The sequence below is a fragment of the Mesorhizobium sp. LEGMi-168a genome (assembly GCF_058312955.1).
In genome coordinates this window covers 1-44,717 of record NZ_JBZEGV010000041.1, presented here as the reverse complement: position 1 = coordinate 44,717, position 44,717 = coordinate 1, and the positions used below count along the sequence as shown (strand labels likewise).

Genomic DNA, 44,717 nt, shown 5'->3' with positions numbered 1-44,717 from the left:
GCTCGTCCTTCAAGGACATCCTGCAGCTCTTCGAGCGCGACGAGGATACCGACGCCGTGGTGATGATCGGCGAGATCGGCGGGCCGCAGGAAGCCGAGGCCGCGATCTGGGCGCGCGACAATATGCGAAAGCCGCTGATCGCCTACATCGCGGGCTTGTCTGCGCCGAAAGGCCGCCGCATGGGCCATGCTGGCGCCATCATCTCGGCCTTCGGCGAGTCGGCGCAGGAGAAGGTCGAGATCCTGAAGGAAGCCGGCGTCGTCATCGTGCCCACCCCGGCCTCCTTCGGCGAGGTCGTGGCGGATACGCTGGCGCGGTCGAAAAAGGCGGCGTGAGCCGCGATCAAGCAACCTGCACGCAACTACAAGCGGCGGCGCGGTCCTCATGGCCGGCCGCCGTTTCCGTTTGGCCGATCGGACAAACACACGGTCGCGAGCATTCGCATGCCCGCCTAATTCACCGGCTCATCGAAGACTTTTTCGGGGAGATTTGGTGCGGTCGAGAAGACTCGAACTTCCACGGGTTGCCCCACAGCGACCTCAACGCTGCGCGTCTACCAATTCCGCCACGACCGCACGTGGTAGGAGCCGGAACCGTCCGGCCCGGGGCCTGTAGCAAATCGTTTCCGGCGAAACAAGTGCGCCGTGCGGAATATTCGTCGCTGATTTGCACAACCCTTTGCGGACCGGTAGCGCGCTACCGGAACTGGACGTTTTGGCCGATTGCCGCCATATAAGCGCAAAAGCATGCCGCCCAAGGTGCGACGCGGTTTTGGGAGCACGGCATGCATAGTCGAGAACGAACAATCCATGACAGAACGCAGCCAGATCGCCACGTCGTTCCTGCCCCTGCCCGGTTCGGCGCCGGTCGAATGGGTGATCGAGCCCGGCCTTACCCCCTATCCCGACGCGCTTGCCTTCATGGAGGCGCGGGCCGAGGCGATCCGCAGCGGCGCCGCCAACGAGATGGTCTGGCTGGTCGAGCATCCGCCGCTCTACACCGCCGGCACCAGCGCCCGTATCGAGGATCTGATCGAGCCCGACCGGTTTCCGGTCTTTGCCGCGGGCCGCGGCGGCGAATACACCTATCACGGCCCCGGCCAGCGCGTGGCCTATGTCATGCTCGACCTGAAGCGCCGGCGCGAGGATGTCCGCGCCTTCGTCGCCGCGCTCGAAGAATGGATCATCGGCACCCTTGCCGCCTTCAACGTGCGCGGTGAACGGCGCGAGGACAGGGTCGGCGTCTGGGTGGTGCGGCCGGATCGCCCTGCCCTGCCGGACGGTGCGCCCGCCGAGGACAAGATCGCGGCAATAGGCATCAGGCTCAGGCGCTGGGTGAGTTTTCATGGCATCGCCATCAATGTCGAGCCGGAGCTTTCCCATTTCGGCGGCATCGTGCCGTGCGGCGTCTCGGACCATGGTGTCACCAGCCTCGTCGACCTCGGCCTGCCCGTCACCATGGCCGACCTCGACCCCGCGCTGAAATCCGCCTTCGAGGATGTGTTCGGGCCTGCCGCCGCTCCATTGGCGGAACCGGCGCGCAAGGCTGGCTGAACGTCGCTCCGCCCAGGGTGTGTTGAGATTCAGGTCAGGCCGAGTCGAAAATGGTGGGTTCCGAGAACCGGAGCGGAGCGTACTAAAAGTACGTGAGCACCGGAAGCGCAGGAAGCCGCCGTTTGCAGGCCGGCATCACCTGAATATCAACACACCCTACATCAGCTGGGCGGATGCCCAGAGCACACCATAGCCGTGAATGGAAAAGACCGCGAGCAGCGCGCCGGCCATGGCCAGGCGATCGAAGGTGCGGATCGGCTTCAGCTCGTGACGCGGCTTCACGCCGCTTCCCACGGTGATGAGACTGAGGATCGAGAACACCGCGCCCGCGACGAGCAGGAAGCTGGGCGGGAAGCCGGCACGCCAGCCGAGCGCCAAGAGGGTGGATAGCAGCAAGAAGGACGCCAGCGCCAGAGCGAGCGGCCCCGGGCAGATCTGGCGCAGCACCTGGCCGCCGTCGAACTTCCACACCGGCACCAGATTGGCGATGTTGAACAGCGAGGCGCAGCCGGCAAGCGTCGCCAGCAGCATTGCCGCCAGGCGATGCCCTTCGCTGCCCGCAAAGGCGCTGGCGGCGATCAGCACTGGCACCAGGAAGGCGGAGAAGCCGGCCCCCATCAGCGCCACGAAGGCGACCTCGAAGCGGCTGTCATAAGGCCGGCCACCAATCGCGATGCCGCCGAGCAGCGGGATGAAGATCATGCGCGCCCGGCGATGCCCCGTCAGGCGGAACGCCGCCATGTGGCCGAGTTCGTGCAGCGCCACCACCGAGGTCAGGATGGCGGCCAGCGCCAGCCCGCCGAGGTTCAGTCCGAAGAACGGCCACAGGATGAAGGCCGAAAGCACGGCAAAGCCGATCTGGCTCACCGGATGCTCGAACCAGCCGCCCATGCGGTACTTTCCGGTTCTCGCCCAGACCTGCAGCTTGGCAAGCTCGCGGCGCATGGCGAAGTAGCGGAAGACCAGAAAGGCGACGCCGCGATAGCGGTCGGTTTGCGTCAGCGTGACCCGCGTTGCGTCGCCTTCGCCGACGAGTTCGGTGGTTTCGCGATAGTTGGCCCAGAACGAGGGATCGAGCGCCGTGTCCTCGATGACGCGCATCGAAAAGCGGCCGCCATCCATCACATCGTCGAACCGCGCCTTGCGTTCGATCGGCCGACCATCCCGGCCCTCCCAGGACAGTTTGATCAGCGCCATCCCCTCGCCGTCGGGAGGTTCTACGGCGAGGATTTCACCCGACCAGCCGGCATCGCTACCAAATGGCCAGAGCGCCTGCCAGAGGCGATGACGGTCGGCCTCGATCACGCGGCTGACCGTTACCGTGCGCAGCCCGAACGGCACGGTCATAAGCAGAAAAATCAGTCCGAGATTTCCGGCCACGAGGGTGACCGTGGCGATGACCGACACTGCCTTTGCTCCCCATCTTCGGGAACCAACCTAACGGCGGCGCGGCCAAGAAAGACTTAACAATGGGCGGGCTCTTGCCCGTCCCAGACCGTGGGCGGGCTTTTTGCCCGCTCGAACAACGGGCGGGCTCTTGCCCGTCCCGTACGGCGGCGGCGAACCGCCTGATCACATGGCGCCAATCCAGATCGCCATGGAAATGAGGAAGGTGCTCATGCAAACCAGCGAGACGACATCCTGAACCAGATCGGCCATAACTCTCTCCTGTTGTTGGTATGTTCGTAATTTGTTCTAATTTTGTTCGAATGTCAACGATCGCCGTAGTGTGGAGACAGGTCGGGAATTTGGTGCGGTTAGCGAAGGGTTAACGGGGCCCGTTTCTCCCCCTGTCGCTCGCAATGTTGACAGGTGTCGATGGCCCTACGGTACAAAGGCCTTTCAGCTGGAGGGGAAAGTCCATGACCGAGTTATACGGTTACGTATGGATGGGGGTGTTGCTTGTGGTCTTCGGCGGTCTGTATTGGGCCGCGACGTTTCGCGGAAGACAGCGGTATCATGACTTCACCGAGACATGGGCCAAGGCGAGAGAGGAATCGGTTGCCAACACCAAGGCGGTCGAAGAGAACACAGCTGCGGTCCGCGAGCTGATCCGTAAGTGGGACGAGCAGAAAAAATAGTCTGCGAAGTCTATATCAAACCAAGTTCATCGCGTCGCAGTACCGCAAGCGCAGGAAACTGCCGTCCGCAGGCCGGCTTCATCCGAATATTGACTTGCCCTAAAGAGGCACCACTTTGCCCTCGGCCAGAGTCACCCGGCGGTCCATACGCGAGGCCAGCTCGTGATTGTGGGTGGCGATCAGCGCCGCGAGGCCCGATTGCCTGACCAGCGCCTCCAGCGCATCGAACACGTAGGAGGCGGTCGCCGGATCGAGATTGCCGGTCGGCTCGTCGGCGAGAAGCACCAGCGGCGCATTGGCGACGGCGCGCGCGATGGCCACGCGCTGCTGCTCGCCGCCGGAGAGCTCCGACGGCCGGTGCTGCGCGCGCTTGCCGATCTGCATATAGTCGAGAAGCTGCGCCGCCCGCTCGGCCGCTTCCTTGCGCCCCAGCCCTTTGATCAGCTGCGGCATCATGATGTTCTCGAGCGCGGAAAACTCCGGCAGCAGGTGATGGAACTGATAGACGAAGCCGACGTCGTTGCGGCGGATCGCGGTGCGTTCCTCGTCAGAGAGCCGGCCGCAGGCACGGCCGTTAAGAACCACGTCGCCGGCGTCCGGCCGCTCCAGCAGTCCCGCCGTGTGCAGCAAGGTCGACTTGCCGGTGCCAGACGGCGCCACCAGCGCCACCATCTCGCCACGCCTGAGCGAGAAGTCGGCGCCGTTCAGGATGGTGAGCTTGCGCGGCCCCTGGACATAGTGCCGCTCGACACCCTTCAGCTCGATAATGGCTTCGGCCATCACTCGTACCTCAGGGCTTCGACCGGATCGAGCCGGGCTGCCCGCCAGGCCGGAAACACCGTCGCCAGGAAGGACAGGGCCAGCGCCATGATCACGACATAGGTGGTCTCGCGCGGATCCATCTTCGCCGGCAGCTGGCTGAGGAAATAGAGCTCCGGATTGAACAGTATCCTGCCGGTCATCCAAGAGAAGAACTGGCGGATCGATTCGATGTTGAGGCAGATGACGACGCCGAGCAGCACGCCGGCGATTGTGCCGGTGACGCCGATCGCGGCCCCGGTCATCAGGAAGATGCGCAGGATCGCGCCGCGTGTGGCGCCCATCGTGCGCAGGATGGCGATGTCGTGGCCCTTGTCCTTCACCAGCATGATGAGGCCGGAAATGATGTTGAGCGCCGCGACCAGCACGATCAGCGTCAGGATCATGAACATGACGTTGCGCTCGACCTGGAGGGCCGAGAAGAAGGTCTCGTTGCGCTGGCGCCAGTCGACGAGATCGATCGGCCGTTGCGCCGCCTGCTCGACCGGCGGCTTCAGCGCATCGACATTGTCGGGATTGTCGACATAGATCTCGATGGTCTGCGCCCGCCCGTCCATGTTGAAATAGAGCTGCGCCTCGGAAAACGGCATGTAGACGATCGAGCTGTCATATTCCGACATGCCGACCTCGAAGATCGCCGTGACCTTGTAGCCCTTCATGCGCGGCGTGGTGCCCAGCGGCGTGACGTCGCCTTCGGGCGAGATCAGCGTGATGGTATCGCCCAGCACGAGGCCGAGATTCTCGGCCATGCGCTTGCCGATCGCCACGCCTTCGCCGGTATCGAAGCCGTCGAGCGTGCCCTGCTTGATGTTGCTGGAGACGATGGAGATCTTGGCAAGGTCCTCGCCGCGGACGCCGCGCACCAGCGCGCCGGTGCCGCCGCCGACATTGCCTTGCGCCAGCACCTGCCCGTCTATCAGCGGAATGGCGTATTTGACGCCGGCAACGCCGTTGATGCGGCTCGCCACCTGGGCGTAATCCTCCAGCGGCGAATCCAGCGGCTGCGCGATCAGATGGCCGTTGACGCCGAGGATGCGGGTGAGCAGCTCGGCGCGGAAACCGTTCATCACCGCCATGACGACGATCAGCGTCGCGACGCCCAGCATGATGCCGAGGAAGGAGATCGAGGCGATCACCGAGATCACCGTCTCCTTGCGCCGCGAACGCAGGTAGCGCCACGCCACCATGCGCTCGAAGCCTGAAAAGGCGCCCGCCGGCGATCTGGCCGCTGCCGCCGCTTCGTTCATCAGGCGATACCCAGGCGTTTCCTGGCCTCCGCGATCGGCAGCGTCTCGCGCTCGCCGCTCCGACGGTTCTTGATCTCGACCTCGCCGGCGGCCACACCACGCGGGCCGACGATCACCTGCCAGGGCAGGCCGATCAGGTCGGCGGTGGCGAACTTGCCGCCGGGTCGCTGGTCGGTGTCGTCATAGAGCACGTCCTTGCCGGCCGAAGTCAGCGCCGCGTAGAGCTCGTCGCAGACGCGGTCGCATTCGGTATCGCCCGCTTTCATGTTGATCAGGCCGATGTCGAACGGCGCCACCGCTTCCGGCCAGATGATGCCGTTCTCGTCGTGGCTCGCCTCGATGATCGCCGCGACCAGCCGCGACGGACCGATGCCATAAGAGCCGCCCGAGGCGAAATGGTCCTTGCCGTCGGGGCCGGTCACCTTGGCGCCCATCGGCTTCGAATACTTCTCGCCGAAATGGAAGATATGGCCGACCTCGATGCCACGCGCCGAAAGCCGGTCGCCTTCGGCGACGTTCGCCCAGGCCGCCTCGTCATGCATCTCGTCGGTGGCGGCGTAAGGCGTCGTCCATTTCTTCACGATGCCGCCGATCTCGGCATCGTTGGAGAAGTTCGTGTCGGCGCCGGGCACGTCGAGCGACAGATAGGCGCGATCGCAGAACACCTGGCTCTCGCCGGTGTCGGCCAGGATGATGAACTCATGGCTGAGGTCGCCGCCGATCGGGCCGGTGTCGGCGCGCATCGGAATGGCCTGCAGCCCCATGCGCGTGAACGTCCTGAGATAAGAGACGAACATGCGGTTGTAGGCGGCTCTCGCGCCTTCAAAATCGAGATCGAAGGAATAAGCGTCCTTCATCAGGAATTCGCGCGAACGCATGACGCCGAAGCGCGGACGCACCTCGTCGCGGAACTTCCACTGGATATGGTAGAGGTTGAGCGGCAGGTCCTTGTAGGATTTCACATAGGCGCGGAAGATCTCGGTGACCATTTCCTCATTGGTCGGACCGTAGAGCATATCTCGGTCCTGGCGATCCTTGATGCGCAGCATCTCCTTGCCGTAATCGTTGTAGCGGCCGCTCTCGCGCCAGAGGTCCGCCGACTGGATGGTCGGCATCAGGATTTCGAGCGCGCCTGCCCGGTTCTGCTCCTCGCGGACGATCTGGCAGACCTTGTCCAGCACGCGCTTGCCGAGCGGCAGCCAGGAAAAGCTGCCCTGCCCCTGCTGGCGGATCATGCCGGCGCGCAGCATCAGCCGGTGCGAGACAATTTCGGCCTCTCGGGGGTTTTCTTTGAGAATAGGCAGGAAGTAGCGCGACAAACGCATGGACTGGTCCGTGACTGAAAAAATGGCGGCGCGGGAATCGGCGCAACCGAGGCTGCTTGCCCGGGCTTCATAGCCATTTCATGACCGAATGGAAACCCGAGCATCCCAAAGTGTTGGAGCCTTCTGCACCTTACCAAAAATGCGTGTCCAGCCCGCAAAATGCCGTTTACGTCAATTTGATCGATTCACAAGCAAGCCCTGCTCCACTATTGTGCAGTGCAGCACGATATTGCCCGTTTGGAGGCAAAATTCTTCGTGACATTTTCACCTGCCTTGGTCTAGTGTGCCCCGATAACCGAGAGGGCGGAAAAAAATCTGCTCTCCTACGCGGTCAAAGTCTTGGGAGGATGCGATCTAGGCGCGGTAACTCGCTGCCGCCGGACACCGGAAACGGATCGGACGCGTTTAAATTGCAAGGCCTCGTGCCTTGCATTTTTTTTGTGCAATCATCTGCTTAGCCCGACAAGCTGCCAAACGGCATTACGCTGCATCAGCGTTTGAAATCGGAAGCCGGCTTCCGATTTCAACCAAAACGCGCGTTCTCAGTTCAATACTTGCGGAGACTGCGCAGGACTTTAGCGGCTGTCACTTATGACTAAAGTCCGGGATGATGTGTGGGATCTCATCGAAGCCGAAGCCCAGCCCTCGCGTCAGGCCGTAGAAAATGCCCATGACGATTGCGGTGACGATCGTCGTGCGGATTACCGCACGCAGCATATGCGGCCCGCGTGGCGCGCTCGAAACCGTTCCCAGTGTCACGTCCTTGTCCTCGTCCTGCGTGCGCAGGCTGAACGGCAGCACGACAAACAACACCAGCCACCAGGTGACGAAGAACAGCGCTACAAACGAAACCCAGTTCATGCCTGCTCCAGTTCGATCAGCGTGCCGAAGAAATCCTTGGGGTGAAGGAACAGCACCGGCTTGCCATGCGCGCCGATCTTTGGACTGCCGTCGCCGAGCACGCGCGCGCCGCTCGCCTTGAGATGATCGCGCGCGGCGAGGATATCGTCGACCTCATAGCAGACGTGATGCATGCCGCCCGACGGATTCTTCTCCAGGAAGGCGGCGATCGGCGAGGCGTTGCCCAGCGGCTCCAGCAGTTCGATCTTGGTGTTGCCGACATCGACGAACACCACCGTCACGCCATGTTCCGGCAGCGCCTGCGGTTCGCTCAACCGCGCGCCCAGCGTATCGCGATAGGCCGCGGTCGCCGCGGCCAGATCCGGCACGGCAAGCGCGACATGGTTCAGGCGTCCGAGCATGCACAGCTCCGTGGGTAGTGAGTAGTCAGTAGTGAATGGTGAATGGTGACGATCCGAAGCGGTATTCACTATTCACTATTCACTATTCACTATTCACTACTCCCTCATCTCGTCACAAACACCGTCACCAGCGGCTTCTTGCCCCAGGCTTCGTTGGCGGCGCCGCGCACGGCACGGCGTACGGCCTCCTGCACCAGGTCGAGGTCTTTTCGGCGCTGGCGGGGGATCGAGTCCACCGCGCCGATTGCCGCATCGAGCATCCGGTCTTCCAGCGTTTCGCCGCTGGCGTCGGCCTCTGCGACACCGATCGCCACCAGATCAGGGTCGCCGGCAAGCTCATATTTGTCGTCGAGCACGACATTGACCGCGACATGGCCGGCGAAGGACAGCTTGCGCCGGTCGCGTATGCCCATCGCTTGGTCGGTGCCGATCAGGAACCCGTCCTTGTAGAGGCGGCCGAACGGCACCTGGTCGATGATCGTGGCGGGACCGGGCCAGAGCCTCAGCATGTCGCCGTCGCGCACCTGCGCCACCTGGCCGATGCCCGACATCGACATCAGCGAGCCCTGCGCCACCAGATGCGCCGCCTCGCCATGCACCGGCACGCCGATCTGCGGCCGCACCCATTCATACATCTTGCGCAATTCGCTGCGGCGCGGATGGCCGGAGACATGCACCAGCGCATCGCCGTCCTCGATGATCTTCATGCCGAGGTCGATCAGCCGGTTCTTGATCTCGAGGATCGCCTTCTCGTTGCCGGGAATGGTGCGCGAGGAAAACACGACCGTGTCGCCGGCCGTCAGCGCCACCGACTTCATCTCGTCGCGCGAGAGTTTCGCCAGTGCGGCCAGCGGCTCGCCCTGACTGCCGGTGCAGATGATCACCAGGTTTTCGCGCGGGATGAAGCCGTAATCCTCTTCAGTGATGAATTCCGGCAGGCCGTCCATGTAGCCGAGCTCGCCCGCGACATCGATGACACGCTTCAGCGAGCGGCCGAGCACCAGGCATTGCCGGCCGGCATCGCGCGCCGCCCTGGCGATCGAGACGATGCGCCCGACGTTTGAAGAGAAAGTGGTGACCGCGACGCGGCCCTTGGCGTTCTCGATGACGCCCTTGAGACCCTCGCCGACCGCCACTTCCGACGGCGAGTCCCCTTCCCTCAGCGCATTGGTGGAATCGCAGATCAGCGCCAGCACGCCCTTGTCGCCATAGGCGCGGAAGCGCGCCTCGTCGGTCTTCGGACCGATCGTCGGCGCCGGATCGATCTTCCAGTCGCCGGTGTGGATGACCGTGCCGGCCGGCGTGGTGATCGCCAGCGACATCGGCTCGGGGATGGAGTGCGCCACCGGAATGGCCTCGATCTCGAACGGCCCGATGGTGAACTTCTCGCCGGCCCGGTAGATCGACGCCGGGATCTTCGGCGCATTCTGCTCGCCCTGCCGCTTGGCCTCGAGCAGGCCTGCGGTGAACGGCGTCATCCAGACAGGCGCTTTGAGCTTCGGCCAGATGTCGAGCAGCGCGCCGTAGTGGTCCTCATGCGCATGGGTGATGACGATGCCGCGCAGGCCGTCGATATTCTCCTCGATGTAGCGCGTGTCGGGCAGGATGAGATCGACACCCGGATGCGCGGTATCGGGAAAGGTGACGCCGACATCGACGATGATCCACTCGCGCGCGTCGGCCGGCCCGTAGCCATAGAGGGCGAAGTTCATGCCGATCTCGCCGACGCCGCCGAGCGGCGCGAAGACGAGCTCGGCGTTTTCTCTATTCGCCATGAATTCTTTCCTTCCTGGCCGCCCAGGCCAAGCCACCAGCGCAATTCCAGGAAAAGTGTGTCTCGGTTTTCCGTCCGGAATTACGCAAAAACAAAACTATACCCGCGCCGAGGCGACCGCGCCGAAATGCACGTCGCCGGCCGCGATCGTCAAAACAGATCCGTCATCGTCGCGGATCACGAAACGGCAGTCCTCGTCAATGGTCTCGAAGACGCCGCGCACCACATTACCGTCAATTCTGACAGCAACCTCGCCGCCGAGCCCGGCTGCGCGCGCCAGCCAGCGCTTCCTGATGGCAGTCAGCCCGCGCCCGTCGTCCCACAATCTGAAATTCTCGCTCCAGGCATCCGACAGCGCCAGGAATAGCGTCTCTGCATCGCAATTGGCGCCCAGTGCCTTGAGCGATGTCGCCGGATACGGCAAATCCTGCGGGTAAGCCACGACATTGACGCCGATACCGACGGCGACGGCAAAGCGGCCGCCTTCGAGCATGGCCGACTCCAGCAGGATGCCTGCAAGCTTCGCGCCGGAGGCAAGCACGTCGTTCGGCCATTTCAGCTCGAAGCGATTGCGGCCTTCGCTGCCGCCGTCCAGAGCAACGGCAATCCGGCCTTGCTGGACGACGGCGTCGAGCGCGTCCGCCAGCGCGAGACCCGCGACGAAGCCGAGCGTCGCGGCAAGCCGCAGTTCACCATTGGGAACCAGGAGCAGCGTCGCCGCCAGGTTGCCTTCGGGCGTCGCCCAGGCGCGGCCGCGCCGCCCGCGCCCGCTTTCCTGCTTGTTCGAAACCACCCAGAGTTTTCCTGGATCGCCGGCCCGCGCATGGTCCAGCGCCAGCGCGTTGGTCGAGCCGACACTGTCATGGGCCTCGAGCCGGAACCCTTCCGACGCCGCGGTTGGAGCCAGCCGAAACGCCATCCCGTCAGAAGAAGGTTTTTGCGGCGGCTTCGGCATAGCTGCCGATCGGGCCGCCGATCAGCACGTAGAACAGCACGAAGGCGCCGCTGACGCCGAGCACGAGGCGCAACTCGCTGGCCATCGGCACGAAGCCGCCGACAGGCTCGTCGAACCACATGATCTTGATGATGCGCAGGTAATAGTAGGCGCCCACGACCGAGGCCAGCACGCCGATGATCGCCAGCGCATAGAGATGCGCGTTGATGGCGGCCAGGAACACGTACCACTTCCCCCAGAAGCCCGCGAGCGGCGGAATGCCGGCCAGCGAGAACATCAGGATGGTGAGGATGGTGGCCATGATCGGGTTGGTCGAAGCAAGGCCTGCGAGATCGCCGATCTGCTCGACATTGCCTTCCTTGCGGCGCATGGCGAGGATGAAGGCGAAGGTGCCGAGCGTCATCACCAGATAGATCAGCATATAGATCGCCACGCCGCGCACGCCGGCCTGGCTGTTGGCGGCAAGGCCGACCAGCGCGTAACCCATATGGCCGATCGAGGAATAGGCCATCAGGCGCTTGATGTTGGTCTGGCCGATGGCCGCGAAGGCGCCGAGCGTCATCGAGGCGATCGAGATGAAGACGACGATCTGCTGCCAGTCAGCGGCGATCGGCTTGAAGGCGCCCATGGTGACGCGCACGATCAGCGCCATCGCCGCCATCTTCGGCGCCGCGGCCAGGAAGGCGGTGATCGGCGTCGGCGCGCCTTCATAGACGTCCGGCGTCCACATATGGAACGGCACAGCCGAGATCTTGAAGGCAAGGCCGGCAAGCACGAAGACCAGGCCAAAGACGAGGCCGAGCTGCCGCTCGCCGCCGCCCAACGCCGTCGCGATCTCGTGGAAGCCGGTGTTGCCGGTGTAACCGTAGACCAGCGAGATGCCGTAGAGCAGCATGCCGGACGACAGCGCGCCGAGGACGAAATATTTGAGGCCCGCCTCGGTCGAGCGGAGATTGTCGCGGTTGATCGCCGCCAGCACATAGATCGCCAGCGACTGCAACTCGAGCCCGAGATAGAGCCCGATCATGCCGTTGGCCGAGATCATCAGCATCATGCCGAGCGTGCAGAGCACGATCAGCACCGGATATTCGAACTTGTCGAAATGCTCCTGCCGGGCAAAGCGCATCGACATCACGAGCGTCACCGCCGAGCCGATCAGCGCCAGCATCTTCATGAAGCGGCCGAAGGAATCCTGGACGAAGGCGCTGCCATAGGCAGAACCCTCACCGCCCGAGAAAGCCAGCCACAGGCCGGCGACGACAAGCACCACGACCGCAAGCCCGGTCACCGTCATCGTGTTATTCGAGCGCGAATAGGCGCCCACCATCAGTAGCGCCAGCGCGCCGATGGCGAGGATCAGCTCCGGCGTCGAGAGCGAAAGGCTGGAGAGAAGGTCCGGCGTCATAGTTTTCCCCAGTCAGTTCGCCGCCGCGGTCTGCGCGGAATTGATGGATGCGGTGACGTTGGTAACGAGCGCCTTTACCGACTGCGTCGTGGCGTCGAAGATCGGCGCCGGATAGACGCCGAAGAAGATGACCAGCGCCACCAGCGGGTAGATGATGACCTTCTCGCGCGTCGAGAGATCCAGCAGGTTCTTCAGGCTTTCCTTGGTCAGCGCGCCGAAGATCACGCGGCGGTAGAGCCAGAGAGCATAAGCCGCCGACAGGATCACGCCGGTGGCGGAGAAGAAGGCCACCCAGGTGTTGACCCGGAACACGCCGAGCATGGTCAGGAACTCGCCGACAAAGCCGCTGGTGCCCGGCAGGCCGACATTGGCCATCGTGAAGATCATGAACGCGGCGGCGTATTTCGGCATGTTGTTGACCAGACCGCCATAGGCGTCGATCTCGCGCGTGTGCATGCGGTCGTAGATGACGCCGACGCACAAGAACAGTGCGCCCGAGACGAGGCCGTGGCTGAGCATCTGGAACATCGCGCCCTGCACGCCTTCCTGGTTCATCGCGAAGATGCCCATGGTGACGAAGCCCATATGGGCGACCGACGAATAGGCGATCAGCTTCTTCATGTCCTCCTGCATCAGCGCCACCAGCGAGGTATAGATGATGGCAACGACGGAGAGCGTGAAGATCAGCGGCGCGAATGTCTCCGACGCCAGCGGGAACATCGGCAGCGAGAAGCGCAGGAAGCCGTATCCGCCCATCTTCAAGAGGATGGCGGCCAGGATGACCGAACCAGCAGTCGGCGCCTCAACGTGGGCATCGGGCAGCCAGGTGTGCACCGGCCACATCGGCATCTTCACCGCGAAGGAGGCGAAGAAGGCGAACCACAGCCAGGTCTGCATGCTGACCGGGAAGTTGTGCGTGAGCAACGCAGTGATGTCGGTCGTGCCCGACTGGAAGAACATCGCCATGATGGCGAGCAGCATCAGCACCGAGCCGGCGAGCGTATAGAGGAAGAACTTGAACGAGGCGTAGACGCGCCGCTTGCCGCCCCAGACACCGATGATGATGAACATCGGGATCAGGCCGCCCTCGAAGAAGACATAGAAGAGCACGATGTCGAGCGCGCAGAACACGCCGATCATCAGCGTCTCGAGGATCAGGAAGGCGATCATGTAAGCCTTGACCCGCTTCTCGATCGCCTCCCACGAGGCGAGGATGCAGAGCGGCATCAGGAAGGTCGTCAGGATGACGAACAGCATCGAGATGCCATCGACGCCCATATGGTAGGAAATGCCCGAATCCAGCCAGGCGTGTTTCTCGACGAACTGGAAGCCGGCCTGCGAATTGTCGAAGCCCTTCCAAATGAACAGCGAAACCACGAAGGTGAACGCCGTCGTGATGAAGGCGATCGAGCGGATGTTGCGGCGCGCGTTTTCGCTGTCGTCGCTGATCGGCAGAATGAGCAGAACACCAACCAGCGGCAGGAAGGTGACCAGCGAGAGGATTGGCCAGTCGGTCATCAGAGCATCATCCAGGTGACGAGAGCGGCCACGCCGATCAGCATGGCGAAAGCATAGTGGTAGAGGTAGCCGGTCTGCAGCTTGACGACCCGGTTGGTGACGTCGATGACGCGCGCCGAAATGCCATCGGGACCGAGCCCGTCGATGACGGCGCCGTCACCGGTCTTCCACAGGAACCTGCCGAGGCGTTTCGCCGGCCGCACGAACAGGAAGTCGTAGAGTTCGTCGAAATACCACTTGTTGAGCAGGAAGCCGTAGAGCAGGCGATGATTGGCGGCGACGCTTCGCGGCAGTTCCGGCGAGCGGATGTAGAACTTCCAGGCGACCGCGAAGCCGATGACCATGGCGATGAACGGCGCCAGTTCCACCCACAGCGGCAATTCGTGGATCTCGTGCAGGATGTGGTTTTCCGACAGCGTGAACAGCGACGCCTTCCAGAATTCGGCATAGCCCTCGCCGATGAAGGCGCCGTGGAAGACGATACCCGCAAACAGCGCGCCGGCGGCCAGCAGATAGAGCGGCACCAGCATCACCGGCGGCGATTCATGGACGTGGTGCATGACCTCGTGGCTCGCCCGCGGCTCGCCATGGAAGGTCATGAAGATCAGCCGCCAGGAATAGAAGCTGGTGAAGCAGGCCGCCACCACCAGGAGCACGAAGGCGGTGCCGGCAAACAGATTGTGGCTGGCAAACGCGCTTTCGATGATCGCGTCCTTGGAGAAGAAGCCGGCCGTGCCGATGACGGTCACGGGGATACCGACGCCGGTCAGCGCCAACGTGCCGACCACCATCATCCAGTAGGTCTTGGGAATGAGCGTCCTCAGCCCGCCCATGTTGCGCATGTCCTGCTCGTCGGAGACGGCGTGGATGACCGAGCCCGAGCCGAGGAACAGCAGCGCCTTGAAGAAGGCGTGTGTGAACAGGTGGAAGATCGCAGCGCCATAGGCGCCGACGCCGAGCGCCACGAACATGTAGCCGAGCTGCGAGCAGGTCGAATAGGCGATGACGCGCTTGATGTCGTTCTGGACGAGGCCGACGGTCGCCGCGAAGAAGGCGGTGAAGGCGCCGATGAAGGTCACGACGGTCAGCGCCGAATGCGACAGCTCGAACAGCGGCGACAGCCTCGCCAGCATGAACACGCCGGCCGTCACCATGGTCGCGGCATGGATCAGCGCCGAGACCGGCGTCGGGCCTTCCATGGCGTCGGGCAGCCAGGTGTGCAGCGGCACCTGCGCCGACTTGCCCATGGCGCCCATGAACAACAGCAGGCAGACCACGGTCAGCGCCGTATGCTTGTCCAGCGCGTGGCCGAGGAAGGTGAGCACGGCGGCGCCTTCCGGCGCACCTTCGGCCGGGAGGAAAGAGGCGGCATTGGCAAAGACGGTGCCGAGGTTGACCGAGCCGAACAGCACGAAGACGCCGAAAATGCCGAGCGCGAAGCCGAAGTCGCCGACGCGGTTGACGATGAAGGCCTTGATCGCGGCGGCATTGGCGGACGGTTTCTTGTACCAGAAGCCGATCAGCAGATAGGAGGCGAGGCCGACGCCTTCCCAGCCGAAGTACATCTGCACCAGATTGTCGGCCGTCACCAGCATCAGCATCGCGAAGGTGAACAGCGACAGATAGGCGAAGAAGCGCGGCCGGTCCGGATCGTGGTGCATGTAGCCGATCGAATAGATATGAACCAGCGCCGACACAGTGTTGACGACGACCAGCATCACGGCCGTGAGCGTGTCGATCCTCAGCGCCCAGGCGGCGTCGAGCCCGCCGGCCTGGATCCAGCGCAGCACCGGCACGATGAACACTTCGCCATGGCCGAAGCCGACGGTCAACAAGGCGATCCACGACAGCACTCCCGAGATCACCAGGAAGCCGGAGGTGATGTATTCGGATGCCTTGGCGCCGAGCGAATTGCCGAACAGGCCGACAATCAGGAAGCCGAGCAGCGGAAGGAAGACGATGGCCTGGTACATGGTTGTTCCCGTCAACCCTTCATCTGGTTCACGTCTTCGACCGCGATCGAGCCGCGGTTGCGGAAGAAGACGACAAGAATGGCAAGTCCGATCGCGGCTTCCGCCGCGGCGACCGTCAGCACGAACAGGGCGAACACCTGTCCGACGAGGTCATGCAGCGCCGCCGAGAAGGCGACGAAGTTGATGTTGACCGCAAGCAGGATCAGCTCGATCGACATCAGAATGACGATGATGTTGCGGCGGTTCAAAAAGATGCCGAACACGCCGAGCGTGAACAGGATCGCCGATACGGTCAGATAATGCGCGATGCCGACGACCATCTCAGATACCCTCGCCCGACTTGACCTTGCGGATTTCCATGCCTGTCGCCGCAGTGCGACCGACCTGGGCGGCGATCGACTGCCGCTTGACGCCTTCCTTGTGGCGCAGCGTCAAGACGATGGCGCCGATCATGGCGACCAGCAGCACGAGGCCGGCGATCTGGAAGTAGTAGAGGTAGTCCGTGTAGAGGATGTCGCCGAGCGCGGCCGTGTTGGAGCGTGTGGCGATATCCGGCGTTGCCTTCGCCACCGTCGGGGCAAGCTGCGGCGCAAAGCTGTAGCCGCCGAGCACGACGATCAGTTCCGCCGCCAAGATCAGCCCGACCAGCGCGCCGATCGGCGCATATTGCAGCGCGCCCTGCTTCATCTCGGCGAAGTCGACGTCGAGCATCATGACGACGAACAGGAACAGCACCATCACGGCGCCGACATAGACGACGAGCAGGATCAGGGCGAGGAATTCAGCGCCGGTCAGCAGGAACAGACCGGCGGCGTTGAAGAAGGTCAGGATCAGGAACAGCACGGAATGCACGGGGTTACGTGACGAAATGACCATGAAGGCCGACGCCACGGCAACAAAGGCGAAGAGGTAGAAAAAGACCGCCTCTAATCCACTCAGCATGGGTTCCCCCGGGTTCCTGTCGGATCGGACATTCATCCTCTCCGTTGTCTTAGGCTTCGCCCGCATCCGGGGCCGAAGCCGCGTTGTCCTAGCGCATGTTCCGATCGGGTTCAAAGACCCCGATCGAAAGAAACATGCGTCACTCTTTCATTCCGGAGAATGATCGGCCGAAAAGCCTGCAACTTTTCGGGATCATCCTCTGGACGAGGCCCTGTGCCCCGTCCATGCGTCAAATGTCAGCGATAGGGCGCGTCCAGCGCGATGTTGCGCGCAAGTTCCCGTTCCCAGCGATCGCCGTTCGCCAGCAGCTTTTCCTTGTTGTAGTAAAGCTCCTCGCGCGTCTCGGTCGCGAATTCGAAATTCGGCCCCTCGACGATGGCGTCGACCGGGCAGGCTTCCTGGCAGAAGCCGCAATAGATGCACTTCACCATATCGATGTCGTAGCGCACCGTGCGGCGCGTGCCGTCGTTGCGGCGCGGGCCGGCCTCGATGGTGATCGCCTGCGCCGGGCAGATCGCTTCGCAGAGCTTGCAGGCGATGCAGCGCTCCTCGCCGTTGGGATAGCGGCGCAGCGCATGCTCACCACGGAAGCGCGGGCTGGTCGGCCCCTTCTCATGCGGGTAGTTGATCGTCTCCTTCGGCGCGAAGAACTGGCGCATCGACAGGAAGAAGGCGCTGACGAAATCTTTCAGCAAAAGCGCCTTTGCGGCTTGGGCAAGAGCAGACATCACGCAAATCCCGTGATCTTGAGGAAGGCCGCAGTGGCGACGACCATGAACAGCGAGATCGGCAGGAAGACCTTCCAGCCCAGCCGCATCAACTGGTCGTAGCGGTAGCGCGGCACGAACGCCTTCACCATCGAGAACATGAAGAACACCAGGCAGACCTTGAGCACGAACCAGATCAGCCCAGGCACCCAGGTGAAGGGCGCGAAGTCGAACGGTGGCAGCCAACCGCCAAGGAAGAGGATGGTGGCCAACGCGCACATCAAGACGACGGCGACATACTCACCCAGGAAGAAGAGCAGGAACGGCGTCGACGAATATTCAACCATGTGGCCGGCGACCAGTTCCGATTCCGCTTCCACCAGGTCGAACGGCGGGCGGTTCGTCTCAGCCAGCGCCGAGATGAAGAACACGATGAACATCGGAAACAGCGACAGCCAGTGCCAGTCGAGGAAGGTGTTGGGCAGGCCGAGCCGCGTGCCCAGGCCATCCTGCTGCGCCAGCACGATGTCGGAGAGGTTGAGCGAGCCGACGGTGAGCAGCACAGTGACGATGACGAAGCCGATCGAGACTTCGTAGGACACCATCTGCGCAGCCGAGCGCAGCGCGCCGAGGAACGGGTATTTCGAGTTCGAGGCCCAGCCGCCCATGATCACGCCATAGACCTCGAGCGAGGAGATGGCGAAGACATAGAGGATGCCGACATTGATGTTGGCGATCGCCCAGCCTTGACTGACCGGGATGACGGCCCAGGCCGAGATCGCGAGCACCGCCGACACCAACGGCGCGAGCAGGAAGACGCCCTTATTGGCGCCGGACGGGATCACCGGTTCCTTGAAGACGAATTTCAACAGGTCGGCGAAGGCCTGCAGCGTGCCCCAGGGGCCGACGACATTCGGGCCGCGACGCAGTTGCACCGCCGCCCAGATCTTGCGGTCGGCATAAAGCACGTAAGCGACGAAGATCAGAAGAACGACGATCAGCACGACCGACTTCAACAGGATCAGCAGCGCCGGCAGCACGTAGAAGGAGAAGAAGGTGTCCATGCTTATTCCGCCGCCTGCTTGAAGCCGCTCTTGGCCAACGCCGAGCATTCAGCCATCACGGCCGAGGCCCGCGCGATCGGGTTGGTCAGATAGAAGTCCTTCACCGGCGAGGTGAAGGTGCCCTTGTTCAACCGCCCGCCGAGCTTCGCCGCCTTGGCGATCTCGTCGGCGCTGCCGGCCAGAACCTGGTCGATGCGGGCGAGATGCGGATATTCGCCATAGAGCTTGGCGCGCAGCTGAGCCAGCGAATCGAAGGGCAGCTTCTTGCCGAGCACATCCGACAGCGCCCTCACGATCGCCCAGTCCTCGCGCGCCTCGCCCGGAGCGAAGCCGGCGCGGTTGGTCTGCTGGACACGGCCTTCCGTGTTGACATAGGTGCCGGACTTTTCGGTGTAGGCGGCGGCCGGCAGGATGACGTTGGCGCGATGCGCGCCGGTATCGCCATGCGTGCCGATATAGACGACGAAGGCGCCGCCGGTTTTGGCCATGTCGATCTCGTCGGCGCCAAGCAGGAACAGCAGATCCGTCTCGCCGAGCATGCCAGAGACGTTCTTGCCGCCCTCACCCGGCACGAAGCCGACGTCGAGGCCGCCGACGCGGCCGGCGGCGTTGTGCAGCACCGCGAAGCCGTTCCAGTCCGCCGTCACGGCATCGATGGCCGTCGCGAGCTTGGCCGCTTGGCCGAGCACCGCCGCGCCGTCCGCACGTGCCAGCGCGCCCTGCCCGACGATGATCAGCGGATGCGTCGCCTTCTTCAGCACCTCGAAGAACTTGCCGTTGCCGTCGGCCAGGTCCTTCAAGGATTCAGGGCCGGCGCCGAGCAACTCGTAATCGTAGCGCGTGTCGCCGATCTCGCCGATGACGCCGACCGGCAGGTTGCCGACGCGCCAGCGCTTGCGGATTCGGGCGTTGAGCACCGAGGCCTCGAAGCGCGGATTGGCGCCGATGATCAGCACCGCATCGGCCTGCTCGATGCCCTCGATGGTCGGATTGAAGATGTAGCTGGCGCGGCCCAGCGACGGATCGAGCGCTGCGCCATCCTGGCGGCAGTCGATGTTCTTCGAACCGAGCGCACCCATCAGAAGCTTGAGCGCATAGATCTCCTCGACCGCGGCGAGGTCGCCGGCGATGGCGCCGATGCGCTCGGGTGCGGTCTTCGACACTTCATCCTTGATCGCAGCGAAGGCCTCCGCCCAGCTGGCCGGAACGAGCTTGCCGTTCTTGCGCACATACGGGCGATCAAGGCGCTGCGTGCGCAGGCCGTCCCAGATGAAGCGGGTTTTGTCGGAAATCCATTCCTCGTTCACCGCTTCGTTGACGCGCGGCAGGATCCGCATCACTTCACGACCGCGGCTATCGACGCGGATCGCCGAGCCGACGGCGTCCATGACGTCGATCGATTCCGTCTTGGTCAGCTCCCACGGCCGCGCCTGGAAGGCGAACGGCTTGGAGGTCAGCGCGCCGACCGGGCAGAGGTCGATGACGTTGCCCTGAAGTTCCGACGTCATCGCCTGTTCGAGATAGGTGGTGATCTCGGCGTCCTCGCCGCGGCCGATCAGGCCGAGCTCGGAAATGCCGGCAACTTCAGTGGTGAAACGGACGCAGCGCGTGCAGTGGATGCAGCGGTTCATCACCGTCTTGACGAGCGGGCCGATATACTTGTCTTCGACCGCACGCTTGTTCTCGTGATAGCGCGAGGAATCGACGCCGAAGGCCATCGCCTGATCCTGCAGGTCGCACTCGCCGCCCTGGTCGCAGATCGGGCAATCCAGCGGATGGTTGATCAGCAGGAACTCCATCACGCCTTCGCGGGCCTTCTTGACCATCGGCGTGTTGGTGAAGATTTCCGGCGGCTCGCCGTTCGGGCCGGGGCGCAGGTCGCGCACGCCCATGGCGCAGGAGGCCTGCGGCTTGGGCGGACCGCCCTTCACCTCGATCAGGCACATGCGGCAATTGCCGGCGATCGACAGCCGCTCGTGGAAGCAGAAGCGCGGCACTTCCGCGCCGGCGTCCTCCGCCGCCTGCAGCAGCGTGTAATGGTCGGGTACCGTGATCTCTTTCCCGTCGACCTTAAGCTTTGCCATTCGCCTCAAACCCTCGCGGATTTCCCGCAATCTCTCGTTCCGGACGCGACCGATGCCGCGTCCGGCATTTCATTCACTTACTCGCAGCCAGCGCCGCCGCTTGGGCAGTCCAGTCGTCGCGACCGATACGGCCGGCAAGCGACAGGTAGTCCTCGACCCAGGCGATCTCTTCCGACGTCCAGGCGGCGATCTGGCCATAGGTCCAGATGCCGAGGCCGTTCAGCACCTTCTCCAGCTTCGGCCCGATGCCCGAGATCGCCTTCAGGTCCGAAGGCCTCCCAGGCTTGTCGATCGCCTTGGGCTGCCTGAAATCTTCCGGCATCAGCCCGGTGGCAGCCGCTTCCGCGACCGTGTCGGCGCCTGTCGAGTCGAGCGCCTTCTCGGCCGTGGTCGCTGCAATGTCGGTCACGTCCCTGGCGAAGATCTGCGCCTCGGCAATCAGCGTCTCGGTCGCCTTTCGAGCCTTGGAGGAGTTGGCCGCGGCTTCAGTCTGCGCCTCGAGATCGTCGAAGAATGGCTGGAACATGCGCTGCGAGGCTTCGAACGCGCCGGTGAACGCGCCCATCCACATGCCGACAGCATGGTTGGCAAGACCGATGCCGAGCGCCGACATGGCCGCCGCGCCGGCGACCGGATGCGCCAAAAGGTTGACGGCGCCGGCCATCTCCTTCGGCATCATCTTGGTCAGGTCCTGGTTCATTTTCTCGAGTTGTTCCAAATCCAACATCAACGGGTAGGGTATCGAATACGTCGCCATAGACATCTCCTGGTCGTTTCTTCGTACGCCCCGCCCCTGCTTTTCCGTCCCGGGCAAATGCCCGTCTTCACAAATTCTATTCCGCCGCCACCATCACCGGTTCGACCCGGTGCGCGTTGCGCGAAAACTCGTCGATGCGGCGTTCCACCTCGCCGCGGAAGTGCCGCATCAGGCCCTGGATTGGCCAGGCCGCCGCGTCGCCCAGCGCGCAGATCGTGTGGCCCTCGACCTGCTTGGTGACGTCGAGCAGCATGTCGATCTCGCGCTTCTGCGCCTCGCCGCGCACCAGCCGCTCCATCACCCGCCACATCCAGCCGGTGCCTTCGCGGCATGGCGTGCACTGGCCGCAGCTCTCATGCTTGTAGAAATAGGACAGCCTGGCGATCGCCTTCACGACGTCGGTCGACTTGTCCATGACGATGACGGCCGCGGTCCCGAGGCCGGATTTGAGGTCGCGCAGCGCGTCGAAATCCATCGGCGCGTCGATGATCTGCTCGGCCGGCACCAAGGGCACGGACGCACCGCCCGGGATGACGGCGAGCAGATTGTCCCAGCCGCCGCGAATGCCGCCGCAATGCGTCTCGATCAACTCGCGGAACGGGATCGACATCGCCTCTTCGACGGTGCACGGATTGTTGACGTGGCCGGAGACGCAGAACAGCTTGGTGCCGGCATTGTTCGGCCGGCCGAAGGACGAGAACCAGGCAGCGCCTCGGCGCAGGATGGTCGGCGCCACCGCGATCGATTCGACGTTGTTGACGGTGGTCGGGCAGCCATAAAGGCCGACATTGGCCGGGAATGGCGGCTTCAGCCGCGGCTGGCCCTTCTTGCCTTCGAGGCTTTCGAGCAGCGCCGTCTCCTCGCCGCAGATATAGGCGCCGGCGCCATGGTGCATATAGACGTCGAAGTCGTAGCCGGACGTGTTGTTCTTGCCGATGAGCTTGGCTGCGTAAGCCTCGTCGATGGCCCGCTGCAGCGCCTCGCGCTCGCGGATGAACTCGCCGCGCACATAGATGTAGGCCGCGACCGCGCCCATGGCGAAGCCGGCGACCAGCGCGCCCTCGACCAGCGTGTGCGGATCGTTGCGCAGGATGTCGCGGTCCTTGCAGGTGCCCGGCTCGGATTCGTCGGCATTGATGACCAGATAGCTCGGCCGCCCGTCGCTCTGCTTGGGCATGAACGACCATTTGAGGCCCGTCGGGAAGCCGGCGCCGCCGCGGCCGCGCAGGCCCGACGCCTTCATCTCGTTGACGATCCAGTCGCGCCCCTTGGCGATGAGGCCGGGCGTGTCGTCCCAAATGCCGCGCGCCTGTGCTCCGGCCAGCGACTTGTCGAACAGGCCGTAGATGTTGGTGAAGATGCGGTCTTTGTCCTGAAGCATGGTTCGTCCCTCAGACCGGCTTCTTGCCAAAGACGCGGATGTATTCGGCGACGCCGCCCTTGGCGAGCGCCTTGGCCTGCTTCACCCAGTCGTCCCGCTCGATGCGGCCGCGGAAGCTGAGATAACCGTCGACCCATTCGCGCTCGGCTTTCTTCCACGCGGCGACCTGCGCGAAGGTGTAGATGCCCAGCGAATGCAAGGTGCTCTCGATCTTCGGTCCGACGCCCGAGATCAGCTTGAGATCGTCAACCGTTGCCGGGCGCTCGATGCCGGCCGGGCGATTCTTGTCCTCGAGCGAAGGCTTCGCCATTTTGGCGACAGGCTGCTTGGTTTCGGGCGACTTGAAGGCGGAAGCCGGTTCGGCCTTGATCGTCGGCCCGCTGCGCGGCTTCGAAACCCCTTCGACTTCCGGATCAGCCTGGTTGGCATTGGCGGCGGAATGGCGCGGCGCCCTGACGCTGGCCGCCTTCTCGGTGGCCGGCGAAACCTTGACTGGCGACGGCGTCCTCAGCGCCGGGCTGGTTTCGGGCGCATCCGTCTTCGGCTTGCTGGACTTCGAAGGCCCGACCGGGGTCGATGGCGCCGGCGTGGCGGGCGCCTGCGAGACGGCGGCGGCTGGCGCGGCTGCCGATGCAGCTGCCTCCCTGGCCGCCTTCGCCGCAGCCTTGGCTTCCTTCTCGCGAGTCGACTTCAGGATGGCCTTCTCGCTCTTCAGCGTCGTCAGCCCGGACGCCGGCTCCGAGCCCGTGCGGCCGTTCTGTGGTCCGGGCTTTACAGTGGCGCCCTTGCCGGCCTCATAAAGATCGATGATCTCGGCCAGCCGCTCCGGCGTCAGGTCTTCAAAAGTGTCCTTGAAGATCATGACCATCGGCGCGTTGACGCAGGCGCCGAGGCATTCGACCTCCTCCCACGACAGCGTGCCCTTGTCGTTGGTGTGGAACTGGTCGTGATGGATCTTCGACCGGCAAACATCCATCAGCGCTTCCGAGCCGCGCAACATGCAGGGCGTGGTGCCGCAGACCTGGATATGGGCCCGCGTGCCGACCGGATTGAGCTGGTATTGCGTGTAGAAGGTCGCGACCTCGAGGCCACGGATGCGCGGCATGCCGAGCATGTCGGAGATCGTCTCGATCGCCGCCTTGGTGACCCAGCCTTCCTGTTCCTGCGCCAGCATCAGCAAGGGGATGATGGCCGACTGCTCACGTCCCTTCGGATATTTGGCGATCCACTGCTTGGCCGCCGCCGTGTTCGCCTTGTTGAAGGCGAAGGAGGCTGGCTGGACGCTGGCATCTGCGAGACGGCGGACTGACATTTTAGCGATCGACCTCACCAAACACGATGTCGAGGGAGCCAAGCACGGCCGTGACGTCGGCCAGCATGTGGCCGCGACACAGGAAATCCATGGCCTGCAGATGCGCGAAGCCCGGCGCGCGCAGCTTGCAGCGATAGGGCTTGTTGGTGCCGTCGGAGACGAGATAGACGCCGAACTCGCCCTTGGGCGCCTCGACCGCCGCATAGACCTCGCCGGCCGGCACGCGATAGCCCTCGGTGTAGAGCTTGAAGTGGTGGATGAGCGCTTCCATCGAGCGCTTCATCGCCGCGCGCTTCGGCGGCACCACCTTGCCGTCGAGGTTCGACACCGGCCCGGCGCTTTCCTTGCCGAGCAGCAGATCGACGCACTGGCGCATGATCTTCGCCGACTGGCGCATCTCTTCCATGCGCACGAGGTAACGGTCGAAGCAGTCGCCGTTCTTGCCGACCGGGATGTCGAAATCCATCTCGGAGTAGCATTCATAAGGCTGCGCCTTGCGCAGGTCCCAGGCAGCGCCCGAGCCGCGCACCATGACGCCCGAGAAACCCCAAGCCCAGGCGTCGGCAAGCGAAACCGTGCCGATATCGACATTGCGCTGCTTGAAGATGCGATTGGGCGTGAGCAGCGCGTCGAGGTCGTCGATCGACCTCAGGAACGGATCGATCCACTTGCCGATATCCTCGATCAGCTTCTGCGGCAGGTCCTGGTGGACGCCGCCCGGCCGGAAATAGGCCGCGTGCATGCGCGATCCGGAGGCGCGCTCATAAAACACCATCAGCTTTTCGCGCTCGACGAAGCCCCACAGCGGCGGGGTCAGCGCGCCGACGTCCATCGCCTGCGTCGTCACATTGAGGATGTGCGACATGATGCGGCCCATTTCAGAATAGAGCACGCGGATCAGCTGGCCGCGCTTCGGCACCTCGATGCCGAGCAACCGCTCGGCTGCAAGCGCGAAGGCATGCTCCTGGTTCATCGGCGCGCAATAGTCGAGCCGGTCGAGATAAGGCACGGCCTGCAGGTAGGTCTTGGCCTCGATCAGTTTTTCCGTGCCGCGATGGAGCAGCCCGATATGCGGATCGACGCGGTCGACCACCTCGCCGTCGAGCTCAAGCACAAGGCGCAAAACGCCATGCGCCGCAGGATGCTGCGGACCGAAGTTGATGTTGAAGTTGCGGACGGAGGTTTCAGCCATTGTGGCGCCTCAATTTGCCTTCGCCTTCTCGTCGCCCGGCAGGACGTAATCCGTTCCCTCCCACGGGCTCAAAAAGTCGAAGTTTCTGAATTCCTGCTTCAATTCCACCGGCTCGTAGATCACGCGCTTGGCTTCGTCGTCGTAGCGCACCTCGACAAAACCGGTCAGCGGGAAATCCTTGCGCAGCGGATGCCCATCAAAGCCGTAGTCGGTGAGGATGCGCCGCAGATCCGGATGGTCGGAGAACAGCACGCCATAGAGATCGTAGGTCTCGCGCTCGTACCAGTCGGCGCCGGGATAGACAGCGGTCAGCGACGGCACCAGCGTTTCCTCGTCGGCCTGGACCTTGAGGCGGATGCGGACATTCTGCTTCGGCGACAACAGGTGGTAGACGACGTCGAAGCGCCTGGCGCGCGACGGATAGTCCGCGCCACAGACGTCGATGATCGAGATGAACTGGCAGCGCGCGTCGTCGCGCAGGAAGGTCGCCACCTCGATCAAATTGCCCGGCTCGACGGAAACCGTCAGCTCGCCATAGGCAAGCACGGCCTCGCCGATGCGGCCGGAGAGCTTCTCGCCGAGATAGGTGGAGAGTTCGTTCAACGCCAGGGTCATTGGCTCACCGTTCGATCGTGCCGGTGCGGCGGATCTTCTTCTGCAACAGAAGAATGCCGTAGAGCAGCGCTTCCGCGCTTGGCGGACAGCCGGGCACATAGATGTCGACCGGCACGATGCGGTCGCAGCCGCGAACCACCGAATAGGAATAGTGGTAGTAGCCGCCGCCATTGGCGCAAGAACCCATCGAGATGACGTAGCGCGGCTCCGGCATCTGGTCGTAGACCTTGCGCAGCGCCGGCGCCATCTTGTTGGTCAGCGTGCCGGCGACGATCATGATGTCGGACTGGCGCGGAGACGCGCGCGGCGCGACGCCGAAACGCTCGCTGTCGTAGCGCGGCATCGAGGTGTGGATCATCTCGACCGCGCAGCAGGCGAGGCCGAAGGTCATGAACATCAGCGAGCCGCTGCGCGCCCAGGTGATCAGCGCCTCGGTCGAAGTGACAAGGAAACCCTTGTCGGCCAGCTCATTGTTGATTTCGAGGAAGAAGGGATCGTCCTCCCCCACCGGCCTGCCGGTGTTGGGGTCGATGATGCCCTTGGGCTTCGGCGCGACGAGGGTGCCTGAACTGTCGTTCAATCCCATTCCAGCGCTCCTTTTTTCCATTCATAGGCAAAGCCGATGGTCAGCACCGCCAAAAACACCATCATCGACCAGAAGCCGAGCATGCCGACCTTCGAGAAGGACACCGCCCACGGGAACAGGAAGGCGACTTCGAGATCGAAGATGATGAACAGGATCGACACCAGGTAGAAACGGATATCGAACTTCATGCGGGCGTCGTCGAACGAGTTGAACCCGCATTCATAGGCGGAAAGCTTTTCCGGGTCGGGATTGCGGTAGGCCACCAGGAACGGCGCGACGATAAGCGCGAGACCGACGACCATCGCCACCGCGATGAAGAGGACGATGGGCAGGTACGAAGTCAGGAGTGCGCTCATGCGGCGACTTTCCTTTGGCGGGCCAGTTCACTTTGATTACAGCAAGGGACTCTAATGCGGAAGCGTGACAGTTTAACCCGCTGAACCGTTTTAAGGGCCCTATGCTGCGACGCGGCGAGGGTTAGCGCAGCGGTTCCAGCGACGCAAGTCAAACCTTGTTCAAAATCCGGGCCTGGACGCCATATCGAAAGAAACTGGTCCGATCCGCTCCTGTTTGATTTCCTTCACTTTTTACTCCACTTTTCTCTCCTGACATATCTCCCGCCATTTGCCTGCTAGCATGGCCGGAATCGCGAGCTGGAAATCCCGGCAAAGGAACAGGGCAAGAGTAGCTTGATGAAGGAAAAAATCTCGCTTCGCACTGCCAGGCGCATCGCGCTCGGCGCGCAGGGCTTTACTGACCCTCGCCCCAGCGGCGAGCCCAACCGTCGGCACCTCTCCCGCGTGCTCTCCCGAACCGGGCTGCTGCAGATCGATTCCGTCAGCGCGGTGGTTCGCGCCCACTACATGCCGCTTTATTCGCGCCTCGGCCCCTACCCGCTTGCGCTGCTCGACAATGCCGCGGTCACCCGCAAGCGCGCGGTGTTTGAATATTGGGCGCATGAGGCGTCCTTCCTTCCGGTTGAGACCTGGCCGCTGATGCGCTGGCGCATGCGGCGCGCCGAGCAGGGCGAGGAAATGTATCTCGGCCTCGCCAAATGGGGCCGCGAGCGCAAGGAGATGATCGAGGAGATCTACGGGCAAGTCGCCGAACGCGGGCCGATCGCCGCCTCCGACATCGAAGGCCACAAGGGCAATGGCGGCTGGTGGGGCTGGAGCGAGGCCAAGCACGCCTTCGAATGGCTGTTCTGGGCCGGACGCATCACCACCGCCTACCGGCGCGGCTTCGAGCGCTACTATGACCTGCCGGAACGTGTTCTGCCGCAAGCCATTCTCGATCTGCCTGTCCCGTCGGTGGAGGACGCACACCGCGAATTGCTGCGCATTTCCGCCCGCGCCCATGGCATCGCCACCTATGGCGACCTGCGCGACTATTTCCGCCTGGCGCCGGGCGACACCAAAGACCGCATCGAGGAACTGGTCGAAACGGGCGAGTTGCTGCCGGTGAAAGTCGAAGGCTGGGACAAGACCGCCTATCTGCACAAGGACGCCCGCATGCCGCGCCGGATCGAGGCCCGCGCCCTGCTCGCGCCATTCGATCCAGTCGTCTTCGAGCGAACGCGCACCGAAAAGCTGTTCGGCTTCCGCTACCGCATCGAAATCTACACGCCGGCCGAAAAGCGCCAGTATGGCTATTACGTGCTGCCGTTCCTGCTCGGCGACCGGATTGTCGCCCGCGTCGACTTAAGGGCCGATCGCCCGGCGAGCGTGCTGCGCGTCCATGCCGCCTATGCCGAGGCCGGCGCGCCGCCGGAAACGGCTGCTCAGCTCTTCGACGAGCTGAAACAGATGCAGGCATGGCTCGGCCTGGAGGCGATCGAAGTGACGCCGGCCGGCGACCTCGGGCCGGCGCTGGCTGACTTGGCGGTGTCGTAGCCGCGCGTTGACAGGCGCATAGCCGTAAGCCTAAATCCGAGCCAGACGGTCTTCTCCCGGCAAAGGGAGGAGCCAAGAGGGAATGCGGTGCGGAGTTGAAAAATTCCAAATCCGCGGCTGTCCCCGCAACTGTAAGCGACGAGCCTCAGCCGAAAACCACTGGGAAGTTCCCGGGAAGGCGGCGCCAAGGCGATGAAGCGCGAGCCAGGAGACCTGCCGTCTGAGACTTTAAGTATCCGATCGCTCGGCGGGTTTTCCGGGCAAGGAGCCTGGTTTTGGATCGCAACGGCAGTTTTCCGGCTAAAACAGCTGATCTTTCGCCCGAACCCGACGACGCGCTGGCCGGCGTGACCGTCATTGTCTGTTCCTCCTGCCGTGACGAGACCGGTTCGGATGCCCATCCGCGCGCCGGCGCGCTGCTGGCCGAAGACACGCGCCACGCCGCGTCGGGCGAAAACATCCGCATCCGCACCGTCGAATGCCTCGGCAATTGCAAACGCCGTTTGAGCGCTGCGCTGCTGCGCGACGGCTGCTGGAGCTACGTCTTCGGCGATCTGGATACGACCAGTGGCACCGACCTCGTCGCCGGCGCAAAGCTCTTCGCGACCTCGACCGATGGCCTCATCCCTTGGCGTGGCCGGCCCGATTCCCTCAAGCGCGGCCTTGTTGCCCGTATCCCTCCCCTCGACATGCTGAAGGACTGACCATGAACGCTTCCGTTTCCCGCGTGCCCTGCACCGTCGTCACCGGGTTCCTCGGCGCCGGCAAGACGACGCTGATCCGCAACCTGCTCGAAAACGCCAAGGGCAAGCGGCTGGCGATCATCGTCAACGAGTTCGGCGATGTCGGCATCGACGGCGAAATCCTGAAAGGCTGCGGCATCGAGACTTGCCCTGAGGAAAACATCGTCGAGCTCGCCAATGGCTGCATCTGCTGCACCGTTGCCGACGATTTCGTGCCGGCGCTCGACCAGATCCTGTCGCGTACGCCGAAGGTCGATCACATCCTGATCGAGACCTCCGGCCTCGCTCTGCCGAAGCCGCTCGTCCAGGCCTTCCAGTGGCCGACGGTGAAGAGCCGTGTGACGGTCGACGGCGTTATTGCCGTGGTCGACGGCCCCGCACTGGCCGATGGCCGCGTCGCTTCCGACATGGATGCCCTGCAGGCGCAGCGCGCCGCCGACGATTCCCTTGACCATGACGATCCGGTCGAAGAGGTGTTCGAGGACCAGATCGCCTGCGCCGACCTGATCATCCTGTCGAAGAGCGACCTGATGGATGCGGCGGGCTCGAAGCGCGCCAACGCCGTCATCGGCGAGCACGTGGCGCGCGCCGTGAAGGTCGTGCCGACCGCGCACGGCAAGGTCGATCCGTCGGTGCTGCTTGGCCTCGGCCTTGCCGTCGAGAACGACATCGAGAACCGCAAGACCCACCACGACGACGAGCTCGACCACGAGCACGACGATTTTGACTCCTTCGTCATCGATATCCCGTCGATCGCCAATCCCGATGAGCTGGCGAGACGCGTCGCCATCGCCGCCGAGCAGGAAAACGTGCTGCGCGTCAAAGGTTTTGTCGAGGTCGGCGGCAAGCCGATGCGGCTGCTGCTCCAGGCCGTCGGCCCGCGCGTCAACCACTATTACGACCGCGCCTGGACGGCGGAGGATGAGCGCCGTTCGCGGCTCGTCGTCATCGGCCTCAAGGGACTGAACCGCCCGGCGATCGAGCGTATTCTCGCCGGCTGAGGCAAAGCACGAACCGCGATGCATATTCTCACCACGACGTCCGCTTCGCTCGACGATCTAGCCGAGCCGATCGACCTCAGGCAGACGCCTGCGGATGTCGTGGCCCTGTCCTTCACCGACAGCGACCTCGCCGGACTGGCGGCTGCCTGGAAGGCGGACGCGGAGCGGCTGCCGTCGATGCGGCTGGCAGCACTGCGCGATCTTCGCCATCCGATGTCCGTCGATCTCTGGATCGACAGCGTGGCGCGCCACGCCAAGGTCATCCTGGTCCGCATCCTCGGCGGCTACGACTGGTGGCGCTATGGCTGCGACCAGCTTGCGGCGATCGCCCGCGAGCGCGGCATCAAGCTGGCGCTGCTGCCGGGCGAAAGCCATGACGAGGACCAGCGCCTGATCGAAGGCTCGACCCTGCCACGCGCCGAACTCGACGCCTTGCTCGGCTATTTCCGCGAAGGCGGTCCTCAAAACATGGCCGCACTCGTGCACCGATTGGCGACATTGGCCGGATCGGAATTGATGGTTGCCGAACCGATCAGCGTGCCGAAAGCCGGCTACTACGAACCCGGCTGCGGCGTGGTCCCCCTCCCCCTTGAGGGGAGGGTCCGGCTGCAGGCCGGGGGTGGGGTCCTCCGTGACGCGCGCCGACGCCCTGAAGGACGCCCCCGGAAAGAGGCGTTGAGCCCAGTCGTCCCGACCCCACCCGGCCCTGCGGGCCACCCTCCCCTCAAGGGGGAGGGAAACGCCGCGGCCGTCATCCCGATCCTGTTCTACCGATCGATGCTGCTGGCGGCCGACGTTGCCCCAATCGACGCTCTCGCGGAAGCGTTGCGGCAGCAGGGCTTGGCGCCGGTGCCGATCTTCGTCTCCAGCCTCAAGGATCCGGTGTCTCTGACCTTTGTCGAAAACGCCATCGCCTCACTGCACCCGTCCGCCATCATCACCGCCACTGCCTTCGCCTCCGGCGCCGAGCCCGGTGCCGAAACCCTATTCGACCGCGCCGGCGTGCCGGTGTTCCAGGTCATCGTCGCCACCACCCTGCGCAAGGTCTGGGAGAAGAACCAGCGCGGCCTGGCGCCGGCCGATCTCGCCATGTACGTCGTGCTGCCCGAGCTCGACGGCCGTATCCTCGCCGGCGCGATCTCCTTCAAGGGCGAGGTCGAGACCGATCCGGCACTGGCCTTCCGCGCCTTTGCCAACCGGCCGGAAGCCGACCGCGTCGCGCAGGTAGCCAAGCGCATTGCCGCCTTCGTTCGCCTGCAGCGGACGGAGCGGGCTGGACGCAAGCTGGCGATCCTGATCCCCGACTATCCGAGCGCGCCCGGCCGTACCGGCTACGCCGTCGGCCTCGACGTGCCGTCGAGCGTGCTCGCCATGCTGCATGACCTGAAGGAACAGGGCTATGCGATTGAAGGGATTCCGCAATCGCCGCGCGAGTTGCTGGATGCGCTGGAGGTGAGCAGGCAAGGGCTTGCCTTGCAGGACTACGTCGCTTTTTCGGCCGGGCTGCCACAGGCCGCGCGCGGTGCGATGGAGGAAGCGTGGGGCAACGCCAATCACGAAACTCACGTCAATGCGCCCCCCTCTGTCCTGCCGGACATCTCCCCCACTTGGGGGGAGATTGGCAGTTCCTCCGCCGGCTTTCCTCTTTCGACGTCGGAGATTGGCGAAAGGGCCGATGACAGCTCAATCTCCCCCCTTGTGGGGGAGATGTCCGGCAGGACAGAGGGGGGCGCGACAGAACGCCGACCTTCGCAGGCGAGCCTCGAAAATCGCTTCCCCTTCCGCGCCGCCACTTTCGGCAACATCACCGTCGCTCTCGCCCCCGACCGCGGCCGCTCCGCCGATCGCCGCGCCGACTACCACGACCCCTCCTTGCCCCCTCGCCACGCGCTCATCGCCTTCGGGCTCTGGCTGCAGAAAGCGCTCGGCGTGCACGCCATCGTCCATGTCGGCGCCCATGGCACGCTGGAATGGCTGCCGGGCAAGACGGTCGCGCTTTCCGACACCTGCTTTCCCGAGATCGTCACCGGCTCGCTGCCGGTCTTCTATCCCTTCATCGTCTCCAACCCCGGCGAGGCCGCACAGGCCAAGCGCCGTATCTCGGCCGTCACGCTCGGCCATCTGCCGCCGCCGCTGACCGGCGCCGGCCTCGATGAAGCTCAGCAGCGGCTGGAGCGCTTGGTCGACGAATATGCCCAGGCCGACGGGCTCGACCGCCGCCGCCGCGACCGGCTGGCGAGACTCATCGTGGAGACCGCGCAGAAGTCCGGTCTTGCCGCTGAGGCGGGCGTTGCCGGCACCGACGCTCCCGACGAGGCGTTGCGCCGCATCGACGCCTGGCTCTGCGATCTCAAGGATTTCGCCGTCAAGGACGGGCTGCACGTCTACGGCCGCGCGCCCCAAGATGACGCCGATCCGCTGCGCCGGCAAAGCGCCGAAGCCGAAAAGGTGGCCCTGCTGGCCGCGCTCGACGGCCGCCACATCAAGGCAGGTCCCGCCGGAGCGCCGGCGCGTGGCCGCTCCGACGTGCTGCCCACGGGGCGCAACCTCTTCACCGCCGATCCGCGCACCATGCCGACGCCGACCGCCTATGACCTTGGCCAGGCGGCGGCGGAAGAAGTGGTGCGCAGCTATATGCAGGGCCATGGCGACTGGCCGCGCTCCCTGGTCATCGATCTCTGGGGCTCGGCATCGCTGCGCACCGGCGGCGAGGAGATTGCGCAAGGCCTCGCGCTGATGGGCTGCCGGCCGCAATGGGATGCCGCGACCGGCCGCGTCACCGGCATCGAAGTGCTGCCGCCGGCAGCACTCGGCCGTCCACGCGTCGACGTCACCTGGCGCATCTCCGGCCTGTTCCGCGACATGTTCCCGACCCAGATCGCGCTGATCGACGCTGCCGCCAACGCCGTCGCCAGCCGCGACGAGGACGATTCGGAAAACCCCCTCGCAGCCGCGACTCGCGCCGCTGGCAAGGTCGGGCCCCGCATCTTCGGCACCTCGCCTGGCACCTACGGTGCCGGCGTCGAGGATCTGATGTCGCGCGGCGAATGGGGCGCGCGCGAGGAGATCGGCCGCGCCTATCTCGAGGCCACCTCGCACGCCTATGGCGGCGCCGACGGCGAAGCGATTTCCGCACCCGGCGCCTTCGAGGGTCGCATCGCCGAAGCCGATCTTCTCGTCCACACCGGCGATGATCCGGGCCGCGACATTCTGGAAGGCTCCGCGGACGTCGCCTTCATCGGCGGGTTTTCGGCGGCCCTCGCCGCGCTCGGCAGAAATGCCGACGTTATCGTGCTCGACACCACAAATCCCAAGAAGCCGAAACCGCGCTCGGTCGGCGAAGCCGTCGCTCGCGTGGTGCGGGCCCGCGCCGTCAATCCGCGCTTCATCGCCGGCCAGATGCGCCATGGGCCTCGCGGCGCCTCGGAATTGGCCGAAACGGTCGACCGCCTCGTCGGCTTCGCCGAGACCACGCACGCCATATCCGGCGCGCTGATCGAGGCGGTGCACGACGCCTATCTCGGCGACGCGGATGTGCGCGCCTTTCTCCTGCGCGAGAGCCCGGCGGCAGCGAAGGTCATTGCCGAGCGGTTCCTGTCGGCGCGGCGGCGTGGCCTGTGGCATCCGCTCAGGAATTCCATCGACGACGATCTCGCGGCCTTGATCGCCGAGGCACAGGCAGGCGGGGTGGCGGCATGAACGCCTTCTCGCGCCGCGGCGCCTGCCCGGCTCTGAGCGCCCCGATGCAGACCGGCGACGGCCTGCTGGTGCGGCTCAACCCGGTCGCTGGAGGGCTTTCGCCGAAGTCGCTGATCGGACTCTGCGAATCCGCCTTGCGCCACGGCAACGGCATCATGGAAGTGACCGCGCGCGGCAGCCTGCAGATCCGCGGCCTGACGGTGGACAGCGCTCGGCTGTTGGCGGCTGAGGTCGATGCGCTGGGCATCGCGGTGCGGAGCGGCGTGCCGGTGGAGATTGGGCCACTGGCGGGCATCGATCCGCAGGAGATCGCCGACCCGCGACCGCTGGCCGAGCGGATCAGGGCCGCGATTGAAGAGGCCGGGCTGACGGCAAGGCTGGGGCCGAAAGTGTCGGTGGTTGTCGACGGTGGCGGGCAGTTGACGATGGACGCGGTGACGGCGGATGTAAGGCTGAGTGCGGTGTGGGCCACGGCAGGCATACAGTGGAACGTTTCGGTTGCCGGCGACGCGCGGAGTGCAAAGTCGCTCGCAACGGTCGACGCCGATACCGCGCGCGACATTACTGTGGCTGCGCTTAGAATGGTCGCCGAAAAGGGGCGCGAGGCGCACACGCGCGATTTGACCGAGCGACAGTTGGCTTCTCTCTCAGGCTGGCATTCCTTCGCGCCCCCCTCTGTCCTGCCGGACATCTCCCCCACTAGGGGGGAGATTGAACTCTCGTCACCGCTTTCGCCAATCGGCAAGGTCGAGCCAAGCGCCAAGGTTGCAGGAATGGCGCCTTGGCCGAAGCTGCCAATCTCCCCCCTAGTGGGGGAGATGTCCGGTAGGACAGAGGGGGGCGCCGTAGAGCGCCAACCTCCTAGAAGTCCCATCGGCATTTTTGATCTTTCAGGTTACCACGCCCTCGGCATCGCCCTGCCCTTCGGCAGCATGCCGGCACAGAATCTCATCGACCTTGCCACAAAGGCCGCCGAACTCGGCACCACCGAAATCCGCCTCGCGCCCGGCCGCGCCCTGCTCTTCCTCGGCCTCTCCGCCCCCTCCTCGCTGCAGTCCTCCGCCGCCACCCTCGGCTTCGTCACCTTGCCCACCGACCCGCGCACCCGCATCGCCGCCTGCCCCGGCACGCCGGCCTGCGCTTCCGGCCGCATCGCCACCCGCGCCATCGCCGAGACGATCGCCGCCGAGAACGCCGCCCTCTTCGACCCGTCGCTCACACTCCACATTTCCGGCTGCGCCAAGGGCTGCGCGCATCCCGGTGCGGCAGCGCTGACCTTGGTCGGCGACGAAAACGGAGCCGGACTTGTCGTGGACGGGACGGCAAAGGCCCTTCCTGCCGGATACAGGCCGGGCTATGACGCCGCGCGCGGCGTCGGCGGCATCCTTGCCGCGGTGCGCGCGCAAAGACATCCCGGCGAAACCGTCGCTGCCTGCCTGGCAAGGCTTGGCGCGGCCGGCATCGCCGAACTCTATCGACGGAACTAAAAAATGGCCGCCTACGACTATATCCACGACGGGATGGCGATCTACGAACGCTCTTTCGCCATCATCCGCGCCGAGGCGGATCTCTCGCGCTTCTCCGAGGCGGAAGCCGATGTCGCGATCCGCATGATCCATGCCTGCGGCCAGGTCGAAGCCGCCAGCCATTTCGTTTTCTCCAGCGATTTCGTCGCTGCGGCGCGCACCGCGTTGGCCGCCGGGGCTCCCATCTTCTGCGATGCCGAAATGGTCGCCCATGGCGTCACGCGCGCTCGGCTGCCTGCCGGCAACGAAGTGATCTGCACGCTGCGCGACCCGCGCACCGCCGAAATCGCCAAGGCGATCGGCAACACCCGCTCGGCCGCGGCCATCGATCTCTGGGGCGAGCGCATGGCAGGCTCCGTTGTTGCGATCGGCAATGCGCCGACCGCGCTGTTCTATCTGCTGGAAAAACTGCGCGACGGCGCGCCGAAGCCGGCGGCGATCATCGGCATGCCGGTCGGCTTCGTCGGGGCTGCCGAATCCAAGGATGCGCTGGCCGAGAATTCCTACGGTGTGCCTTACGCCATCGTGCGCGGCAGGCTGGGCGGCAGCGCCATGACCGCGGCCGCGCTCAATTCATTGGCGAGGCCGGGCCTGTGAACGCAATCCTAAAAGGCCGTCTCGTCGGCGTCGGCACCGGTCCCGGCGATCCCGAACTGCTGACGCTGAAAGCGGCGCGCGCGCTGGCCGAGGCCGACGTCGTCGCCTATTTCGCCAAGCGCGGCAACAACAGCAATGCGCGCGCCATCGTCGAGGCCCGCTTCCGGCCGGACATGATCGAGCTGCCTTTGCTCTATCCGGTGACGACCGAGATCGACAAGGACCACGACGACTACCGTTCGCAGATCACTGATTTCTATGAACAGTCGGCCGAGCAGGTGGCCGAGCATCTCGACGCCGGCAGAATGGTTGCGGTGCTGTCGGAAGGCGACCCGCTCTTCTACGGCTCCTACATGCACCTGCATGTGCGCCTGGCGCATCGCTTCCCGACCGAGGTCATTCCCGGCATCACCGCCATGTCCGGCTGCTGGTCGGCGACCAGCCTGCCGATCGTCCAGGGCGACGACGTGCTGACCGTGCTGCCGGGCACGATGAGCGAGTTCGAGCTGACACGCCGGCTGGCCGACACCGATGCCGCGGTCATCATGAAGGTCGGCCGTAACCTGCCGAAAATCCGCCGCGCGCTGGAGGCGACCGGCAAGCTGGCGAAGGCCGTCTATGTCGAGCGCGGCACCATGCCGGGCAGCGTCTCGATGCGGCTCGCCGAAAAGCCGGACGACAAGGCGCCCTATTTCGCCATCGTGCTGGTCGCCGGCTGGTCCGCCCGCCCCGGAGCCCCCGGAGTAAAGCCATGAGCGGCCGCCTCACCGTCATCGGCCTTGGCCCCGGCAATGCCGACCAGGTCACGCCACAGGCAAGGCAAGCGGTCGCCGAAGCGTCCTTCTTTTATGGTTACAAGCCCTATCTCGACCGGCTTGAGCTGCGGCCGGACCAGACCCGCATCGCCTCCGATAATCGCGAGGAGCTTGCCCGTTCCAAAGAGGCGCTGGCCAAGGCTGCCGAGGGCCATAGCGTCGCCGTGGTCTCCGGCGGCGATCCCGGTGTCTTCGCCATGGCGGCTGCCGTCTGCGAGGCGATCGAAGTCGGCCCGGCCGAATGGCGGGCCATCGACCTCGCGGTCGTTCCCGGCGTCACCGCGATGCTCGCGGTCGCCGCCCGCATCGGCGCGCCGCTCGGCCATGACTTCTGCGCCATCTCGCTCTCCGACAATCTGAAGCCGTGGGACCTGATCGAGCTGCGTCTCTTGGCGGCGGCCGGCGCCGGCTTCGTCATCGCGCTCTACAATCCGATCAGCAAGGCGCGCCCCTGGCAGCTCGGCCGCGCCTTCGAGTGCCTGAAAGCCATCCTGCCGGGTACCACGCCGGTGATCTTCGGCCGCGCCGCCGGCCGACCCGACGAGCGTATCGAGGTGTATCTTTTGGCCGATGCCGACGCAGAACGGGCTGATATGGCGACCTGCATCATCATCGGCTCGCCCGAAACCCGGATCATCAAGCGCGGCGAGCGGCCCGCGCTGGTCTACACACCGCGTTCGGCAACAGGGTCGAAAAAATGATCGACCATCGCGGCCAGCGCATCGACGGTTTGAGCCGAGCGAACGTCCGGCAGGGCTGGACGGCGGACCATGATCACCTCGATGCCGAGCGCCCGCGCCGCGGCGATCTTGCCATAGGTCGCGTCGCCGCCGCTGTTCTTCGAGACGACGGCATCGATGCCGTATTTCTCGAGCAGCGCCCTTTCCTCCGCTTCCGGAAACGGTCCGCGTGCCAGCAAATAGAGCGCATCGGGCACGGCCAGCTTCGGTTCGACCGGATCGACGCTGCGAATGAGATAGCGGTGCTGCGGAGCGGCCTCGAAGGTGCCCGCCTCCTGGCGGCCGATCGCCAGGAAGACACGTCGTGGCACCGCGCCAAGCGCCCTCGCCGCTTCGGCGACACTGTCGACCAGCGTCCAGCGATCACCCGCGACTGGCTCCCAGCCTGGGCGGCGCAGGGCAAGGATCGGCGCGCCGGCTTGCCTGGCGGCCTCGGCGGCGTTGGCCGAAATGCGCGCAGCGTAAGGGTGCGTGGCATCGATCAGCAGGTGGATGTGTTCTTCACGAAGATAGGCGGCCAGCCCCTCCGCGCCGCCGAAGCCGCCGACGCGCACCGGGACGCCTTGTGCGATCGGGCTTTCCGTTCGGCCGGCCAGCGACAGCGCTACGGAAAAATCCTCGCGACGCGCCAGCTTTCCCGCCAGTTGCCGGGCCTCCGTGGTTCCGCCGAGGATCAGAATCCGGTGGGTCATCATGCCTGCTAAAGGTCCGCGCAACGCCAAACTCGCTCCAAAATGGCTTACGGTGGTCGGCATCGGCGAGGACGGTGTAGCGGGTCTCAGCGACGAGGCCAAGCGGCGGGTTGCCGAGGCCGAAGTCGTCTTCGGCGGCAAGCGGCACCTCGCCCTTGTCGCATCGTTGGTCAAGGGCGAGGCCCGCCCATGGCCGACACCTTTCGACGCCGAAATGCGCGATATGCTGGCGCTCAAGGGCAAAACCGTCTGCGTGCTTGCCTCCGGCGACCCGTTCTTCCACGGCGTCGGCGTCACGTTGGCGCGCAAGGTCAAGCTGGATGAGATGCTCGTGCTGCCAGCGCCCTCATCGCTGTCGCTGGCCGCTTCCCGTCTCGGCTGGGCGCTGCAGGATGTCGAAACCATCTCTCTGCACGGCCACTCAATCGACCTGATCAGGCCTTTGCTCCACCCCGGCGCGCGTATCCTCGCGCTGACGTCCGACGGCGACGCCCCAGCCGCAATCGCCGCACTGCTCGACGAACTCGGCTTCGGCCCATCGCGACTGACGATCCTCGAAGCGCTCGGCGGTCCGGATGAGACGCGTCGCACGGTGCGAGCCGATGCTTTCGGTCTCAAAAAGATCAACCCGCTCAACGTGCTGGCGCTCGAAATTGAATCGACGCCGGACGCGCGCATCCTGCCCTTGACCGTCGGCCTTGCCGACCATCTGTTCGAGCATGACGGCCAGATCACCAAGCGCGAGATCCGCGCCGTTACGCTGTCGGCGCTGGCGCCCCGGCGCGGCGAGCTGCTGTGGGATATCGGCGCCGGTTCCGGCTCGATCGGCATCGAATGGATGCTGGCGCACCCCTCCATGCGCGCCATCGCCATCGAGGCCGACAACGAGCGCGCCGCTCGCATCCGCCGCAACGCCGCGCATTGCGGCGTTCCCGGCCTCACCGTGATCGAAGGCTCGGCGCCGAAGGCGCTGGCAAAGCTGGAGACGCCCGACGCCATCTTCATTGGCGGCGGCGGCAGCGATGCCGGCGTGCTGGAGAAGGCGATCAAGGCGCTGCGTGCCGGCGGCCGGCTCGTCGCCAATGCGGTGACGCTGGAAATGGAAGCGCTGCTTCTCGACCAGAACATGAAGCGCGGCGGCGATCTCACCCGCATCGCGCTTTCCCGCGCGGCGCCGGTCGGGTCCATGCAGGCCTGGCGTCCGGCAATGCCGGTGACGCAGTGGAGCTGGGTGAAGCCATGATGGTCGCGGGCATCGGTAGCCGGAAGGGCGTGACAGCTAGCGACGTGCGCGCCGCGATCGAAACCGCGCTCGAAGCGCAGGGGCTGGCGATGACCGCGCTGTCGGCGCTTGCGACTGGCGAAGCGAAGCGGAACGAGGAAGCCATCTTCCTCGCCGGTCGTGATCTCGACCTCCCGGTGATCGTCGTCGCCAACGAAGCATTGCAGGCGGTGTCGGCGGACACAATCAGCCAATCCGACGTGTCGCAAGCGCATGCCGGAACGCCGTCGGTTTCGGAAGCCTCGGCGCTTGCCGCGGCTGGGAAAGGTGCAAAACTGCTCGGGCCGCGCACGGTGCTTGGCGCGGTGACCTGCGCCATCGCCTTTGGCGGAGGTGCCGCATGACCGTTCATTTCATCGGCGCCGGCCCGGGTGCAGCCGACCTCATCACCTTGCGCGGCAGCCGCCTGCTCGCATCCTGCCCGGTCTGCCTCTATGCCGGCTCGATCGTTGCGCCGGAACTGCTCGAGCATTGCGCGCCCGGCACGAAACTGATCGACACCGCGCCGATGTCGCTTGACGAGATCGAGGCCGAATATGTTGCTGCCCACAAGGCCGGCCAGGACGTCGCGCGCCTGCATTCCGGCGACCTTTCGGTGTGGAGCGCGGTCGCCGAGCAAATCAGGCGGCTGGAGAAGCATAACATCCCCTACACGCTGACGCCCGGCGTCCCCTCCTTTGCGGCGGCAGCGGCGGCGCTGCGGCGCGAGCTCACCATTCCCGAACTCGCCCAAAGCCTGGTGCTGACCCGCGTCTCCGGTCGCGCGTCGAAGATGCCGCCCGGCGAAACGCTGGCGGGCTTCGGCCGCACCGGCGCCACGTTGGCCATCCATCTCGCCATCCACGCCATCGACCGCATCGTTGCCGATTTGACGCCGCTCTACGGCGCCGAATGCCCGGTTGCGGTCGTCTTCCGCGCCTCCTGGCCGGATGAGCGGATTCTCACCGGAACGCTTGGCACCATCGAGGCGCAACTAGCCGAAAACCCGATGGAGCGCACGGCGATCATCTTCGTCGGCAGCGCATTGGCTGCGCAGGATTTCGGCGAAAGCTCACTTTACGACGCCCATTACCAGCGGCGTTTTCGCGGACGGGACGGATTGTGAACGGCAGCGCCAACAGAAACGGACGGGCAACGGTGGAGCAGGCGCTGGCGCGGTTGAACTTCAAGCCGCGCGAGCTTGAAGCCGGCCATGTTTGGCTGGCGGGCGCTGGCCCAGGCGATCCCGGCTGCCTGACGCTGGAGGTGCTGGCAGCGCTCGGGCAATGCGACGCGCTGGTCTATGACGCGCTGGTCTCGCCGGATGTCGTGGCGGTCGCTGAAGGCGCCGAGCTCTTCTACGCCGGAAAACGCGGCGGCCAGCCCTCGATGAAGCAGGACGACATCAACGCCCTGCTGGTGCGGCTGGCGCGCGAGGGCCGCCGTGTCGTGCGCCTGAAGGGCGGCGATCCCTACATTTTCGGCCGTGGCGGCGAAGAAGCGCTAGCCCTGGCTCGGGAGGGCATCCCGTTCCGAGTGCTCTCAGGCCTCACCTCCGGTCTCAGCGCGCTTGCCGCCACCGGCATTCCCGCCACCATGCGCGGCATTAACAAGGCGGTCATCCTCGCCACCGGCCACGCTGCCGGCACCGATGACGACATCGATTGGGCCGCAATCGCCCGCACCGGGCAACCCGTCGTCGTCTATATGGGTATGGCCAATCTGCCGGAGATTGCTTCGGCCCTGCTAAAGGGCGGCCTCGCGCCCTCGACGCCGGCCGCGGTGATCGTCGCGGCGACCACACCGCAGGAGCGCATTGTTGTCGCCACGCTCGCCACCATCGCCGAGGAGGCCGCCGCCGCCGGCCTCGCCTCGCCGGCGCTGATCGTTGTCGGCGGCATCGTCGCCATGCGCACGGCACTGGCGGGCGAGACATGACGGCGCGCGCGATTATCATCGGCGCGCCACGCTCCGGCTCGGGCAAGACAAGCGTCACCATCGGCCTGCTGCGCGCGCTGGCCAGGCGCGGCCTGAAGGTGCGCGGAGCGAAATCCGGACCGGACTATATCGATCCCGGCTTCCATACAGCTGCCACCGGCCTCTCCGGCGTCAATCTCGACAGCTGGGCGATGTCCCCTTCCCTGCTCAACGCGCTGGCAAGCCAAGCAGCGGACGATGCCGAATACGTCATCCTCGAAAGTGCCATGGGCCTGTTCGACGGCATTCCCGCGCCTGAGGGCAGATCGGGTTCGGCCGCCGACCTTGCCCGGCTCTACGGCCTGCCCGTGCTTCTGGTGCTCGACGTCTCCGGACAATCGACCACGGCTGCCGCGATCGCCAAGGGTTTTGCCACTTATGATCCGGACGTGCGCATGGCCGGCGTCGTGCTCAACCGTCTGGGCAGCGAACGCCACCGGCGGCTATCGGGCGATGCGATCGAGGCGATCGGCCTGCCGGTGGTCGGCGCCATCATGCGCGATCCCACGCTCAACCTGCCGGAGCGGCATCTCGGCCTCGTGCAAGCCGGCGAGTACGAGAACCTGATGGCGCATCTCGACCGGCTGGCCGACATGGTGGAAAAATCGCTCGACATCGACGCCATTCTGGCGCTGGCAGCGCCGCTGGAACCGGCAGCAGGTAATTTCGGCGATGCATTACAGCCGCCCGGCCAGCGCATCGCGCTGGCTGAGGATGCCGCCTTCACCTTCCTCTATCCACATGTCGCCGCGCACTGGCACAAGGCAGGGGCCGAGATCGTGCCCTTCTCGCCTCTCGCCGACGAAGCGCCGGCCGAAGATTGCGATGTCTGCTGGCTGCCCGGCGGTTATCCCGAGCTGCATGCGGGCAGGCTTGCGGCCGCCGCCAACTTCCGGGCGGGAATGGCTCGCTTCGCGGCGACCAAGCCCGTGCATGGCGAGTGCGGCGGCTTCATGGTGCTGGGTGAGGTACTAGAGGATGCGGACGGCGAGAGCCATCGCATGCTTGGCCTGCTCGGCCATTCAACCAGCTTCGCCAAGCGCAAGATGAACCTCGGCTATCGCGAGGCGCGACTGCGCGCCGCCTGCCCGCTCGGAAGCAAAGGCACCCTGATCCGGGGTCATGAATTCCACTATGCGCAGATGACCGCCACCGGCAACGACGAGCCGCTGGCCGATCTCGCCGACGGCCAGGGTAACCCGCTTGGGGTGTCAGGGTACCGGCGCAGCCATGTCAGCGGCACTTTCTTTCACGCCATAGCGAGAGGCGCATGACCGCCAGCCCCTCGCCCCGGCAGTTGCTCGACGACATTGGCCTCAGCCTTGTCTTCTTCACACGGCTGAGGCTGCCGTCGAGCGATTTTGGCGGCCGCGGCCTTGCCGACGCGATCTGGGCCGCACCCTTTGCCGGTCTCGCGGTGGCTGTCATCGGCGCGCTCGTCTACGCCATTGCGACCGGCCTGGGCCTTGCCGGCGGCCCGGCCGCGGCGCTCGCGCTTGCCGCGACGATGCTTACCACCGGCTGCCTGCACGAGGACGGCTTCTCCGACATCGCCGACGGCTTCGGCGGCGGCAGGACGCGCGAGAAGAAGCTGGAGATCATGCGCGACAGCCGCATCGGCGCCTATGGCGCCGCGGCGCTCGGCATCTCCCTGCTCATCCGCTGGAGCGCGCTTTCGGAGCTGGCCGGCCCCGGCCACGTCTTCCTGGCTCTCTTGGCGGCGCATGCTTCTTCGCGCGGGCTTTTCGGCGCCTTCATGCACCTTCTGCCACCGGCCCGCACCGATGGCCTGTCGGCCAATGCCGGCTCCGTCACCGCCGAGACCGCTATGATCGGCGCGGCTCTCGGCGCCGTGGCGCTGCTGGCGCTCGGCCTTGGCGGCGCGATCGCCGCGCTCATCCTGCTCGGCCTGTTGTTCGCCGCCTTCCGCGCGCTTTGCCTCAGCCAGATCGGCGGCCAGACCGGCGACACGATCGGCGCGCTGCAGCAGTTCGGCGAGATCACAGTGCTGCTTACCGCTTCCGTCTGCCTTTCCTGATTCTCTTTTGGAGACCTTGCCGCCATGTCCCCTCAATCAACGTCTTTCAAATCGCTCGAAGACCTCCGCGTCGCCTGCCTCGACCTTCCCGCCGGCAGCGACGCCGCCGCCAATGCGGTCGCCCGCCGGCAGGACACGCTGACCAAGCCGCAGGGCAGCCTCGGCCGGCTGGAAACGATCGCCGCATGGCTGGCCCGCTGGCAGGGCCGCGACATGCCGAAGCTCGACGCGGTGAAGGTCTTCGTCTTTGCCGGCAATCACGGCGTCACCGCGCAGGGCGTGTCGGCCTATCCGTCGGAAGTCACGGTACAGATGGTGGCCAACTTCGCCGGCGGCGGCGCGGCCATCAACCAGCTTGCCCGCATTGCAGGCGCCAGGCTTGATGTCATCCCGCTCGATCTCGACCATCCGACCGGCGATTTCACGATAACGCCGGCGATGGACGAGAAGACTTTTCTCGCCGCCGTCTCGGCCGGCTACGACGCCGTGACCAAGGACCTCGACCTCGTCTGCTTCGGCGAGATGGGCATCGGCAACACCACGCCGGCGGCGGCGATCTCGACCGCGCTGTTCGGCGGCGACGCCGAGAAATGGACCGGACGCGGCACCGGCGTCGACGACGCTGGAATGATCCGCAAGGTCACTGCGATCGAGGCGGGCCTCAAACGCCACGCCGATTCGCTGTCCGACCCGCTTAAGATCGCAGCAGCCCTTGGCGGACGCGAACTCGCGGCAATCTTCGGCGCCACGCTTGCCGCACGTCATAACAACGTGCCGGTGCTGCTCGACGGCTTCGTCTGCACCGCGGCCGTCGCGCCGCTGGCAAGGCTGCACCCGACGGGGCTTGCGCACACCATCGCCGCCCATGTCTCGGCCGAGGCCGGCCATCGTCGCTTGCTCGAAGCGCTCGGTCTGCCGCCGCTGCTCGATCTCGGCATGCGGCTTGGCGAAGGCTCCGGCGCCTGCCTTGCCGTCAACATCGTTCGCTCGGCGCTGGAGTGCCATGCGAAGATGGCGAGCTTTGCCGAGGCCGGTGTTTCGGAGAAGTAGTAGCACGATCGGCATAGGGGCGTGGAGGTTATCTCCACGTCCCCTGCCACACCACCCGGCATGCGGGTCCGCACCGGGCGGTTCGTTGGGTTGAGGTCAACTGGCAAGCTGGGGCAGGCCCAGCCTGTCGAAGA

Annotated in this window: 41 protein-coding genes, 1 tRNA gene, 1 pseudogene and 1 riboswitch; of the genes and pseudogenes, 18 read left to right on the top strand and 25 right to left on the bottom strand. The window is 65.0% G+C overall.

Translation table 11 applies throughout. The features are described from left to right. Positions 1–335: pseudogene (locus AC4FWB_RS31465) on the top strand (succinate--CoA ligase subunit alpha); the annotation flags it as partial. 155 nt (positions 336–490) lie between these two features. Here the strand turns inward: AC4FWB_RS31465 and AC4FWB_RS31460 are convergent. Continuing rightward, a tRNA-Leu gene (locus AC4FWB_RS31460) sits at positions 491–575 on the bottom strand. A 234-nt stretch (positions 576–809) separates the two neighbouring features. Between AC4FWB_RS31460 and lipB the strand changes: the two genes are divergently transcribed. Beyond that, positions 810–1,553, top strand: coding sequence for a lipoyl(octanoyl) transferase LipB (gene lipB, locus AC4FWB_RS31455; RefSeq protein ID WP_491030116.1), 744 nt, complete (start codon positions 810–812; stop codon positions 1,551–1,553). Between the two features lie 156 nt (positions 1,554–1,709). Here the strand turns inward: lipB and AC4FWB_RS31450 are convergent, their stop codons facing one another. Further along, entirely contained in the window at positions 1,710–2,960 is a 1,251-nt protein-coding gene (locus AC4FWB_RS31450) for a site-2 protease family protein (RefSeq protein WP_491030115.1), read from the bottom strand. 455 nt (positions 2,961–3,415) lie between these two features. Between AC4FWB_RS31450 and AC4FWB_RS31445 the strand changes: the two genes are divergently transcribed. Beyond that, positions 3,416–3,634: a hypothetical protein gene (locus tag AC4FWB_RS31445; protein ID WP_491030114.1), complete on the top strand. Its 219-nt coding sequence runs from the start codon at positions 3,416–3,418 to the stop codon at positions 3,632–3,634. A 99-nt stretch (positions 3,635–3,733) separates the two neighbouring features. Here the strand turns inward: AC4FWB_RS31445 and AC4FWB_RS31440 are convergent, their stop codons facing one another. The 22 genes from AC4FWB_RS31440 to AC4FWB_RS31335 all read right to left on the bottom strand — a co-directional run bounded on the left by AC4FWB_RS31440 (position 3,734) and on the right by AC4FWB_RS31335 (position 26,908). After that, complete coding sequence (locus tag AC4FWB_RS31440) at positions 3,734–4,417, bottom strand: ABC transporter ATP-binding protein (protein WP_491030113.1); 684 nt, start codon at positions 4,415–4,417, stop codon at positions 3,734–3,736. Beyond that, on the bottom strand, positions 4,414–5,700 hold the full coding sequence (locus AC4FWB_RS31435) for a lipoprotein-releasing ABC transporter permease subunit (protein ID WP_491030112.1): 1,287 nt from the start codon (positions 5,698–5,700) through the stop codon (positions 4,414–4,416). The genes AC4FWB_RS31440 and AC4FWB_RS31435 overlap by 4 nt, the downstream gene beginning before the upstream one ends. Further along, a complete protein-coding gene (gene proS, locus AC4FWB_RS31430) occupies positions 5,700–7,025 on the bottom strand; it encodes a proline--tRNA ligase (protein ID WP_491030111.1) in 1,326 nt (441 codons plus the stop codon). Before proS ends, AC4FWB_RS31435 begins: the two co-directional genes overlap by 1 nt. A 585-nt stretch (positions 7,026–7,610) precedes the next feature. Next, positions 7,611–7,886, bottom strand: a complete 276-nt coding sequence (locus AC4FWB_RS31425) for a DUF1467 family protein (protein ID WP_491030110.1) — start codon at positions 7,884–7,886, stop codon at positions 7,611–7,613. After that, positions 7,883–8,287: a methylmalonyl-CoA epimerase gene (gene mce / locus AC4FWB_RS31420; protein ID WP_491030109.1), complete on the bottom strand. Its 405-nt coding sequence runs from the start codon at positions 8,285–8,287 to the stop codon at positions 7,883–7,885. The genes AC4FWB_RS31425 and mce overlap by 4 nt, the downstream gene beginning before the upstream one ends. Before the next feature lie 104 nt (positions 8,288–8,391). After that, positions 8,392–10,062 carry a ribonuclease J gene (locus AC4FWB_RS31415; RefSeq protein ID WP_491030108.1) on the bottom strand — a complete coding sequence of 557 codons (1,671 nt, stop codon included), beginning with the start codon at positions 10,060–10,062 and terminating at the stop codon, positions 8,392–8,394. A gap of 96 nt (positions 10,063–10,158) precedes the next feature. Then, entirely contained in the window at positions 10,159–10,980 is an 822-nt protein-coding gene (locus AC4FWB_RS31410) for a biotin--[acetyl-CoA-carboxylase] ligase (RefSeq protein WP_491030107.1), read from the bottom strand. 4 nt (positions 10,981–10,984) lie between these two features. Continuing rightward, complete coding sequence (gene nuoN / locus AC4FWB_RS31405) at positions 10,985–12,421, bottom strand: NADH-quinone oxidoreductase subunit NuoN (RefSeq protein ID WP_491030106.1); 1,437 nt, start codon at positions 12,419–12,421, stop codon at positions 10,985–10,987. A gap of 12 nt (positions 12,422–12,433) precedes the next feature. Beyond that, complete coding sequence (locus AC4FWB_RS31400) at positions 12,434–13,939, bottom strand: NADH-quinone oxidoreductase subunit M (RefSeq protein ID WP_491030105.1); 1,506 nt, start codon at positions 13,937–13,939, stop codon at positions 12,434–12,436. Further along, positions 13,939–15,912 carry an NADH-quinone oxidoreductase subunit L gene (nuoL, locus tag AC4FWB_RS31395; protein WP_491030104.1) on the bottom strand — a complete coding sequence of 658 codons (1,974 nt, stop codon included), beginning with the start codon at positions 15,910–15,912 and terminating at the stop codon, positions 13,939–13,941. The genes AC4FWB_RS31400 and nuoL overlap by 1 nt, the downstream gene beginning before the upstream one ends. Before the next feature lie 11 nt (positions 15,913–15,923). Continuing rightward, a complete protein-coding gene (nuoK, locus tag AC4FWB_RS31390) occupies positions 15,924–16,232 on the bottom strand; it encodes an NADH-quinone oxidoreductase subunit NuoK (RefSeq protein WP_066998791.1) in 309 nt (102 codons plus the stop codon). Position 16,233: 1 nt separating this feature from the next. Further along, the gene (locus tag AC4FWB_RS31385) at positions 16,234–16,854 is read right to left on the bottom strand and encodes an NADH-quinone oxidoreductase subunit J (protein ID WP_491030103.1); all 621 of its coding nucleotides are present in this window, start codon (positions 16,852–16,854) and stop codon (positions 16,234–16,236) included. A gap of 236 nt (positions 16,855–17,090) precedes the next feature. Then, on the bottom strand, positions 17,091–17,582 hold the full coding sequence (gene nuoI, locus AC4FWB_RS31380) for an NADH-quinone oxidoreductase subunit NuoI (RefSeq protein WP_059185258.1): 492 nt from the start codon (positions 17,580–17,582) through the stop codon (positions 17,091–17,093). Further along, entirely contained in the window at positions 17,582–18,625 is a 1,044-nt protein-coding gene (gene nuoH, locus AC4FWB_RS31375) for an NADH-quinone oxidoreductase subunit NuoH (RefSeq protein ID WP_126099547.1), read from the bottom strand. Before nuoH ends, nuoI begins: the two co-directional genes overlap by 1 nt. 2 nt (positions 18,626–18,627) lie before the next feature. Then, positions 18,628–20,709, bottom strand: coding sequence for an NADH-quinone oxidoreductase subunit NuoG (gene nuoG, locus AC4FWB_RS31370; protein WP_491030102.1), 2,082 nt, complete (start codon positions 20,707–20,709; stop codon positions 18,628–18,630). A gap of 73 nt (positions 20,710–20,782) precedes the next feature. Next, complete coding sequence (locus AC4FWB_RS31365; protein WP_491030101.1) at positions 20,783–21,466, bottom strand: helix-hairpin-helix domain-containing protein; 684 nt, start codon at positions 21,464–21,466, stop codon at positions 20,783–20,785. Between the two features lie 76 nt (positions 21,467–21,542). Further along, a complete protein-coding gene (gene nuoF, locus AC4FWB_RS31360; protein WP_491030100.1) occupies positions 21,543–22,847 on the bottom strand; it encodes an NADH-quinone oxidoreductase subunit NuoF in 1,305 nt (434 codons plus the stop codon). Positions 22,848–22,857: 10 nt separating this feature from the next. After that, a complete protein-coding gene (locus tag AC4FWB_RS31355) occupies positions 22,858–24,159 on the bottom strand; it encodes an NADH-quinone oxidoreductase subunit E (protein WP_491030099.1) in 1,302 nt (433 codons plus the stop codon). Position 24,160: 1 nt separating this feature from the next. After that, positions 24,161–25,351 carry an NADH-quinone oxidoreductase subunit D gene (locus AC4FWB_RS31350; RefSeq protein WP_491030098.1) on the bottom strand — a complete coding sequence of 397 codons (1,191 nt, stop codon included), beginning with the start codon at positions 25,349–25,351 and terminating at the stop codon, positions 24,161–24,163. 9 nt (positions 25,352–25,360) lie between these two features. Further along, entirely contained in the window at positions 25,361–25,966 is a 606-nt protein-coding gene (locus AC4FWB_RS31345; protein ID WP_491030097.1) for an NADH-quinone oxidoreductase subunit C, read from the bottom strand. A 4-nt stretch (positions 25,967–25,970) separates the two neighbouring features. Then, positions 25,971–26,552, bottom strand: coding sequence for a NuoB/complex I 20 kDa subunit family protein (locus tag AC4FWB_RS31340; RefSeq protein WP_013531090.1), 582 nt, complete (start codon positions 26,550–26,552; stop codon positions 25,971–25,973). Next, positions 26,543–26,908, bottom strand: coding sequence for an NADH-quinone oxidoreductase subunit A (locus AC4FWB_RS31335; RefSeq protein WP_491030096.1), 366 nt, complete (start codon positions 26,906–26,908; stop codon positions 26,543–26,545). The genes AC4FWB_RS31340 and AC4FWB_RS31335 overlap by 10 nt, the downstream gene beginning before the upstream one ends. Positions 26,909–27,244: 336 nt before the next feature. Between AC4FWB_RS31335 and AC4FWB_RS31330 the strand changes: the two genes are divergently transcribed. The 8 genes from AC4FWB_RS31330 (at position 27,245) to AC4FWB_RS31295 (ending at position 37,526) form a co-directional block, all read left to right on the top strand. Beyond that, positions 27,245–28,444, top strand: coding sequence for a winged helix-turn-helix domain-containing protein (locus AC4FWB_RS31330; RefSeq protein WP_491030095.1), 1,200 nt, complete (start codon positions 27,245–27,247; stop codon positions 28,442–28,444). Positions 28,445–28,473: 29 nt separating this feature from the next. Further along, positions 28,474–28,679: riboswitch (cobalamin riboswitch) on the top strand. 40 nt (positions 28,680–28,719) lie between these two features. Further along, positions 28,720–29,148 carry a DUF1636 family protein gene (locus AC4FWB_RS31325; protein ID WP_491030094.1) on the top strand — a complete coding sequence of 143 codons (429 nt, stop codon included), beginning with the start codon at positions 28,720–28,722 and terminating at the stop codon, positions 29,146–29,148. A gap of 2 nt (positions 29,149–29,150) precedes the next feature. Continuing rightward, a complete protein-coding gene (gene cobW / locus AC4FWB_RS31320; protein WP_491030093.1) occupies positions 29,151–30,188 on the top strand; it encodes a cobalamin biosynthesis protein CobW in 1,038 nt (345 codons plus the stop codon). Positions 30,189–30,206: 18 nt separating this feature from the next. Next, positions 30,207–33,887 (top strand): cobaltochelatase subunit CobN, encoded by a 3,681-nt coding sequence (locus AC4FWB_RS31315; protein ID WP_491030092.1) that lies wholly within the window; start codon positions 30,207–30,209, stop codon positions 33,885–33,887. Further along, positions 33,884–35,374 carry a precorrin-3B synthase gene (gene cobG, locus AC4FWB_RS31310; protein ID WP_491030091.1) on the top strand — a complete coding sequence of 497 codons (1,491 nt, stop codon included), beginning with the start codon at positions 33,884–33,886 and terminating at the stop codon, positions 35,372–35,374. The genes AC4FWB_RS31315 and cobG overlap by 4 nt, the downstream gene beginning before the upstream one ends. Before the next feature lie 3 nt (positions 35,375–35,377). Further along, positions 35,378–36,010, top strand: coding sequence for a precorrin-8X methylmutase (locus tag AC4FWB_RS31305; protein WP_491030090.1), 633 nt, complete (start codon positions 35,378–35,380; stop codon positions 36,008–36,010). Further along, on the top strand, positions 36,007–36,765 hold the full coding sequence (locus AC4FWB_RS31300; RefSeq protein WP_491030089.1) for a precorrin-2 C(20)-methyltransferase: 759 nt from the start codon (positions 36,007–36,009) through the stop codon (positions 36,763–36,765). Before AC4FWB_RS31305 ends, AC4FWB_RS31300 begins: the two co-directional genes overlap by 4 nt. Continuing rightward, positions 36,762–37,526 carry a precorrin-3B C(17)-methyltransferase gene (locus tag AC4FWB_RS31295; protein ID WP_491030088.1) on the top strand — a complete coding sequence of 255 codons (765 nt, stop codon included), beginning with the start codon at positions 36,762–36,764 and terminating at the stop codon, positions 37,524–37,526. Before AC4FWB_RS31300 ends, AC4FWB_RS31295 begins: the two co-directional genes overlap by 4 nt. On the opposite strand, the gene AC4FWB_RS31290 is transcribed toward AC4FWB_RS31295, so the two are convergent. Further along, entirely contained in the window at positions 37,490–38,257 is a 768-nt protein-coding gene (locus AC4FWB_RS31290; RefSeq protein ID WP_491030087.1) for a cobalt-precorrin-6A reductase, read from the bottom strand. The two genes, AC4FWB_RS31295 and AC4FWB_RS31290, sit on opposite strands and share 37 nt — an antisense overlap. A gap of 1 nt (position 38,258) precedes the next feature. Between AC4FWB_RS31290 and cbiE the strand changes: the two genes are divergently transcribed. The 7 genes from cbiE to cobT are packed head-to-tail and all read left to right on the top strand — an operon-like array spanning position 38,259 to position 44,583. Beyond that, a complete protein-coding gene (cbiE, locus tag AC4FWB_RS31285) occupies positions 38,259–39,500 on the top strand; it encodes a precorrin-6y C5,15-methyltransferase (decarboxylating) subunit CbiE (RefSeq protein WP_491030086.1) in 1,242 nt (413 codons plus the stop codon). Next, positions 39,497–39,883: a cobalamin biosynthesis protein gene (locus AC4FWB_RS31280; RefSeq protein ID WP_491030085.1), complete on the top strand. Its 387-nt coding sequence runs from the start codon at positions 39,497–39,499 to the stop codon at positions 39,881–39,883. The genes cbiE and AC4FWB_RS31280 overlap by 4 nt, the downstream gene beginning before the upstream one ends. Beyond that, positions 39,880–40,644, top strand: a complete 765-nt coding sequence (cobM, locus tag AC4FWB_RS31275; RefSeq protein ID WP_491030084.1) for a precorrin-4 C(11)-methyltransferase — start codon at positions 39,880–39,882, stop codon at positions 40,642–40,644. Before AC4FWB_RS31280 ends, cobM begins: the two co-directional genes overlap by 4 nt. Continuing rightward, positions 40,641–41,456, top strand: a complete 816-nt coding sequence (cobA, locus tag AC4FWB_RS31270; protein ID WP_491030083.1) for a uroporphyrinogen-III C-methyltransferase — start codon at positions 40,641–40,643, stop codon at positions 41,454–41,456. The genes cobM and cobA overlap by 4 nt, the downstream gene beginning before the upstream one ends. After that, positions 41,453–42,769, top strand: a complete 1,317-nt coding sequence (locus AC4FWB_RS31265) for a cobyrinic acid a,c-diamide synthase CobB (protein WP_491030082.1) — start codon at positions 41,453–41,455, stop codon at positions 42,767–42,769. The genes cobA and AC4FWB_RS31265 overlap by 4 nt, the downstream gene beginning before the upstream one ends. Then, complete coding sequence (locus AC4FWB_RS31260) at positions 42,766–43,533, top strand: adenosylcobinamide-GDP ribazoletransferase (protein ID WP_491030081.1); 768 nt, start codon at positions 42,766–42,768, stop codon at positions 43,531–43,533. The genes AC4FWB_RS31265 and AC4FWB_RS31260 overlap by 4 nt, the downstream gene beginning before the upstream one ends. Positions 43,534–43,557: 24 nt before the next feature. Next, on the top strand, positions 43,558–44,583 hold the full coding sequence (cobT, locus tag AC4FWB_RS31255; RefSeq protein WP_491030080.1) for a nicotinate-nucleotide--dimethylbenzimidazole phosphoribosyltransferase: 1,026 nt from the start codon (positions 43,558–43,560) through the stop codon (positions 44,581–44,583). The last annotated feature ends 134 nt before the right edge of the window (positions 44,584–44,717 follow it).

Excerpts from the sequence above, each read along its gene's own strand:
- cobT (WP_491030080.1), top strand. The coding sequence starts at position 43,558 with ATGTCCCCTCAATCAACGTCTTTCAAATCGCTCGAAGACCTCCGCGTC.
- AC4FWB_RS31265 (WP_491030082.1), top strand. The coding sequence starts at position 41,453 with ATGACGGCGCGCGCGATTATCATCGGCGCGCCACGCTCCGGCTCGGGC.
- AC4FWB_RS31260 (WP_491030081.1), top strand. The coding sequence starts at position 42,766 with ATGACCGCCAGCCCCTCGCCCCGGCAGTTGCTCGACGACATTGGCCTC.
- AC4FWB_RS31315 (WP_491030092.1), top strand. The coding sequence starts at position 30,207 with ATGCATATTCTCACCACGACGTCCGCTTCGCTCGACGATCTAGCCGAG.
- AC4FWB_RS31295 (WP_491030088.1), top strand. The coding sequence starts at position 36,762 with ATGAGCGGCCGCCTCACCGTCATCGGCCTTGGCCCCGGCAATGCCGAC.
- AC4FWB_RS31385 (WP_491030103.1), bottom strand. The coding sequence starts at position 16,854 with ATGCTGAGTGGATTAGAGGCGGTCTTTTTCTACCTCTTCGCCTTTGTT.
- nuoI (WP_059185258.1), bottom strand. The coding sequence starts at position 17,582 with ATGTCTGCTCTTGCCCAAGCCGCAAAGGCGCTTTTGCTGAAAGATTTC.
- nuoN (WP_491030106.1), bottom strand. The coding sequence starts at position 12,421 with ATGACGCCGGACCTTCTCTCCAGCCTTTCGCTCTCGACGCCGGAGCTG.
- AC4FWB_RS31355 (WP_491030099.1), bottom strand. The coding sequence starts at position 24,159 with ATGTCAGTCCGCCGTCTCGCAGATGCCAGCGTCCAGCCAGCCTCCTTC.
- cbiE (WP_491030086.1), top strand. The coding sequence starts at position 38,259 with ATGCCTGCTAAAGGTCCGCGCAACGCCAAACTCGCTCCAAAATGGCTT.
- nuoK (WP_066998791.1), bottom strand. The coding sequence starts at position 16,232 with ATGGTCGTCGGCATCGCGCATTATCTGACCGTATCGGCGATCCTGTTC.
- AC4FWB_RS31435 (WP_491030112.1), bottom strand. The coding sequence starts at position 5,700 with ATGAACGAAGCGGCGGCAGCGGCCAGATCGCCGGCGGGCGCCTTTTCA.
- proS (WP_491030111.1), bottom strand. The coding sequence starts at position 7,025 with ATGCGTTTGTCGCGCTACTTCCTGCCTATTCTCAAAGAAAACCCCCGA.
- nuoL (WP_491030104.1), bottom strand. The coding sequence starts at position 15,912 with ATGTACCAGGCCATCGTCTTCCTTCCGCTGCTCGGCTTCCTGATTGTC.
- nuoF (WP_491030100.1), bottom strand. The coding sequence starts at position 22,847 with ATGCTTCAGGACAAAGACCGCATCTTCACCAACATCTACGGCCTGTTC.
- AC4FWB_RS31290 (WP_491030087.1), bottom strand. The coding sequence starts at position 38,257 with ATGACCCACCGGATTCTGATCCTCGGCGGAACCACGGAGGCCCGGCAA.
- AC4FWB_RS31400 (WP_491030105.1), bottom strand. The coding sequence starts at position 13,939 with ATGACCGACTGGCCAATCCTCTCGCTGGTCACCTTCCTGCCGCTGGTT.
- AC4FWB_RS31280 (WP_491030085.1), top strand. The coding sequence starts at position 39,497 with ATGATGGTCGCGGGCATCGGTAGCCGGAAGGGCGTGACAGCTAGCGAC.
- AC4FWB_RS31410 (WP_491030107.1), bottom strand. The coding sequence starts at position 10,980 with ATGGCGTTTCGGCTGGCTCCAACCGCGGCGTCGGAAGGGTTCCGGCTC.
- nuoH (WP_126099547.1), bottom strand. The coding sequence starts at position 18,625 with ATGGACACCTTCTTCTCCTTCTACGTGCTGCCGGCGCTGCTGATCCTG.
- AC4FWB_RS31365 (WP_491030101.1), bottom strand. The coding sequence starts at position 21,466 with ATGGCGACGTATTCGATACCCTACCCGTTGATGTTGGATTTGGAACAA.
- cobW (WP_491030093.1), top strand. The coding sequence starts at position 29,151 with ATGAACGCTTCCGTTTCCCGCGTGCCCTGCACCGTCGTCACCGGGTTC.
- nuoG (WP_491030102.1), bottom strand. The coding sequence starts at position 20,709 with ATGGCAAAGCTTAAGGTCGACGGGAAAGAGATCACGGTACCCGACCAT.
- AC4FWB_RS31340 (WP_013531090.1), bottom strand. The coding sequence starts at position 26,552 with ATGGGATTGAACGACAGTTCAGGCACCCTCGTCGCGCCGAAGCCCAAG.
- cobG (WP_491030091.1), top strand. The coding sequence starts at position 33,884 with ATGAACGCCTTCTCGCGCCGCGGCGCCTGCCCGGCTCTGAGCGCCCCG.
- AC4FWB_RS31445 (WP_491030114.1), top strand. The coding sequence starts at position 3,416 with ATGACCGAGTTATACGGTTACGTATGGATGGGGGTGTTGCTTGTGGTC.
- mce (WP_491030109.1), bottom strand. The coding sequence starts at position 8,287 with ATGCTCGGACGCCTGAACCATGTCGCGCTTGCCGTGCCGGATCTGGCC.
- AC4FWB_RS31350 (WP_491030098.1), bottom strand. The coding sequence starts at position 25,351 with ATGGCTGAAACCTCCGTCCGCAACTTCAACATCAACTTCGGTCCGCAG.
- AC4FWB_RS31415 (WP_491030108.1), bottom strand. The coding sequence starts at position 10,062 with ATGGCGAATAGAGAAAACGCCGAGCTCGTCTTCGCGCCGCTCGGCGGC.
- lipB (WP_491030116.1), top strand. The coding sequence starts at position 810 with ATGACAGAACGCAGCCAGATCGCCACGTCGTTCCTGCCCCTGCCCGGT.
- AC4FWB_RS31330 (WP_491030095.1), top strand. The coding sequence starts at position 27,245 with ATGAAGGAAAAAATCTCGCTTCGCACTGCCAGGCGCATCGCGCTCGGC.
- AC4FWB_RS31425 (WP_491030110.1), bottom strand. The coding sequence starts at position 7,886 with ATGAACTGGGTTTCGTTTGTAGCGCTGTTCTTCGTCACCTGGTGGCTG.
- AC4FWB_RS31335 (WP_491030096.1), bottom strand. The coding sequence starts at position 26,908 with ATGAGCGCACTCCTGACTTCGTACCTGCCCATCGTCCTCTTCATCGCG.
- AC4FWB_RS31305 (WP_491030090.1), top strand. The coding sequence starts at position 35,378 with ATGGCCGCCTACGACTATATCCACGACGGGATGGCGATCTACGAACGC.
- cobM (WP_491030084.1), top strand. The coding sequence starts at position 39,880 with ATGACCGTTCATTTCATCGGCGCCGGCCCGGGTGCAGCCGACCTCATC.
- AC4FWB_RS31345 (WP_491030097.1), bottom strand. The coding sequence starts at position 25,966 with ATGACCCTGGCGTTGAACGAACTCTCCACCTATCTCGGCGAGAAGCTC.